General features: G+C 52.1%; 41 protein-coding genes and 1 tRNA gene (1 of these 42 running past the window's edge). 26 read left to right on the top strand and 16 right to left on the bottom strand.

All coding sequences use genetic code 11. The features are described 5' to 3' along the window. The 3 genes from AC2FNE_RS12700 to AC2FNE_RS12690 all read left to right on the top strand — a co-directional run. Nucleotides 1-52: the 3' portion of an extracellular solute-binding protein gene (locus tag AC2FNE_RS12700; RefSeq protein ID WP_170476712.1), read on the top strand. 965 nt of this gene lie to the left of the window's left edge; 52 of the gene's 1017 nt are visible here — the last part of the coding sequence; its start codon lies off the left edge, out of view; it ends in the stop codon at nt 50-52. 115 nt (nt 53-167) lie between these two features. After that, the gene (locus tag AC2FNE_RS12695; protein WP_170608616.1) at nt 168-722 is read left to right on the top strand and encodes a helix-turn-helix domain-containing protein; all 555 of its coding nucleotides are present in this window, start codon (nt 168-170) and stop codon (nt 720-722) included. Then, nucleotides 719-1237: a GNAT family N-acetyltransferase gene (locus AC2FNE_RS12690; RefSeq protein WP_170608618.1), complete on the top strand. Its 519-nt coding sequence runs from the start codon at nt 719-721 to the stop codon at nt 1235-1237. Before AC2FNE_RS12695 ends, AC2FNE_RS12690 begins: the two co-directional genes overlap by 4 nt. Nucleotides 1238-1279: 42 nt before the next feature. Here the strand turns inward: AC2FNE_RS12690 and AC2FNE_RS12685 are convergent, their stop codons facing one another. Then, complete coding sequence (locus tag AC2FNE_RS12685; RefSeq protein WP_170476707.1) at nt 1280-1534, bottom strand: BolA family protein; 255 nt, start codon at nt 1532-1534, stop codon at nt 1280-1282. Nucleotides 1535-1642: 108 nt separating this feature from the next. Here AC2FNE_RS12685 and AC2FNE_RS12680 point away from each other — a divergent pair, with 108 nt between their 5' ends. After that, the gene (locus AC2FNE_RS12680; protein ID WP_170476705.1) at nt 1643-2269 is read left to right on the top strand and encodes a J domain-containing protein; all 627 of its coding nucleotides are present in this window, start codon (nt 1643-1645) and stop codon (nt 2267-2269) included. A gap of 6 nt (nt 2270-2275) precedes the next feature. On the opposite strand, the gene AC2FNE_RS12675 is transcribed toward AC2FNE_RS12680, so the two are convergent. Beyond that, a complete protein-coding gene (locus AC2FNE_RS12675; RefSeq protein ID WP_170608620.1) occupies nt 2276-3166 on the bottom strand; it encodes a Hint domain-containing protein in 891 nt (296 codons plus the stop codon). A 653-nt stretch (nt 3167-3819) separates the two neighbouring features. Then, the gene (locus AC2FNE_RS12670; protein ID WP_496805500.1) at nt 3820-5355 is read right to left on the bottom strand and encodes a glycosyltransferase family 39 protein; all 1536 of its coding nucleotides are present in this window, start codon (nt 5353-5355) and stop codon (nt 3820-3822) included. A gap of 219 nt (nt 5356-5574) precedes the next feature. On the opposite strand from AC2FNE_RS12670, the gene cobS reads away from it, so the two are divergent. The 10 genes from cobS to AC2FNE_RS12620 all read left to right on the top strand — a co-directional run bounded on the left by cobS (nt 5575) and on the right by AC2FNE_RS12620 (nt 24514). Beyond that, nucleotides 5575-6561: a cobaltochelatase subunit CobS gene (gene cobS, locus AC2FNE_RS12665; RefSeq protein WP_170476700.1), complete on the top strand. Its 987-nt coding sequence runs from the start codon at nt 5575-5577 to the stop codon at nt 6559-6561. A 12-nt stretch (nt 6562-6573) separates the two neighbouring features. After that, a complete protein-coding gene (locus AC2FNE_RS12660; protein ID WP_170608624.1) occupies nt 6574-7275 on the top strand; it encodes an aspartate/glutamate racemase family protein in 702 nt (233 codons plus the stop codon). After that, a complete protein-coding gene (cobT, locus tag AC2FNE_RS12655; protein WP_170476696.1) occupies nt 7272-9149 on the top strand; it encodes a cobaltochelatase subunit CobT in 1878 nt (625 codons plus the stop codon). Before AC2FNE_RS12660 ends, cobT begins: the two co-directional genes overlap by 4 nt. A gap of 243 nt (nt 9150-9392) precedes the next feature. Next, nucleotides 9393-11183, top strand: a complete 1791-nt coding sequence (locus AC2FNE_RS12650; RefSeq protein WP_496805499.1) for an aminopeptidase P family protein — start codon at nt 9393-9395, stop codon at nt 11181-11183. Between the two features lie 62 nt (nt 11184-11245). Continuing rightward, nucleotides 11246-11590 carry a DUF427 domain-containing protein gene (locus tag AC2FNE_RS12645; RefSeq protein WP_170476693.1) on the top strand — a complete coding sequence of 115 codons (345 nt, stop codon included), beginning with the start codon at nt 11246-11248 and terminating at the stop codon, nt 11588-11590. Nucleotides 11591-11835: 245 nt separating this feature from the next. Next, nucleotides 11836-12822: a glycosyltransferase family 2 protein gene (locus AC2FNE_RS12640; RefSeq protein WP_170608626.1), complete on the top strand. Its 987-nt coding sequence runs from the start codon at nt 11836-11838 to the stop codon at nt 12820-12822. Between the two features lie 196 nt (nt 12823-13018). After that, on the top strand, nt 13019-14344 hold the full coding sequence (locus tag AC2FNE_RS12635) for a nucleotide disphospho-sugar-binding domain-containing protein (RefSeq protein ID WP_496805498.1): 1326 nt from the start codon (nt 13019-13021) through the stop codon (nt 14342-14344). A 617-nt stretch (nt 14345-14961) separates the two neighbouring features. Further along, entirely contained in the window at nt 14962-16209 is a 1248-nt protein-coding gene (locus AC2FNE_RS12630; protein WP_496805497.1) for a HupE/UreJ family protein, read from the top strand. A 378-nt stretch (nt 16210-16587) separates the two neighbouring features. After that, nucleotides 16588-20694, top strand: a complete 4107-nt coding sequence (locus tag AC2FNE_RS12625; RefSeq protein WP_496805496.1) for an amino acid adenylation domain-containing protein — start codon at nt 16588-16590, stop codon at nt 20692-20694. Nucleotide 20695: 1 nt separating this feature from the next. Continuing rightward, nucleotides 20696-24514 (top strand): alpha/beta hydrolase, encoded by a 3819-nt coding sequence (locus AC2FNE_RS12620; protein WP_496805495.1) that lies wholly within the window; start codon nt 20696-20698, stop codon nt 24512-24514. Between the two features lie 17 nt (nt 24515-24531). On the opposite strand, the gene AC2FNE_RS12615 is transcribed toward AC2FNE_RS12620, so the two are convergent. The 3 genes from AC2FNE_RS12615 to AC2FNE_RS12605 form a co-directional block, all read right to left on the bottom strand. Continuing rightward, nucleotides 24532-24915: a carboxymuconolactone decarboxylase family protein gene (locus AC2FNE_RS12615; protein ID WP_170608631.1), complete on the bottom strand. Its 384-nt coding sequence runs from the start codon at nt 24913-24915 to the stop codon at nt 24532-24534. 73 nt (nt 24916-24988) lie between these two features. After that, entirely contained in the window at nt 24989-26071 is a 1083-nt protein-coding gene (locus tag AC2FNE_RS12610) for an aromatic ring-hydroxylating oxygenase subunit alpha (RefSeq protein WP_170608632.1), read from the bottom strand. Next, complete coding sequence (locus AC2FNE_RS12605; protein WP_170476676.1) at nt 26068-26955, bottom strand: MurR/RpiR family transcriptional regulator; 888 nt, start codon at nt 26953-26955, stop codon at nt 26068-26070. Before AC2FNE_RS12605 ends, AC2FNE_RS12610 begins: the two co-directional genes overlap by 4 nt. Nucleotides 26956-27020: 65 nt before the next feature. Between AC2FNE_RS12605 and AC2FNE_RS12600 the strand changes: the two genes are divergently transcribed. The 10 genes from AC2FNE_RS12600 (at nt 27021) to speB (ending at nt 40745) form a co-directional block, all read left to right on the top strand. Beyond that, nucleotides 27021-29474, top strand: a complete 2454-nt coding sequence (locus tag AC2FNE_RS12600) for an FAD-dependent oxidoreductase (RefSeq protein WP_496805494.1) — start codon at nt 27021-27023, stop codon at nt 29472-29474. Beyond that, nucleotides 29471-30553 carry an alcohol dehydrogenase family protein gene (locus tag AC2FNE_RS12595; protein ID WP_254442655.1) on the top strand — a complete coding sequence of 361 codons (1083 nt, stop codon included), beginning with the start codon at nt 29471-29473 and terminating at the stop codon, nt 30551-30553. The genes AC2FNE_RS12600 and AC2FNE_RS12595 overlap by 4 nt, the downstream gene beginning before the upstream one ends. Then, entirely contained in the window at nt 30550-31656 is a 1107-nt protein-coding gene (locus AC2FNE_RS12590) for a mandelate racemase/muconate lactonizing enzyme family protein (RefSeq protein ID WP_170608634.1), read from the top strand. The genes AC2FNE_RS12595 and AC2FNE_RS12590 overlap by 4 nt, the downstream gene beginning before the upstream one ends. After that, nucleotides 31653-32759 (top strand): mandelate racemase/muconate lactonizing enzyme family protein, encoded by a 1107-nt coding sequence (locus tag AC2FNE_RS12585; protein WP_496805493.1) that lies wholly within the window; start codon nt 31653-31655, stop codon nt 32757-32759. The genes AC2FNE_RS12590 and AC2FNE_RS12585 overlap by 4 nt, the downstream gene beginning before the upstream one ends. Continuing rightward, nucleotides 32756-33859 (top strand): mandelate racemase/muconate lactonizing enzyme family protein, encoded by a 1104-nt coding sequence (locus AC2FNE_RS12580; protein WP_496805492.1) that lies wholly within the window; start codon nt 32756-32758, stop codon nt 33857-33859. Before AC2FNE_RS12585 ends, AC2FNE_RS12580 begins: the two co-directional genes overlap by 4 nt. A 3-nt stretch (nt 33860-33862) precedes the next feature. Continuing rightward, the gene (locus tag AC2FNE_RS12575; protein ID WP_496805491.1) at nt 33863-35134 is read left to right on the top strand and encodes an aspartate aminotransferase family protein; all 1272 of its coding nucleotides are present in this window, start codon (nt 33863-33865) and stop codon (nt 35132-35134) included. 393 nt (nt 35135-35527) lie between these two features. Further along, on the top strand, nt 35528-37417 hold the full coding sequence (gene speA / locus AC2FNE_RS12570) for a biosynthetic arginine decarboxylase (protein ID WP_170608638.1): 1890 nt from the start codon (nt 35528-35530) through the stop codon (nt 37415-37417). Between the two features lie 24 nt (nt 37418-37441). After that, nucleotides 37442-38653 carry a saccharopine dehydrogenase family protein gene (locus AC2FNE_RS12565; RefSeq protein WP_170608639.1) on the top strand — a complete coding sequence of 404 codons (1212 nt, stop codon included), beginning with the start codon at nt 37442-37444 and terminating at the stop codon, nt 38651-38653. A gap of 83 nt (nt 38654-38736) precedes the next feature. Further along, nucleotides 38737-39906, top strand: a complete 1170-nt coding sequence (nspC, locus tag AC2FNE_RS12560; RefSeq protein WP_496805490.1) for a carboxynorspermidine decarboxylase — start codon at nt 38737-38739, stop codon at nt 39904-39906. Next, nucleotides 39903-40745 carry an agmatinase gene (gene speB / locus AC2FNE_RS12555; protein WP_170608641.1) on the top strand — a complete coding sequence of 281 codons (843 nt, stop codon included), beginning with the start codon at nt 39903-39905 and terminating at the stop codon, nt 40743-40745. The genes nspC and speB overlap by 4 nt, the downstream gene beginning before the upstream one ends. Here speB and AC2FNE_RS12550 read toward each other — a convergent pair. From AC2FNE_RS12550 to AC2FNE_RS12510, 9 genes are all read right to left on the bottom strand, one after another. Beyond that, on the bottom strand, nt 40742-41332 hold the full coding sequence (locus AC2FNE_RS12550) for an HD domain-containing protein (RefSeq protein WP_170608642.1): 591 nt from the start codon (nt 41330-41332) through the stop codon (nt 40742-40744). The two genes, speB and AC2FNE_RS12550, sit on opposite strands and share 4 nt — an antisense overlap. 110 nt (nt 41333-41442) lie before the next feature. Next, nucleotides 41443-42579, bottom strand: a complete 1137-nt coding sequence (gene lptF / locus AC2FNE_RS12545) for an LPS export ABC transporter permease LptF (protein WP_170608643.1) — start codon at nt 42577-42579, stop codon at nt 41443-41445. 69 nt (nt 42580-42648) lie between these two features. Then, entirely contained in the window at nt 42649-44055 is a 1407-nt protein-coding gene (gene qhpG / locus AC2FNE_RS12540; protein WP_170608644.1) for a flavin-dependent monooxygenase QhpG, read from the bottom strand. Nucleotides 44056-44070: 15 nt separating this feature from the next. After that, the gene (locus tag AC2FNE_RS12535; protein ID WP_170608645.1) at nt 44071-45381 is read right to left on the bottom strand and encodes a radical SAM/SPASM domain-containing protein; all 1311 of its coding nucleotides are present in this window, start codon (nt 45379-45381) and stop codon (nt 44071-44073) included. Beyond that, the gene (locus tag AC2FNE_RS12530) at nt 45378-47141 is read right to left on the bottom strand and encodes a ferritin-like domain-containing protein (protein ID WP_496805489.1); all 1764 of its coding nucleotides are present in this window, start codon (nt 47139-47141) and stop codon (nt 45378-45380) included. Before AC2FNE_RS12530 ends, AC2FNE_RS12535 begins: the two co-directional genes overlap by 4 nt. Next, on the bottom strand, nt 47134-48819 hold the full coding sequence (locus AC2FNE_RS12525; RefSeq protein WP_170608647.1) for a hypothetical protein: 1686 nt from the start codon (nt 48817-48819) through the stop codon (nt 47134-47136). The genes AC2FNE_RS12530 and AC2FNE_RS12525 overlap by 8 nt, the downstream gene beginning before the upstream one ends. 39 nt (nt 48820-48858) lie before the next feature. Beyond that, the gene (locus AC2FNE_RS12520) at nt 48859-50418 is read right to left on the bottom strand and encodes an FAD-binding oxidoreductase (RefSeq protein WP_496805488.1); all 1560 of its coding nucleotides are present in this window, start codon (nt 50416-50418) and stop codon (nt 48859-48861) included. Between the two features lie 119 nt (nt 50419-50537). Continuing rightward, nucleotides 50538-54014 carry an adenylate/guanylate cyclase domain-containing protein gene (locus tag AC2FNE_RS12515; RefSeq protein ID WP_496805487.1) on the bottom strand — a complete coding sequence of 1159 codons (3477 nt, stop codon included), beginning with the start codon at nt 54012-54014 and terminating at the stop codon, nt 50538-50540. Between the two features lie 65 nt (nt 54015-54079). Then, a tRNA-Trp gene (locus AC2FNE_RS12510) sits at nt 54080-54155 on the bottom strand. A 142-nt stretch (nt 54156-54297) separates the two neighbouring features. Here AC2FNE_RS12510 and AC2FNE_RS12505 point away from each other — a divergent pair. Further along, entirely contained in the window at nt 54298-55002 is a 705-nt protein-coding gene (locus tag AC2FNE_RS12505; protein ID WP_170476643.1) for a lysophospholipid acyltransferase family protein, read from the top strand. Between the two features lie 92 nt (nt 55003-55094). On the opposite strand, the gene AC2FNE_RS12500 is transcribed toward AC2FNE_RS12505, so the two are convergent. After that, nucleotides 55095-55961, bottom strand: a complete 867-nt coding sequence (locus AC2FNE_RS12500) for a transferrin-binding protein-like solute binding protein (RefSeq protein ID WP_496805486.1) — start codon at nt 55959-55961, stop codon at nt 55095-55097. A 163-nt stretch (nt 55962-56124) separates the two neighbouring features. Here AC2FNE_RS12500 and AC2FNE_RS12495 point away from each other — a divergent pair, with 163 nt between their 5' ends. Then, complete coding sequence (locus tag AC2FNE_RS12495; RefSeq protein WP_496805485.1) at nt 56125-57402, top strand: tetratricopeptide repeat protein; 1278 nt, start codon at nt 56125-56127, stop codon at nt 57400-57402. Nucleotides 57403-57671: the final 269 nt, after the last annotated feature.

Here is a 57671-nt window from a genome sequence, read left to right as displayed (position 1 = left end):
AAAGAACATCCCCGAAGCTCAGAAGATTTTCAACGAAGTTGGTTGGAAATGAACCAAAAGTAGTTATCAGTACTATTAGGGTGCAGTTTTCTGCACCCTTTTTTGTTGTATATTTATTATTTTTAATCAATAATCTCAAATACGAACATGATTCCCATTATTGAGATATGCAAGATTCACTTTCTAATAGATTGGCCTCACGGCTTGGCGAATTACGCAAATCACGTGGCTGGTCACTCGAGCAACTCGCCGCACTTAGCGATATCAGCCGAGCTACATTGTCGCGCATGGAAAAGGGCGATGTCAGTCCGACCGCTGAAACTCTGGGAAGACTGTGCGCAGTATTTGAACTGCCAATGTCCCGATTGCTAATGATGGTTGAAGACAGCTTTGCCCCGCGCGTGCCTTTTGACAAGCAGCCTGAATGGCGAGACCCCGAGACGGGGTTCACCCGCAAGTCGGTTTCGCCGCCAGCAACTGGGCTAAGCGGCGAGGTTCTGGAATGTCACTTACCACCCGAAACGGTTATTGCTTACGATGCACCTCCGAAACCAGGGCAAGAGCACCATCTGATAGTTCTGGATGGATTCTTGATTTTGAATGTTGATGGCATCGCCCATGAACTCGGTGCCGGAGATTGTCTGCGCTACCACCTGTCCGGCCCGACGAAGTTTGAAACAAACGCCTCCAGAGGCGCTAGATACATGATGGTATTGATATGATTACACAGCTCTTTGAAAAGTCTTTCGACGCCGCGTTGGATGATCTGACTGAAATTCTGCACGGGTGTGTTCATACCGGAGCAAGCATTGGGTTCGTTCTACCGTTTTCACAGGATGACGCCAGAACATATTGGGAAGCCACTGTTCGACCTGGCCTAGTGAGAAAATCGCTGGATCTTTTTGTTGCCTATGATGGCGGCGGAATCGTCGGCACGGTACAGTTGATCCCGGCCGGAATGCCTAATCAAACACACCGCGCAGATGTGGCCAAATTGTTGGTGAATCCCAACGCAAGACGTAGAGGAGTGGGGCGGTCATTAATGACGGCACTGATAAAGCGAGCATCCGAATTGAAAAGAACCCTGTTGGTTCTCGACACGCGCAGTTCAGATCCTTCGCGCATGCTTTACCAGACCATGGGATTTGAAATCGCCGGAGAAGTGCCGGATTATTGCCGAAATCCATTTGACGACAGGCTGGAACCAACAACTTTTATGTACAAGCGACTGGATTAATGCAGTTCGTCGCCTTTCCGATTGAGTTTCTCACCCAGCCTCTCAAACATCGATGTCCAAGGCCAGCGCATGAATGCGCGGAACCACGTCCCCGAGCGCGGCGTGTACGGCTCGATGACGGGCGACACGTGATTGACCTTGAAACGCCTCAGAGCGAATGCGGACATTGAAATGGCTCTCGCCACCTTCTCGAAACCCTGCGTGGCCTCTGTGGCTTTCACTGTCATCGATCACATCCAGCTCGCTTGGGTCAAAAGTCGCCTGTAAGCGAGCGCGAATTTCGTCAGTAATGCTCATTTTTTTGCTTGGCAGCAAAAAATTTTGCCGCTTCCCTCTTCTACTCTCTGGCCCTTACGTTAAACTGCTGCCTCCGAGTCGAAAAGACGCGTTCTCAGGAGCAGGCCAATGGAAAAATCAGACCCGTTTGGATTCGATATGTCCGTATCCAGCGCTAAGAAAAAGAAACCGCGCGGGCGTCGGGGCATGTCGGGTGCGTCCGAGACTTCAACCCGAATCTGCGATCACGAGGGATGCGAAGAGGCGGGAAAGTTTCGTGCACCCAAGGCGCCGGATGTTCTGGATGATTTCTATTGGTTCTGCCAACAGCATGTGCGTGAATATAACCAAAAGTGGAACTTCTTTGACGGCACAACCGAGGCTGAGTTGAATGCTCAGCGATCAAAGGACAAAGTGTGGGAGCGCGAAACCAAGCCAATGGGAGACCCCGAAGCACGCGCTTGGGCCCGGTTGGGCATTGAAGACCCGCATCAGGTTTTAGGTGCAAATGCGACAAAAAATCCTGGGCGTACCGCCGGTGGAGGCGGCCGCCGGCTGCCCCCAACCGAACGCCGTGCAATAGAGATACTGGACGCAAACGACAGCTGGACCAAAGCCGAAGTCCGCAAAGCCTATAAAAAGCTAATCAAAGTTCTGCATCCAGATATGAACGGCGGCGATCGATCGCAGGAAGAACAATTACAAGAAGTTGTTTGGGCTTGGGATCAAATTAAGGACAGCCGCAACTTTAAGTAATCTGCTTTAGTGAGGGAGCATGCCTTGAAGGGCTATAACCTCAGGGCGCTTGAGACAGCGTAGCCGAGTACGTTGCGCACCAGTCTCTTGCCTAATTAGCTCTGGAAACAGCGCTCGTAATTCTTCGATGTCACGACGGTCAAAAGAATTTAAGGCCCTGCCACCTAAAAACAGACTCTCGCTCTTTAAACCATGAGATCTTAATATCGCGTGCCGCGGGCATGCGATATGATAGTATTCCACCGGTGCAACCGGCTGCACCTGCCGGATCGTATTGTCATTGACCAAATGAACCGCGGCTGAAAAAACCATCGGCTCACCAAACAAAAGTTCGGCCCGCCAGCCATCCAGCACGATCCTGTGCTGTGGCGATACACATAAATCCCTGTTAGGAAGTCCTGGTCCGAGCGCATCACGCCGAATGTGAACAGGCCTGAATTTCGGATTTGCGCGTAGAACATCTGCGTTAAGGGTTTTCTTCCCGACCCAAACAATCGGCAAAGTTTCATCGTTTGAAACGCAGACCCTGTCACCAACGACCAAATCTTCGACCGCACGTGGGCCTGACTCCGTCTCGATCAAAGTTCCTGCTACAAAACAGGGTGGGTCCGTTGGATCAAGTTCAGTTTCACCAATTTGCCAGTTACCCGTGGTCATTGGGCCTGTGGGATTGTCAGTATCCCAAGCATAGATTTGACCACCTACCTGAATGAATTCACCGGATTCGCCTGATCCGCGGTAGTTGCCTTGCCCCAAATACGTATAAGGCTGGAAAGTTACGCCCCCATCAAACGACACAGTCAGACCGGAGATAATCGCGGGCGTAGTCGAGCCTTGTACAACCAGATCTCCGCCACCAGTGGTGTTCACAGTATGTAGCGTTGCGTCAAACGGCATCAGCTAACCCTTTTAGCATTCGGCAAAATTAAGTTGACAAACCCAGCGTAAGACTGGGTTGAGACACCGCTCATGACTTTGGCTTTCATGTACTCTTCACCCAGATTCTTTGCAAAATGCCTGCACCAACACCTTACGCGATAGGGTGCGCAATTCTATAAGATATATTATTTTATGAATTTTAATTCTCGTTGAAGAAAATCCATTCGATTGGAATTCTTGACTGCCTTTCCTGTTACAAAAAAGCGACATGGCAAACTTCATGAGTCGATCAGAAGACCCCGTCGGTTTGCCTGCAACTCCATCACTTATCTGTTCCCATTCATTGAAAAATCGGACCGCTGGCTACGGTTGGCGCAATATTTCAAGCGCGATAAGAGCTTTTAGAATAGGTATTGTTGAGGTTGGACACCCTTCAAAGCATCACCTCGGCCGGTGGCTTTTTTCGGACGTCAGATATATCCTAAACAGTTACTTTTCCGAAGTAATTTTCCGCTTGGCAAGTTGCTTTGACGCGAACGTGGCGGTTTTCATTGGCCACACCAATTCCAAAGTACCACCAGAGGATTCAAAGCCTCACTACAACAAACCTGCTTTTCCGTTCACGACTAAACTGCGGTATCTCTTGGCTGTTCAGCCATCAGAGTAATTTTTTAATTGGAAAATCCAAAACCGTTCTGATCACCGGATGATATTGCAGAAACACCCATAGACTTTCTTCGCTGCATCAGAATGCTGCGGGTCCCACGATGTTCTATTGCCTCTATCTCATCAAAATTATCGCTCAAGTATTGCAGAAACACTGGGTTAGGCTTTCTGTGCGCGCTTATGTACCAAAACCGTTCAACATCCATTTCACTGAGCAATTGCTCGACGTTTTGAACGTCTCCAGCAGATCCGAATGGCCCAACCAACTTTTCTGCCAAATCACATTCATCGTCGTAGTATTCCAGATAGCGTGCCTCCAACGCATAAAAAAGCACTGGCTCTCTCTTGTATCTTTCACAAACAAATTCAATGGCTTCTCTAAATTGCGTCTTTTTTGTCTTGCTGTAATACCCACCTTTGAATCCGACGCTGTAGAATACTGAAAGCAGAACCAAAACAGATAGGACAGTGGTGACTGATCGTTTGGGAAGCGACCAAATGGAAGCTGCAACCATTAAATAGATTGGTGGAACGACTATTATCAGATTTCGCTTATGCCAGACTGGCGTTATCAAATGAGAAATCACCAACGCCATAAGAAATGGTAAAACAAACCAAAGCACTAGGAGTAAGTTCCGGTACTTCGCTACAAATTCAGAAACTTCTGGACCTTCTGGTGTTTTCTGCGTCCACAACAATACTGGAAAAGACAGAATTGCCAGTACAGGTATCACAGAGAAAGCATTTGTCCGATCAAAGGCAAATTTCATAAAATCTTGCAATGCCGCCCAGGAATTCGGCGCGGCAAGATGCGACATTTCCTTGCCGCTATGCGATAGCATTACTGGAACCCAGGGAGCGAAAGATATCAAAACCACCAGCGATAAAGCAAAAGCAGAAAGTTGTAACTCTCTGTGTCTCCATCCGATAAAAAAGGCTCCTAAAACCTGTATACCAAAAAGTAAAACGCCAAAGTAATGCAGGTAGACCATTGCAACGGACCACACGGCGAGACATACAACATCGTATGGCCGTACTTTTTGACCGCAGTAGCGTGTTTCAAAAAATACTTTCACCCAGTAATAGCTTGTCGCAATCGCGCCTAGCATCAAAAGGCTGTAGGCCCGGCCTTCTTGTGAGTAGTATATCGGGGTCCATGAAACTGCGAGCAATAATGCCGAAAGCCCGGGGACCTGTGGTGTGTAAAGGCGCCGACCCAACAATAGCAAAAACGCTACGGCCCACACACCAGCAATTGCAGCTGGCAACCGTAACGCGATCTCGGTGTCGCCAGCAAGTTTGATCCAAAAATAAAGAAAAACTTGATAACCCGGAGGGTGGACGTCTCTTTTTGTCAACTCAATAACTTGGCCCAAGGAGTCAACTTTACTGAACGCCCAGCTGGCAAGCTCATCATTCCACAAGCTTTCACTTCCCAAATGAAAAAGCCTCAGCGAGGTCGCAACAATAATCAATGCGCACCAAAAAAGAGCGTTGGAGTCGAAAGAAATCCTTTGTAAGGCCGCTTTTGTTAAACGCATAGAGTACACAGAAAATTCCCGTTTAAGTTGCATGGCGGCAAAGAGAGCAATTTTAACAGGTGTTCAAGAGCAATCGACCCAAACGACGTAACTCGTGGATCAGGTCAGCTTACAGTCACTATGTCGAATGCGCCGCTTTCCCTTGCCCTTCCCCGCAATATGTTGCACCACACACAGGTTCAAACTCCCTGAACGGGCCAAAGGATAAGGACTAGGCGCATGGCTGACGGATCGATCGACATCAACGCAAAACCGACCGAAGATATCTCGGTCCGTGAGGTGTTTGGTATTGACAGCGATATGACTGTCAAAGGATTCGCAGAAGCAAGCGACCGCGTGCCCGTCATTGACCATACCTATAAATTCGATCCTGAAACCACATTGGCGATTCTGGCTGGCTTTGCGCACAATCGCAGGGTGATGATCCAAGGTTACCATGGCACTGGTAAGTCGACCCACATTGAACAAGTGGCCGCGCGTTTGAACTGGCCTGCAGTTCGTGTGAACCTGGACAGTCATATCAGCCGTATCGACCTAATCGGTAAAGACGCGATCAAGCTACGCGATGGCAAACAGGTCACTGAATTCCATGAAGGTATTCTGCCTTGGGCCTTACGCAATCCAGTGGCGATTGTCTTTGATGAATACGATGCAGGGCGCGCCGATGTAATGTTCGTGATCCAGCGCGTGTTGGAGCATGATGGGAAGCTTACCCTTCTTGATCAGAATGAAATCATTACGCCGAACCCGAACTTCCGCCTGTTCGCCACAGCAAACACGGTGGGCTTGGGCGACACCACCGGCCTGTATCACGGCACACAGCAAATCAACCAAGCTCAGATGGACCGTTGGTCGTTGGTCTCGACCTTGAACTATCTCAGTCACGACGCCGAGACGATGATCGTGCTTTCCAAAGCACCAAACTATAATACCGAAAAGGGCCGAAAAACTGTTAGCCAGATGGTCACAGTCGCTGATTTGACGCGAACTGCATTCATGAACGGCGACCTGTCGACGGTTATGAGCCCCCGTACGGTCATTAATTGGGCGCAAAACGCCGAAATCTTTCGCAACGTGGGCTACGCCTTCCGTCTGTCCTTTCTGAACAAATGTGACGAACTGGAACGCCAAACCGTGGCAGAGTTCTATCAGCGATGCTTTGATGAAGAGCTGCCGGAAAGCGCGGCCAGCGCGAGCTTGGGGTAACAGGAGGCCGCCGTGCATATTGGCTTAATCGGCGGAATTGGAGTTGCAGCGACAGTAGTGTACTATCAACGGCTGAGTACTGCGGTGGCTTTGCGAGGTCGATCACTGGATTTGACCATTGTGCATGCGGACGTTCAAGAATTGATCCGAAACAATTTGGCTGATGAGAAAGTCAATCAGGCCAAAGTCTATTCGGAGCTTATAAACCGACTCAAGGCTGCAGGAGCTGACTGCGTTGCAATTACCTCGCTGGGAGGACATTTTTGCTATGATGAAACCGTCAAACGCTCATCGTTGCCGATGATCTCAGCCGTGAAACCTTTGGACGGTTACTTTGCCTCAAAGGGTTATGACACTGTGGGGCTTTTAGGTACTCGTGTCGTGATGCAGACCAAACTTTATGGCCAGCTCCAACAAACGCGTGCTGTGACTTTTGACGACGAGATTGAGACTTTGGGACAGATCTATCAGGATATGGCTGTTGAGGGTCGCTGCTCAGATCAGAATCGCGAGCTGTTTTTGGACGCTGGTCGTCGAATGGTGGATGATCTCGGAGCTGATGCGATTGTATTAGCAGGAACAGATTTGAATCTCGCATTTGATGGTCAAAAACCCGGATATAAGGTGATTGATGCGCTTGATGTACATGTCGATGTACTAACGCGTTTGGCGACCGACGAAACAACGATGAAAGAAGCAGGGGCCGATATATGAGCAAACCGAACGACAACCCTGCCGATCCTTTCAAGAGAGCGTTGGCCGAAGCCACCAAGGTCATGGCCGATGATCCCGAGCTTTCAGTCACATATACGGTTGACCCGTCTGGCATGTCGGGCGAGTCGATGCGCCTGCCCCAGGTTAGCCGCCGAATGACGCGCGAAGAGGTGTTGTTGGCCCGAGGAACCGCCGACGCCCTTGCATTGCAGCGTAAGTACCACGACGACGCGACCCATGCTCGCTATGCGCCTCCGGGTGACATGGCCCGTGATTTGTACGAGGCAATGGAAGTTGCCAGGTGCGAGGCTATGGGCGCCCGCGATATGCCCGGTACGGCGTCGAATATCGACGTCAAAATCGGCAACGAAGCGATCCGTCGAGGTTATGACCAATGCAAGCAGCCAGCCGACGCACCACTGTCGGTTGCTGCGGGGTATCTGATCAGGCATCTCGCAACAGGGCGCGATTTGCCTCCTGCGGCAGAAAACATAATGAACCTGTGGCGCGGCTTTATCGAAGAACAAGCCGGCGGCACTTTGGACAACTTGCAGGACATTCTCTCGGATCAGACCGAATTCGCGAAGTTCGCACGGCAGATGATCAAAGATCTGGGTTATGGCGACCAATTGGGCGAAGACCCCGATGAATTGGATGACGAGCAGGAAGACCAGGCTGAAGATGATGCTGAAGAGCAACCTGATCCAGACAGCACCGGTCAAGATGATCAGGACGAACAAGACGCCGACGCAAATCCAGAACAGACGCAGGAAGAGCAGCAAGATCAGTCTCAGGCTCAGGTCTCGATGGATGAGATGGCCGAGGATGAAATGGGAGAGGAAGCCGAGATGCCCGACGGTGAAGCACCGTTGGAACCGCCTGCTCCACCACCGGCTTCCGAAGCTGATCCGGACTACAAGGTTTATCTGAATACCTATGACGAAGAAATCGCTGCTGAAGATTTGGCAGAACCTGCCGAGCTAGAGCGGTTAAGGGCTTATCTTGACCAACAGCTTGAGCCGCTTAAGGGAGCCGTCAGCCGGTTGGCGAACAAGTTGCAACGCCGCTTGCAGGCTCAGCAGAACCGCAGCTGGGAATTCGACCGCGAAGAAGGTATTCTGGACGCTGGCCGCCTAGCCCGTGTTGTTGCAAACCCGACCACGCCGCTAAGCTTCAAGGTCGAGAAAGATACCGAATTCCGCGATACAGTCGTAACGTTGCTTTTGGACAATTCGGGTTCGATGCGTGGCCGTCCGATCTCGATCGCTGCAATTTGCGCCGACGTTCTGGCGCGGACACTGGAACGGTGCAACGTAAAAGTTGAGATTTTGGGATTTACCACACGCGCCTGGAAAGGTGGACAGGCGCGGGAAGCTTGGTTGAATGACGGCCGCCCGCAACAGCCCGGACGTTTGAACGACCTCCGCCACATTATCTACAAAGGTGCTGATGCACCTTGGAGGCGGGCACGACCCAACCTTGGCCTGATGATGAAGGAAGGCCTGCTAAAGGAAAACATCGACGGTGAGGCACTGGAATGGGCGCATCGGCGAATGCTGGCACGTCGTGAAGCACGGAAAATTCTGATGGTGATCTCTGATGGTGCCCCAGTTGATGACTCTACCCTCAGTGTCAACCCGGCAAATTATCTGGAGAAGCACCTGCGGGACGTGATCGCCATGGTGGAAAAACGCCAAATGGTGGAATTGCTGGCCATCGGCATCGGCCATGACGTGACGCGATATTATGACCGCGCCGTCACGATCACCGATGTCGAACAACTTGCAGGGGCCATGACCGAACAGCTGGCTGCACTTTTCGACAGCGACCCGCGTGCTCGAGCACGTGTCATGGGGATGAAACGGGCGAGTTGAATCTTTCTTGCCTGTGACTTATTTTCCTTAGTTTTGCTGCCTTTTTAACTGGTTGCGCGACTACATGCGAACGATCTGTTGGCACAAGAAAGAAAGATGACCGCGAGCTTACCTAACATGGGTCAGGCGCTTATATTTGGCAGTCAAATACGCCCAAATTTTGATGCATGTCAGTATCTCAATCTGGACTTTTTGCCGAGTACCCCTCAGTTTCCAACACATTAGATTTAAAGGAGACCCCCAATGTTTCAGTCATTTGCGGCGACCGCGCGACCTGACCAAGGCCCCCCACGGCTGGCTGCATTGCGGGACGAGATTTCGAATGAGGGGCTTGACGGTTTTCTGGTCCCACGCGCAGATGCCCATCAAGGCGAATACGTTGCGCCAAGGGACGAGCGTCTTGCGTGGTTAACAGGGTTCACCGGATCTGCTGGATTTTGTGCTGTTTTATCCAAGGTCGCCGGGGTTTTTGTCGACGGGCGTTATCGAACACAGGTCAAAGCGCAGGTAGCGGGCGATTTCACACCTGTGCCTTGGCCCGAGGTCAGCCTGAGTGCTTGGCTGAAACAACATTTACCTGATGGTGGTAAAGTAGGATTCGACCCGTGGCTGCACTCGGTCGGCCAAATCTCGGGCGCACAGAAAGAGCTGGATGGCACAGGCATTGAACTGGTTCGCTGCAGCAATTTGGTGGATCGCATCTGGAAGGGTCAGCCGGCGCCACCGATGCAGCCAGTTAAGTCTCATCCCATCGAGTTTGCTGGCGAAACCTCGGAAAGCAAAATTTCCCGGCTGGCATCAAGCCTTCAAAAAGCAGGGAATGTCGCGGCCATTATAACTCTGCCGGACTCGATTATGTGGCTGTTGAACATCCGTGGCGCAGACATTGCCTACAACCCTGTTGCGCATGGATTTGCTATTCTACGCGCAGACGGACATGTCGATCTGTTTATGGCACCAAAAAAACTCAATAATCTCGACGGAGCATTGGCTCCCCGCATTCATCTTCACGAGCCGGACACTTTCCTTGATGCAGTTGGTTCACTGACGGGTAACGTGCAAGTTGATCCGGGAACAGTGCCTCAGATCGTTGGAGATATTCTGGGAGATCGGATGGTGGACGGCGGCGACCCATGCGTTCTTCCAAAGGCGCGAAAGAACGAAGCCGAGATCGAAGGAACGGCAGAAGCACACTTACGCGATGCTGCGGCAGTGGTCGAGTTGCTGTGCTGGCTGGACGCGCAACCGCCCGGCAGCATAACAGAGACACAGGTGGTCACCCGGTTGGAGGGAAGTCGCCGCCACGACAATGCTCTGCAAGACATCTCGTTCGACACGATTGCTGGCACGGGTCCGAACGGAGCTATCATGCACTACCGGGTAACTGAGGATACAGACAGTCGCCTCGAAGATGGTCACCTGTTAGTGCTCGACAGCGGTGGTCAATATCTCGACGGCACTACGGATATTACCCGCACAATCGCAATCGGCGACGTCGGTCACGAGGAGAAAACCTGTTTTACTCGCGTTCTGAAGGGCATGGTCGCAATGTCAATGTTACGCTGGCCCGTTGGGTTGGCAGGGCGGGATATCGAATGTATCGCACGGATGCCTCTTTGGCTCGCTGGTCAGGACTTTAACCACGGCGTAGGTCATGGCGTTGGAACTTACCTGAGTGTGCATGAGGGCCCGCAACGCCTGTCCCGGATCAGCCACGTGCCATTGGAACCGGGAATGATCCTATCAAATGAACCGGGGTATTACCGCGAATGCGCATTTGGCATTCGTCTTGAAAACTTGGTTGTTGTGGAAAAGGCTCCTACCCTGCCCGGAGGCGACGTTGAGCGTGCGATGCTGAACTGGCGCACCTTGACATACGTGCCAATCGACCGTCGTTTGATCGTTGCCGATATGTTGTCGGGCGATGAACGCGCGTGGCTCAATAATTATCACAGTGACGTAGCAAAAAAAATTCGCCCAAGGCTGGGAGGTGACGCACAACTGTGGTTGGATGCCGCAACCGCAACTATTTGACACAGAAGTGACACATATACTGGGCAGGGAGAACCCCAGAAGAAACGAGGGAAGGAGCAGATATGGCCAAGCACATTACAATCCGCAAGGCACCGGGAAAGTGGAGCGTGCGTTCCGGTGGAGCAATACTGGGCGAAACGACCGATGCGCTAGAGCTGGTAGAGGGCGACAAGGAACCAGTGATTTATTTCCCTCGCGCTGACATAGCGATGGCATTCCTTGACCGAACAGACAAAGTGACCCACTGCCCAAGTAAGGGCGACGCAACGCATTTTTCAATTGTCAACAAATCCTCTGTGACCGAGAACGCGGTCTGGAGTTATGAGGACCCAATTGCAGCTGTTTCCAGCATAAAGGAATACCTTGCTTTCTATCCAATGGACTCGGTCAAAGTTGAACAGCTTTAACCTCGCTTAGACTGCCCCAAACGCGTCGTAATAAGCCCTCTAACCTGTGTTGGGTATTGCGAGGAAAATATCGTCCAGACACTGCAAATGAACAGGTCCAATCGATTGTGCAGTGAGTGCTGGCGTGCTACCAAAGGGCCAATCTGCGTAAGGCAAATTTCGTTGGCCTAATCATTGATTGTACGTCCCAACGAGTGTCTCTGCCGCGGCCACATAATGGGATTTAGTACTCGCCAGGGATCTTAATGAAGATTGGGCTGTTTTCATGCGCCAAGGACGAAGGTCCCTTCCTGCTGGAATGGGTTGCCTATCACAAACTCGTCGGATTTACAGACATTGTCATATACAGCAATGACTCGACCGATGGCACAACTGAACTGTTGGACGCCCTGGACGCAAGCGGAGCTCTATCCCACGTTCTTCAAAATCTGGCAGATGACCAGGTACCCCAAAACCAAGCCGCAGAGCTAGGCTTTGACCACGAGGCTTTTGAACATGCTGATTGGCTCATGTGGTTGGATTCTGACGAATTTCTATTCTGTGTAAACGCAGAAAACAGCGTGGTTGAACTGATCAAGAAAATCGAACCTATTGCTGCTGGCATGGCGGTGAATTGGCTGAATTTCGGCGACAGTGGCTTCGCGCAATGGTCTGAAGGTCTGGTCACGCAAAAGTTCTTGCATCGTAGCGAAACGAACAGCAGTCGCACCTTCCGTTTTAAAACGCTGTTCAAGAAAACGGATAAGACCCGCGGGTTTGGACTCCATCGCCCATTTTTTAAGTGGGGCTATCAAGAGTCGGATGGGAAATTCATAAATGCCGCCGGACAAGGCATGCATGATCTATTCTATCGCGCGGGCGGCGGCAGACGACACAGATTAGGGGATTCCCCACCGGATTTGGTATCTCATGACTGGGCATCGATTTTTCATTATGCGGTAAAAACAAAGGATAGTTTTGGACTTAAGAAACAGCGCGGCCAAGGTACGAAAGCAATCGGCGCCGAAAATCGCTCATCCAGATTTCGCGACAAGTATTGGGACATATTCAACCGCAACGAAGTTTATGATCCGCGAATGCTGGAATACCGGGGAAAGTTGAAGGCTAAGATAAGCGACCTGTTAGCTGATGAGACAGTATACAAAGCTCATGAAAATTGCATCGAGCATTACCGCAAAAAACTGGCTCAATTGAAATCTGAAAAAGCGACGTCTGAAAACCGAACCGCTTGAGCTTGCACCAACCTTAGAATTGCATTGATAGTAGTGGGACGCCTCGAGTACGGAGTTTTCAGCAAAGTCGTCAAACCGATGCAGCGTCGGTTTGGATCTGTCGATCTTTTTGCAACTCATGAATATCCTTGACCGATGCAAGAAACGCGATAGGTGCGAAGACAATGAAAGCAAAAAGAAAATGGACTGAATAGTGATGGCAAGACGGGTGGCCATCATCGCAAGTGGTATCTACAGCCCGCTCAGCAGTGTCGTCGAACTTGCCAGACGAGCGCGGGCTGAGGGTTATTACATAAAGGTGTTCGCCCCAAAATCTGCGGCTGAGCTATTGTCGCTGAACGGATTTAGTCATCACAAAATCCGCAGGCCAAAAATCCATACTCTCACACCCTTGCTATCACCACTTAACACGGCTGAAGCGAACAGTAATGCATTCCAAGATAGATTGAATGCAGCAGTTACCGAGCTTGGCGTCGATGGTCTGAAAATTGCGCTTAGGCAGTTTAACCCTGATGCGATCTTTGTCGATTGCGAGATGCACGCGCATATTATTGTAGCCCTGTCGATGGGGTTGCCCGTTGTTCAATACAGCAACATGTTCTTGTCACCGCCCGGGCTACGCGCACCACCCTTGCATAAAAGGTCTTATCCCGGATCGGGATTGAGGGGCAGCAGATTGGCCGTAATGTTGACATGGGCCCTATACCTTTTAAGCAAAAGAATACGGTTTTACCGAAATAAGCGATCTGATCTAGGCGCGGACCACCCAACAGCCCTAACCGAACTTGCCCGCAGGCAAGGTGTACCAATCAAGACGATTCGGCGCATCAACTGCTGGCAAATGCCTTGGACCTACAAAATTCCGACCGTGTTGTTGCTGCCCCAAGCTTTGGACCTGCCGACACGATCATACGCAGAAATGGAATATTTAGGCCCGATGATCCTGACAAGCCGTCCAGAAGGCGTAAGCGCACATTCCGCAGTTGAACGTTTCTGCAACCCAAAAGGGCAAAGGAAGCGAATTTTCGTTGGCTTCGGCTCAATGATGAAGCCAGACAGCCATTTGGTACGGCATTTGATGGAAATCGCCCGCCGCCGAACGGAATGGATTTTCCTCGGCGCGGCAGGCAAAAAATGGGGAGACATACCTCTAGAGGACAAACCCGACAATATCGACTTTGTGCCTTGGGTGCCGCAAACCCAAATTCTAAGACACGCTGACCTTGCTATAATGCATGGCGGGACCGGCGGTCTGGTCGAAGCGGTTGATGCGGCCACGCCGATGCTAATTTTCCCGCATGTCAATGATCAGAAAGGCGGCGCCGCCAGAGTGATCTTTCACGGTATTGGACGGGCAGGCCGAACCACGGATCCTGCCAATCTGATTGAGAAGAACATCGACGAGCTGCTTCGAAGTGACCGCGTCCTAAAAAACTGCAGGGCGATGCAGGCAGCCTGCCGCGTCGAAAAAGACGGACAAGTTCTTGAACGTTACTTGCGGCGATTGACCGAAAAACAATGACGCACACAAACAGACAAGCCCTGAAAATCTGCTGACCAACGCTTCATATAGATAAATTATGATCCGTTAAAGACAGCCCGGCGTAAATAGGTTAGGAATGACTTATTGAACAATGCCAGTGAACACATCGAGTATATTCACGTGCAGCGCTTCGCCGAACGGTTGCAAAGATTTTGCGACCTTCTTTCGCTTTGAGTGCTCAACCGACCCGAGCTCTGCCCGGCGACTGGAAGCACTTCGAGGATTGTCTTTATTTTTCCCCCCTCAGGATGACGACGGATCGTTGGATTCTACCGGACCCGTTTCGGTGTCTGATGTCTGCCAAGATAAGACCACAGCACATGTAACTGACCACTGCTATGCTTATGGTAAGACATCACAGTTTTCCTTTGTGCCTTTGGTAAGCAGTGCCGACGAGCAACCCCAAGGGCCAAGTACGGATGCTATGTGCACTTTTGGCGGGTGCCCGTACTCATACCAAGTTGCGGCGATCAACGGCCCCAAGTGTCCAGAAGATTATCCGTTCTGTTCGGTCACTTCGGACTTTCAACGAACGAGAATCGTCAAATTGGAAATCGGGCAATGGCCCCGCCCTTTAAAAATGGAATTCAAAGCTCATGAAATACGACTTTCCTGAACGCACCGAGAGCCGGTCGCCTATCAGTTTTCACAGCACATTTCTTGCGCTGGTAAATTGGTCTTGGATGTGGCTGTTGGTCGTATTTGCTTCGATGGCGCACGCTCACAGCTTTAACGAAAGCTATGTCTATTTTGACGTGACCGAAGACACACTTGCGGGACGTATCGAGGTAACGCTGACAGATTTGACCCGGATACAGCAAAACTCCAAAGATATCGAAACGTCTCTATCAGAAGACGAAGTGCGCGCCGCAGCAGACGAATTCTATGCGTATTTTCAGGAGCGGATGCAGCTATCGCATGAAGGACAGCCCTACCAAATTGAGTTTGACGACCTGACATTCTTTGGCACGAAGGTCGATAAATTTGCTCAGTTCCACTTCAATGTTCTGGGTATCGAACAAACCCCAACGACCATCGACATGTCATACGACGGTTTGTTTTCGGACGTTGACCCTACACATCGAGGATACGCGCTGATCGGCAGTAACACCCGCAACGATATGGATGAAAACGAGCGCTTTATTTCATTGATTTTTGCTCCAGGCGACGGTGTCAAAAGCCTGTATCTTAATGACGAGCCAACCAAGGATATTGCACGCACGTTCTTTGAACATGGTGTCTGGCACATCTGGTTGGGGTTCGACCACGTGCTGTTTTTGCTCACGCTTTTGCTCGGCGCGGTCATGCGCATCGAAAACTCTCACTGGGTTCCTTCGGAAAGTGTCCGAGAGAGCCTGAAAGAAACTGTCAAAATCGTGACGGTGTTCACCGTCGCTCACACTATCACTTTGTGTCTGGCGACCTTCGAAGTGATCACCCTGCCCATCACGCTGGTTGAAGCCATAATTGCAATTTCTATTGCAGTTGTCGCCTTGGGTAATCTGATCCCACGCTTCCACGCCAGTTCATGGAAAGTGGTATTCCTGTTCGGTATTTTCCATGGGTTTGGATTTGCCAATGTGCTGGAACCTCTCGGCCTCGATCCAGCCCGCAAGGCTTTGGGCCTGGCCACGTTCAACATCGGCGTCGAGGTTGGACAGTTGGCAATTGTGTTGGTGGTGTTTCCGACATTCTTTGCCCTGCGTCGGCTCACTGCTTACCGCGTCATCGGGCTTCAATTCGGGTCCGTCGCGTTGATTGCGATTGCTCTTTTCTGGTTTATCGAGCGCACCGTTGGAGGGTTTCCGGGACTTGGCATAGCGACGGCAGGATTGGTCAACTGATGCAGTGTACGAGTATCCTGAATCCTTCGCGTTCGACCGGGATTAAAGTTGGCGTAGTCGATACATTGTTCTTGGATCGGCCTGGCGTTTCGAGCGAATTGGATCCAGACCATGTATCGGAGCGTAACGATCAGCCGATCAAACCTCTTACGAAGTTTTTCCATGTCGCCCGAATGGGTAGAGATTGCCTCCCATCAACTTCGGGATCGATCACCCCAATCGGTTCCTCTAAGTTTATTTCACCGCCGTTGGTTATCGAACATATATACAGAATGGAAAGACCGTTTGAGGCAGGGACACCCGAAAATTTTGGATTAGAAAAAATAGCTGCACGTGCCGGCGCCCACCGCGCAATCCCAAGCTAGGTGGATCGTACTAATGCACCGTCTTACCGAGAGCCAAAAACGTTTCTGGAGAGGGCACCAATTGCACCCAGACGTGCCGCTGTACAACGTGGCATGGCGTTTTGATCTGCGGTTCGAAGTAAAGCCAAATGTATTCTATCAGGCGTTTTTAGAGACGCTGCAACAAAATGAAATATTAAGAACCGTTTTTCGGGATGACGGTGACGGCCCATTTCAAATTGCTAGCGAAGCCACAATGGATTTGCTGGAGATTGGGGATCTAAGCAGTGAAGCCGACCCAAACAAAGTTCTAGAGCAAACCTTACCAGCATGGGTTCAGAAAGCATTTGATCTGGGTCGGGCCACGCTAAGAAGTAAACTGGTAAAACTGAGCGACAATCATTGGGTCTGGACCGTGTGTCAGCATCACATTGCCTGTGACGCCCAATCTGGGTCAGTGTTGTTCGAGCAGGTTTCTCAACGATATAAAGCTCTGACAGCAACTGGTTTCAGCGAAGTAGAACCGGCACCAAGCTATTTCGAAAGTGCCGTATACAGAGACGCTCAGACAAAAAGTCCGCCTGCATCGACGCCAAACCCATCCTCGCCGCCATATGGCAGCCCAGCACAACGCACCTCTTTTTCGACCCGTATTCGCGTTCCGTTCACAGACATAAACGCAGAGATGTTAGAGGCCGCTATAGGCCAGCCCGAATTTCGACTTTTCACGCCGGACTTGTCACGCATGGCCCTGTATTTGACGGCCTATTTCGCGTATCTGCACAGAGTTACTGGCGATGAGGTAATCACTATTGGCCTGCCGTCCCACAACCGCGCATCTGACGCAGATCGCGGAAGCCTGGGTTTGTTTGTAGAGGTTCTGCCATTTCGGATCGAAATAGAGCCTTCAGACAGTTTGCTGACATTGCACGGTAAAATCAAAACTGAACTGGGCGAATTTCTGCGGCAGGTTCGTTCATGTGCCGCCTCCGACCGGCAGGATGGTGGCATCAGTGCTGTCTGCAATTTTATCCAGTCTCGGTTTGGAATGTTTGCCGGTCATCCGGCTTCCATACAATGGCTGCACAGCGGCGCGCATGACGCCGCTCATGCCATTCGGTTCCACATTACCGATTTCGAGGGGACAGGCCGAGCCGATCTGTTTTTCGACGTACACAACGAAATTCTGCACGAAGTTCCAGCAGAACGTTTAGTTTCGCATTTCGCAAAGATGCTGACGGCGTCACTATCCTCTGCCAATTCGAAAATTCCCGAAGTTGATCTAGGCGGCCCACGGGATGATCGCGCAATCCTTTACGGTCCGGCCGAAGCCCCAAGTCCCGTCCGAACGATACTTGATGCCATTGAAGAGCAAGTGAAAAACACGCCGGAAGCCGTGGCAATCATCGACGGTTCTTTCTCGATGACATATGCGCAGGTGCACAAGCACAGCAATCAAATTGCTGCGCACATCACGCATCTTGGTGTTGATACAGGATCCCGGATCGCAATTCACTTGCCACGTTCCCCAGAATTTGTGTTGGCAGCATTGGGCATCCTCAAGGCTGGTTGCTGCTTCATTCCAATTGCGGCAAATACGCCCAGCGCCCGTGTCGAACGAATTTTGACCGAGTCCAAATCTGCCGCTGTTGTAACCGCTTCGGATCTGCCGCCAGTTCAAACCTGCCAAAGCATCACAATTGACTCCATTACGGAAACCAGTGAGGCAGCATTACCGACGGTTACCAGGTATGACATTGCGTACGTTCTGTTCACTTCAGGTTCGACAGGAACGCCAAAGGGTGTCGCGGTCGATCATGGCAATTTTCATCGATATATCCGTTGGGCCGGTTCCACGTTCAGCAAAGATCGTCCCGCCCATTATCCATTTTTCTCGTCAGTATCTTTCGACCTGACACTTACATCGTTATTTGTGCCTCTATCTACTGGCGGTTCGATAACAGTTTATCCAGAACGCGGGGAGCCAGATTTGGCAGTCCTGGATGTCTTTAACGATGATAAAGTGGATATTGTTAAACTGACGCCATCTCACCTTGCTTTGGTATGCGCACAAAACCGCCCCGTGCGCAGAATCAAGACACTTGTTTTGGGAGGCGAAAATCTGACCAGTCGGCTATGCCGATCGGCTCTGGACGTTTTGTCGACTGATTTGAGTATATTTAATGAGTATGGCCCGACCGAGGCAGTTGTCGGAGCCATGCAACATCTGTTTGACCGTGAAATCGACATTGAGCCATCGGTGCAGATCGGCTGTCCAGCCTCTGGTGTTTCAATCAGTGTGCGTGACAGTGCACTTAACATCTGCCCGTTTAGTGTGACCGGCGAAATTGTAATTGGGGGCCGGTTGGCCCAAGGCTACCTCAATGCATCTTCTGGCATGGATCATAAATTCCCGGATCAATCCGAAGATGAGCAGGGGCGCATATACAGAACTGGTGATCTCGGGCGCATCAGGCGCGACGGTTCGGTTGAATATCTCGGTCGGTCAGACGAACAAATTAAGCTTGGCGGGGTTCGCCTTGAAGTCGCCGAGTTCGAACACGTTCTGCAGAAACTGCCGGGGGTGGACTCGGTCCACGTCGCATTTGAGGCAACAAAACAACCCTTGCAAACCCGCAATTGCCGTCGGTGCGGGCTACCCGACAACCTGCCAGAACTTGAATTCCCAGAACCTGATCTCTGCGCAATTTGCGAAGAGTACGACACGTACAAAGACCGCGCTCAGGCATATTTCAAAGATGAGTCCGAGCTAGGTAAGCTGATTTCACGCGCCAGCCAAGCGCGCACGGGAGATTATGACGCCATTATGCTTCTTAGCGGTGGCAAGGACAGTACTTATGCAGCCTGTCGCCTGGCAGAATATACTTCTCGCGTACTCGCCGTGACGCTCGACAATGGCTACATCTCCGAAGGCGCAAAGGCGAATATTCAAAGAATAACACAGGACCTTGGCTGGCTGCACCGCTATCTGCGCACCGACAAGATGAACCAAATCTTTGTTGATAGCCTCAAAACTCACTCCAATGTCTGTCAGGGGTGTTTCAAGGCTCTTTATACGTTAGCATTTCGAACCGCGCTTTCAGAAGGCGCACCGATGATTGTAACCGGCCTGTCGCGGGGGCAATTCTTTGAGACCAGGCTAACACCTGACCTGTTTCGCTCAAGCGCTCCGACATGCGCCCAACTGGATGCAATGGTAACGCAGGCGCGAAAGACTTATCATGCCGAAGATGACGCTCTATCCCGACTACTTGAGACTCAAGACTTACAAGATGGTCAATTCTTGGACCAGATCCAGGTGCTAGACATTTACCGGTACATTGATGTGCCCGTATCTGATATTTACAATTTTCTAAAAATGCGGACTGCATGGGTGCGACCGGACGATACTGGCCGATCGACCAACTGCTTGATCAATGACGTCGGAATTCACCTCCACAAGGCCCGGGAAGGGTTTCACAATTATGCGCTGCCGTATTCGTGGGATGTTCGCATGGGGCATAAGACGCGTGCGCAAGCTCTGGATGAGTTAAACGACGAAATTGACGAACAAAAGGTGTCTCAAATCCTGGACGAGATCGGTTTTGACGAGCCACTGGATCGTCCACCAACCCTTACCGTTTATGTGGCCGGGCGGAACCTGAGGGAAAGCGATGTATGGGAAATGCTTGCCGCCCATTTTCAGCGCGAAATGTTACCGGATAGCGTGGTTATACTGGATGAAATGCCGCTGACGACAAATGGCAAAGTCGACAATGCCCGTCTGCCAAAAGGCAGCAGGCGGACGGCGGAAGACACGGTGATCGTCGCCCCTTCGTCAGCAATGGAACACCACCTGACAAAAATATTGTCACTCATTCTAAAGAAAACCCAAATCGGAATAACACAGGACTTCTTTGATCTTGGGGTCGACAGCCTGACGGCAATTCAAATCGCAATAAGGGCAAATGAGGATGGGCTGCCGCTGCCGCCATCTTCGGTATTTGAACACCGAACCGTAAAAGCTCTTGCCGCTTATGCAGAGGGTTTGGCAACCGCCGAACCGGACCAAGACGACTCTGCCTCTCTGATTGATTTGGACCACGAAGACTTGGCCGCAATAACGCAGGCGCTACGCTGACATGGGACATCCCAAGGGCATAGCGGATATTCTGCCTTTGACCCCATCACAGAAGGGTATGTTGTTTCATGTTGTCGATCCCGACAGTGTTCCCGGTGCTTATGTGGCTGTGGTATCGTGCACTCTTGAAGGTCCGCTTAACGCCGAACGATTGCGTTCCGCAATGCAGAAAGTTCTGGATGCACGTGACGCGCTGCGAACAGGTTTTGTGTGGGAAGGTATCAAACAACCCGTTCAGATCGTTAAAGAAAATTCCGCCTTGCCTTGGCGCCAGCTGGATTGGCGAGGTTTTGATGATACTGATACCCGACTACGCGATCTGGTACGGTTGGAACAGACCCGGCGGTTTGACCTTAAGTCTCCACCGCTGATGGCAGCGACACTCATTCGTGTTACTGACACCTCATGGCGACTTTTGTGGACAGTGCATCATCTAATCAGTGATGGCTGGTCCACCCAAATCGCACTTCGAGGCACCTTAGAAAATTACAATGGTATCCCCCATTCACGCAAGCAGCCCCCTGGGTTCAAAAATTATCTTAGCTGGCTGAACAAACATCCGAACCTGACCGACACAAGCTTTTGGACCGAACAGTTCAAGGGTCTAGAAGAACCTTGTCTTCTTCCGCAAAGCGATGCATCCCAAAGTGGATTGGTGCAAGAGTGCAAATCTGTGTTCCTGGGTGATGACCTGCTTACACAGGTCAACAACGTTGCACGCAAATTGAAAGTTACCAGCAACACGGTCTTGTCAGCGAGTTGGGCTTTGTTAATGCGCCACTTGTTGCAGCAGGACGATGTAATATTTGGCACGACTACCGCTGGCAGACCTGTGGATATTCCCGGAATTTCCGAAGCCGTCGGTCCATTCATTAACACGTTGCCAGCGCGCGTGAAAATTGACCCATGGCAAACTGTAGAAACTCTGTTGCAAAGTCACGCCAAGGCAGAAATTGCGCGGCGCGAACATGAGTTTGCTTCGTTGGCCGAAGTTCAAGCCTGTGCCCCGTTTCCAGCGGGGACAGCTTTGTTCGACACGTTGTTTGTCAATGAAGGTGTTGCCCAGGAAAATTTTGATGTTGGTGATATTCGATTATCCAACCTTAGAACTGTCCAGCACAGCTCTTACCCTCTTGCTCTTTTGGTGACACCCAACGGACAGTTCAGAGCAGAAGTATATTTTGACCCAAACAGGTTAAGTGTCGGGGTCGACGAACTACTTTCTTGGTATGAACATGTACTGTCTGAAATGGTACGCGACCCCAAGCTCCGTATCAGAGAAATCTTCCGTTCCCGACAGGTACCTGAAATCGTACCCTACGATCCAAACTATCAAGACGTTGTACAGCGGATTTTGAGTCATGCGAAGGCAGAACCCAACGCCGCGGCCGTTTCTGATGAAAAGGGGACCCTAACCTACTCCGAACTTTCCTTTCGGTCCCGGCAAATCGCCTGGGCCTTGAAACAATCCGGCGTGGGCCCTAGCGATATTGTTCCTGTTGCCGTCTCTCGAGGGTTCGAAGCGATAGCGGCTTTTATCGGTATCATGATGACAGGCGCGGCCTATGTTCCGTTGGACATGAACTATCCGACGCGCCGTATATCGCAAATACTTGAGGCTACCTCTCCACGTTTCATTGTCACCAGTTCCACTTGTCTCGAAAACCTGCTGCCGAATACGGCAAGCATAATTTTGTTTGATGGGTTGGATACAGCGATTGACGACACCGAAAGTGTTATTGGCCAGCGAGCCTACGTCATGTTCACATCTGGTTCGCAGAACCGCCCAAAGGGCGTCGAGATCACTCGGAACGCGTTAGCCATCTCAACATCTGCGCGCGAAGCTGTTTATAGAGCCCCGCCAGAGTCGTATTTACTTCTTTCATCTCTAGCATTCGACAGCTCGGTAGCAGGCATTTACTGGACACTGTCTACTGGTGGGCACCTTGTCATTGCGCCCCACCGAGTTGAACAGAACCCGACAAACTTGGGCAAATTGATCCGACATCATCGAATTACTCATACTTTGTGTCTTCCGAGCTTGGCACAAGCCTTGCTAAGCACAGTCGAAAGACGAAGCCTTCACAGCTTGCGTGTTTTGATTGCAGCGGGCGAGGCGGTACCTGCTGCATTGGTCGCCCAGTGCAAATCCGTGTTGCCAGACTGCCGAATTGTCAATGAGTATGGACCGACCGAAGCAACCGTGTGGTGTACGTCTTACGACACCACCGAGTGGAACGGGGAGGATAACGTGCCGATTGGCACCGCTATTCCCGGTACCTGGGTGGGCATCGTGGACCAAGACGACAACACGATCCCAGAGGGTAAAGTAGGAGAAATCGTTGTAGCTGGCAGCACAGTGGCAAAAGGTTATCTTGACGACCCGGCCCAGACTCAAGATCGGTTCTTTGCATTGGGTCCGGACGAAATACCGGCCTATCGAACCGGAGATCTGGGTATCGCGGATTCGTCGGGAAGCATTACGTTTCTGGGTCGAAAAGACAAGCAGGTCAAAATCCGGGGACACCGTATCGAGTTGTCTGAAATCGAAACTGTCGCCCGCTCGGTCGCTACGGAAACGCGCATGGCAGCACTGGTATTGGACTATGGCGGAGTTCAGGCAATTTCTGTTGCGGTCGAATGCCCTGATGGTGACCCTTTGTGCAATCAGGTCAAACAGACAATCGAAGAGACACTGCCCGCGCAATTTCATCCTAGATCCGTCAGGGGGGTTGCGTCGTTCCCCAACTTGCCCAATGGGAAACTGGACGAACGTGCATTGGCAGAGCTACTAGAAAATTGGTCTGAAGTACCTTCTGGCGCACCTCCCCAAGATGACTTGGAAAGAAAGATTGCTGACCTGTTTAGTGAAATCCTAAAGGTGCCCTACCCCGCGCGGGACGCAAATTTCTTTGATCTTGGCGGAGACAGCCTCATAACACTCAAAACTGCTGCCGAGGCGAAAGAACGAGGCATTACATTCGAGCCGATGGACTTGTTCAGCTTTCCAACTGTGGCCGAATTGGCAAATCGCGTTCGAGTCGCAGATGCAGGTCGACCCAGCCAAGAAAAATGGAAAGTTTATCACGCAGCCAATCAAGGTGGCGACAAAACCCCTGTGGCTCTTGTTCATTGTCTGATGCCGTTTTTCAAGCATGTCGCGGAAAACTTAGGGCCAGATCACACTGTCGTTCACATGCCCGGCCACCGCCTGCCGAGAATGCCGGTACCTTTTGACAAGTCGCTCGAAGATTTGGCGGATGAGGCTATCGCCACGCTCAAAGATGTTACCCCGGACAAGCCAATCGTGTTGTGCGGATTTTCGGCTGGATGCGCTTTGGTCTTGGCGGTTCTCAAACAATTGGGTCCCGACAAAGTTGCGGGATTGGTATTACTCGACCCTCCTTACAAAATGATAGGGGCTGAACCCTCGCTGCAACCATTGTATTACCGGACATACAAGCGGTGGAGGTACATGTTCCGTCGCGCAAAGCATGCCCGAAAAGCCATAAAATCGGTACCTCAGGCGAAGGCGCTGATGGCCAGTGAAAATTGGACTGAAGAGCAGAGAATCGAAGCTGTTTCTTTAGCTTACGGCTTAGCAATCAACGATTTCGAGGTGCCACGCTTTGATGGAAAGACCCACGTTTTTCTGACGCCGGGCAATCCTGCAATGACCAAGGGCGACGTCCTTGATACCCATCTGACAAACAAGACATTGCACCGAGTAGAGACAAAACACCGGCAGCTGTTGCGACTTCCAGACTCACAAGCACTCATTTCTGCGTGCATCAAGTCCGTGATAGACGAAAACACCTAAGCCTTGCCCGAGGAAATCTAGTTCTTTTCTTCAATGACTTTGCGAGCCACTCGAAAGCACTCCAGCGCTTGTGGGACACCGCAATAGATTCCGATGACATGAATTATTGCTCGGATTTCATCAACGCTGACGCCATTGGTAATGGCACCCCGGCAATGGATTTCCCATTCGGTCATTTTTCCCAAAGCACCGATCATAGAAAGGTTCATCATCGACCGCGTCTTTGCGTCAATGACATCGTCGCCCCAACCAAATCCCCAGCACCAGGCTGTCATTGCTTCTTGAAAGGGTCGGGTAAAATCATCTGCTGCGGCCAGATTCTTTTCGACATATTCGGCACCTAGCGTTGCCTTGCGTTGTTCAAGACCTGCAAGAAACAGGTCTTCGTCAAATAAGCTCATTTCTTATTCCCTTTTTCGCGAAAGTTATGCGATTCCATAGGCACACTGGGTTTGATGGGGTTTTCACGCGATATCACACGCCATCGACAGCTTCGCGCATCCACTTCTGTAGGTGCATGACCGGATGTTCAGAATTTACGCCCCCGTTGGGATCGATCACAAGCGGACCCGGTCGGTACCCACGCGAATGCAGCCCGCGCTGAACGGATTCCACAAGGCGAATGTCCTCTTCTACCGTGGTCGCCCTGTCCTGTGCCGCCAGTTGCCGTATCTTCGGATCGTCGATGCCGTCGACCGAGTACCAACCCCGCCAGACCACGACATGATCGGCGTCCACCGCCCGCCAGTGATAAGTGTTTAAAACATTCCCAGGGTAGACTTGAAAGGAAAACATTGGCCATAGAAACCAACTGGAATATTCGTCGAAATGTTTAAAACCAGACCTGATATCGTATGTCATGTTTTCAAGGCTTTGGCACTCAGTCGTATGACGCAAGCACATCCCCTGAGGTTGAATGTCATAGGTTTCCGGCTTGACCACTCCATTTGCGAAAGTCGGGTGGTTTAATGAACAGTGGTAGCATTCTGAATAGTTTTCGACCGATACTTTCCAATTGCAGAGTTCAGGAATTTCCACCCACTCCAGCGGCTTTAAATCTGCCCAGTTTGGAACCCATTCTTCAAGCTCAGCCCGCGCATTCGGAAACCAATCATCCATTGGCGTTGCGTTGGGGTCAAGATTGACAAATACAAACCCCAAAAACTCTTCGGTCCGAACTTCGTTCAAGCAAACAGTTGATTTGTCGAAACCTTCTACGGCTTTGAGGTTTGGACCAGCACGCAGTTCGCCCGTTAGTTCGTAAGTCCAGGCGTGATAGGGGCATACAACAACGCGAGTAGTTCCGGTGCCACTGACCAGTTGATGTGCCCTGTGCTGACAGACATTGTAAAACACCCGTATTTTGGAATCACGCCCGCGAATAGCAAACAGGTCCTGCCCCGCTACTTCGAACGCTACGTAAGCTCCCGGCTCGGCCAGCTCAGAGGCGTGACAACCGAACTGCCAGGTACGTGCAAGCAGACCATCATTTTCAGCCCGGAAAACAACCGGGTCCGTGTAGTAACGGGCTGCAAGAGATTGAATTGGTGCAGTCACGTTTCCTCCGAATGATAAAGTCCTAATTGATGGCGGCGCTTGTGAAAAGTTTCGACCCTCTCGACGATCTCATCGCTCGAAACAGCGATCACAAAGGACAACAATGTTTCCAGCAACGCTATCGTGCTAACAGAGGATGGGAAAAACTGCGGCGTGTCAGCCGAAATGACAAAGCCATGTTGGGTGTTTCGCAGAACAGGGCTGGCCGGACTGTCAGACAGGCCAACTATAGTCATTCCCTGCTGGCGTGCTACCTCAACCGCTTTAACGACCTCATTTCGATATGGCCTGCAGGTCATTGCAATCAGCACATCACGTTCGTCAGCCCAAGCCAGATCATCAATCGGATTGGACCCTGGGCGAGGAATCGCGTGGAATTGCACCATTCCAGTCGAGGCCAAATAAACAAAGTTTCTCGCGTTCGAGTTATTCACACCAACGCCCAAAACGAAAACGTTGCGCGAATTCCAAATATCCTCTGCCGCGGCCCTGAGTTGTTCGGCAGAAATGCTGGCAAAGGTTTCTTCGACGTTGCGAAGGGCGTCCTGAACCATATCCGCGTATAGGCCGCCCATGTTTCCAGACTTTCGAATGTCTTGCAGCCACCGGGCGCGCTCTGGGAAATCCGCCTGCCCTCTCCGGATCGCTTCGCGAAACGGAACGCGGAAATCGTCGTAACCATCAAACCCTACCTGCCGAGCCATGCGAACGATGGTGTTGGGCTTTACGTTTGCGGCTTCGGCAATTTCCCGCACGGTAGAAATGCCCACATCCCGTGGATTCTCTAGCACGTATGTAGCTGCTTTACGGGCTTCGGGCGTCAACTCCGGCAGTTCGTCAGCTAACCGTTCGAGAATCGAATTTGATACATTTGTCCCATTCATGATTGACGATGGTATTTTTGTTTGCTTACGGTGTCGAGAGAAAATCGACTCGAAGGAGTGATCCGATGACATCTGAATTCCCGACCCACGCGCGTGTGGTTATCGTGGGTGGCGGCGTCATGGGTGTCGGCCTTGCCTATCACCTCGGGCACGAGGGCTGGGGTGCGGACACCGTCCTGCTGGAAAAGGCAGAGTTGACGAGCGGAAGTACATGGCATGCGGCAGGCCAGATCACGCATTCCACATCCAGCTTTGGTTTGGGAAAGTGCGTAGACTACAACATTGATCTCTATTCCGGCAAACTCGAGTCCGAGACGGGACAAGCAGTTACTTGGCATGGTTGCGGTTCGTTCCGGTTGGCCTATACCGAAGACGAAATGGACTGGTTGCGCCACACGCTTTCCGTAGGTCGGTCTCTTGGTTTCAACATTGAACTGGTCGGCCCTGAACGGATCGCAGAGTTGCACCCATTCTACAATCTTGATGGTGTGTTGGGCGCGCTGCACACACCCGACGACGGCCACGTCGACCCAACCAATGTGACCATGGCGATGGCCGCTGGTGCCCGCCAAAAAGGCGTTCGTATAATCCGCAATTGTCGTGCCACGAATATTACCCAGTCTGCAAACGGCGAGTGGATCGTAGAGACGGAAAAAGGCACGATTGCGTGTGAACATGTGGTCAATGCAGGCGGCACATATGCGCGCCAGATGGGAGAATGGTCCGGGTTGCAACTGCCTATGACATCGATGACACACCACTACTTTGTAACCGAACCGGTGCCCGAGTTTGAAGGTCTGGACAAGGAACTTCCTGTAATCCGAGACGACAAAAAAGTTTCGGGTTATATCCGGATGGAGCAGAAGCGCGGATTGATTGGGATCTACGAGAAAGAAAACCCGAATTCAGTCTGGCACGATCATTGCCCCTGGGACTATGAAAACTGGTTATTTGATGCGGATTACGATCGCGTAATGCCGTGGCTAGAAGAAAGCCTGAACCGCATGCCCATCTTTGCTGAACTTGGCATTCAACGAGAGGTGCATGGCGCGATCAGTCACCCGCCCGACGGCAACCCATTGATAGGCCCAGCGCCCGGCGTACGGAACTATTGGTGCTGCTGTGGCACTCAAATTGGCATAGGCTGGGGGCCGGGTCTAACCCGCGAATTGGCCAGATGGATGGTTCACGGTGCCGCCGACATTTCCATGCGCGAATATGATCCGCGCCGCTTTGGCACCTACGCAGATAAAGAATGGCAAGTGACCAAGGCGCACGAGGACTATTGCCTCCGCCACGAAATCCCGTTCCCGCATTTTAACCGGCTTGCCGGGCGGCCGATCAAACCATCTCCATTGCATGAGCATTTGAAATCCAAGGGCGCTGTGCATGAGGAGGTCTATGGGTTCGAACGACCCCGATGGTTCGCGCGTAACGGCGTGCCTCAACAAGATAACTATTCCTTTCGGCGCAACGTAGTTGACGAAATGGTTGGGCGAGAGGTCAAAGCTGTGCGTGAACGGGTCGGAATAATGGACGTGACCGCGTTTACCAAAGTCGAAGTATCAGGCGCCGACGCATATGCTCTACTGGATCGTCTAACGGCTAACAGAATGCCACAAAAAGACGGGTCAATTACATTGACGCATATGCTGAACCGCCGGGGCCGTATCGAACTAGAGACAACGATCGTACGTATGGCTCACGACCGGTATTACCTTGTTTGCGCAGCCTTTTTCGAGCAGCGCCTGCTAGATCATTTGGAACACAATCGCGTGGATGAGGAAGTGACCGTCAACTCGCTGTCCGCCGAATGGTCGGCCCTTTCATTGAATGGACCAAGGTCGCGCGACGTCCTAAGCGCCTGCACTGACGCAGACCTTAGCAATGCGAGCTTCCGGTGGCTTTCAGCGCAGGAAATCAAAATCGCCGGTCACACTGTTTGGGCGTTTCGCATGTCCTACGCAGGTGAGTTGGGTTGGGAACTTCACATGCCAAATGCGTTGTGCATGGATGTTTATTCAGCTTTGCATTCTGCTGGGCAAGCTCACGGAATCGTGGACTATGGCAGCTTTGCCATGAATGTTATGCGCATGGAAAAAGGCTTCAAAGGCGCCGGGGAACTAACCAACGAGGTCACATTGGCAGAAGCTGACGTGCTGCGATTTGCACGCACGGATAAGGACTATCTTGGGCGAGACAAGACTCTGAACACCAATTTGCCGTGGGTCTGCGCCTATCTGGAAATCGAACCTGACGGAGCGATTGACGGTCATGGCGGCGAGGCTGTTCTTTTCAAAGGTCGTGTTGTTGGTTCAACTGCTTCAGTAGTCTATGGCCACAGTGTCGGTAAGATTCTCGCCTTTGCCTATATTAAGCCCGAAGCGGCCAATGCGGACACCGAATTGCAGGTTCTCATTCATGGCACACCCAGATCGGCAAAGGTATTGGCGCAGCCAGCTTACGATCCTGAAAGTATTTTACCCCGCGCTGATGCAGCGATGGAGGTTGCTCAATGAACTTGCCAAATACGATGCGAGCTATGGTCACGATGGGCCACGGAGATCTGGATCAAATGGTCTGGCACGAGGATTGGCTGCGTCCTACCCCTGGCGCGGACGAGGTTTTGATACGTGTCGGGGCTTGCGGGCTGAACAACACGGACGTGAACACCAGATCAGGTTGGTATTCTAAAACTGTCAGCGACGCGACAACCGGTGGTGCCTTTGAAACCGTCGGTCAGGATGATCCCACGTGGGGTGGCGCTCCTTTGACATTTCCAAGAATTCAAGGGGCAGACGTGTGCGGTGAAATCGTAGACGTCGGGGAAGGCGTTGACGCTGAACGGATAGGTCAGCGCGTTATCACCGACTGCTGGCTTCGCGACCCTGCTGACGTTTTGAACAAGGACAAGACCGGATATTTCGGTTCCGAACGAGACGGTGGTTTTGCCGAGTTCACCACAATCCCGGCGCGCAATGCGTTGGCAGTTAATTCGCCTCTTTCGGATGCTGAATTGGCGACGTTTTCGTGTTCATACTCCACAGCAGAGGGCATGTTGACCCGCGCTCGTGTATCGAATTCTGACACAGTCCTGATCCCCGGCGCATCAGGTGGCGTTGGTGGGGCGTTGGTGCAACTGGCAAACCGGCGCGGCGCTCGGGTCATTGCAATGGCCTCCGAAGCCAAGCATGCCGACGTGGCGCAATTGGGTCCGGATCACATTCTGCCCCGTGCTCCCGCCGACTTAAGGCATGCATTAGGCGACGAAAAAATCACTGTTGTCGCCGATGTCGTGGGCGGTCCTTACTGGCCAAATCTGATCGATGTGTTGGAGCGCGGTGGGCGGTACACCTGTTCGGGCGCTATCGCTGGTCCAATCGTCGAATTCGACCTAAGGACATTCTATTTGCGAGACCTAACATTCACAGGGTCCACCGTGATCGATCCAGAAGTGATGCAGAATTTGGTAAAATACATCGAGGCTGATCAGGTCAAACCTGTTCTGGCCGCGACATACCCTTTGAAAGACCTGAAAGAAGCTCAAACCGAATTTATCGCGAAGAAACATACGGGAAACATTGTGGTGCTCCCATGAAAATAACGCGTATCCGCATTTATCAAACGGGGTTACCTTATGTTGGCGGGACCTATTGTTGGGGTGGGGGGAATGCGTTTGATACTGCCACTGCTTCAGTAGTCGTTATTGATACTGATGCAGGTCTTCAAGGTTGCGGAGAGTTTACACCTTGCGGCGAAAATTACATGGTTGCTCATTCAGAAGGTGTCGTCGCCATCGCACGTTTGATCGCTCCGGCACTGCTGGGTGAGGACCCGCGACAGGTTGGTCGGATTGAGCAACTGATTGACACACTGGTTCAAGGCCACGGTTATGCAAAATCCCCATTTGATGTCGCCTGCTGGGACATCTTGGGGCAAGCCTGCAATCAGCCATTATGGATGCTGTTGGGCGGTAAGCTTACGGATGGCGCTCCGATGTACCGAGTAGCACCCCAAAGAGAGACGGCACAAACGATAAAAGAAATGAACCTATATCGCGATCAGGGATACAACCAGTTCCAGATAAAAGTGGGTGGCGATTGGTCTAGTGATATCGAACGTATTCGCGACATTGTACCACTGCTTGAACCCGGAGAAAAAGCGATGGCGGACGTCAACCAAGGTTGGCGTGTGGACAATGCGATCAGGGTCGCCCGCGCGACTAAGAGTCTGGACTTTATTCTGGAACAACCCTGCCGCACCTATGAGGAATGCCAACAAGTACGCCGCGTGGCCGAACAACCGATGAAACTGGACGAATGTCTTACCGGCATGCATGTGGCGCAAAGAATTGTCGCGGACCGAGGCGCTGAAGTCTGTTGCCTTAAAATATCGAACCTCGGTGGGATCAGCAAAGCCCGACGAGTTAGGGACTATCTGATCGAAAACCGCGTACCCGTGGTCAGCGAGGACACATGGGGCGGAGAGATCACGACTTCGGCAGTGGCGCATTTTGCGGCTTCCACTCCACCCGATTACCTGCAGAACACGACCGACCTCATGAACTACAATACCCGCTCCACCGGGATTGGCGGTCCAGTTGCGCGCAAGGGAAAGCTATATGCAACGGACACTCCCGGTTTGGGTGTTCGACCTGATTTCACCAGTTTAGGCACTCCGGTGGCGGAGTATGCAGCATGAAGATCAAGAGTATCTCCGTATACCAACTCGACCTGCCTTTGGAACATCCTTATTGGCTGTCTGGAGGGCGACTGAAATTTGAAACCCTAGATGCGACACTGGTAAAGGTCGAAACGGATTCAGGGCTGATCGGTTGGGGCGAGGGCACGCCATGGGGCCACACATATGTCCCGGCGCACGGCCCGGGCATTCGAGCCGGAGTTGAAACAATGGCTCCGTTTATCCTTGGACTCGATCCCCGTAAGGTCCTGCAAGTTGAACGCGCGATGGACGCCGCATTGCCGGGCCATCTTTACGCCAAAAGCCCCATCGATATGGCTTGCTGGGACATTGCCGGACAGGCTGCGAACCTGCCGATTGCCGATCTGATGGGAGGCGGGTCTCGGACCCCGCGCCCTATTGCTTCGTCTGTCGGAGCAAAAACCATTGACGAAACGCGAGCGGTCATCGAGCGATATCGTAAGCGTGGCTACGTCGCCCACTCGGTGAAAATTGGAGGCGATGTCGAGCGTGACATTGCCCGCATTCGTGACGTCGAATGCATCCGCAACCCGGGTGAGATTATACTTTACGACGTGAACCGAGGCTGGACCCGTCAGCAAGCCTTGCGGGTTATGAGTGCCTGCGCAGATTTGAACGTTATGTTTGAGCAACCCTGTGAAACGTTGGACGACATCGCCGCCATCTCAGGCCATCATGCGTCGCCCGTTTCAGTGGATGAAAGCCTCGTGACTTTACAAGATGCAGCTCGAATTGCTCGTGATGGTTTGGCAGAGATATTCGGGATCAAATTGAACCGCGTTGGTGGGCTGACCAAAGCGGCCCGGATGAGGGACATCGCCCTCGCCCATGGGATCGATATGTTTGTTATGGCGACAGGCGGAACCGTTCTGGCCGACACCGAGGCCTTGCATCTGGCAGCCACTATCCCTGATGAAAACTGCCATGCCGTTTGGGCCTGTCAGGACATGATTACGGTTGAAATTGCTGCAGGGCGCGGCCCCCGGAACCGGGATGGGCATTTGCATCTGCCGGAAACACCGGGTTTAGGTGTGCATCCTGACGAAACCACCCTGGGCGATCCGGTTGGGGTTTATCGATGAAGATTAGCAAAATATCCTTATGGTCTTTGGATCTGACAAGCCACGAAACCTACTACATGGCCGAAGGCAAAACTTGCGACACTGTCGAAAGCCACGTCCTGTGCCTTGAGACTGACACAGGCCATCAGGGGTGGGGAGAAGTGTGCCCAATCCCACGTTATTTGCCAGCCTATGCCAAAGGTGTGCCTAGCGCAGTATCCGAAATGGCCGAAGGCTTGCTTGGAGTGGAGCCGTTAGGTGTCGACGCTGTAATGCGTTCGCTTGATGCTTTGCTGCCGGGACATTTCTATGCCAAGTCGATCGTCGACATTGCGTTGTGGGACTTGTTCGGACGTTTGACAGGGTTGCCGCTGTACACCCTGTTAGGAGGTCGCACACGAACGGACATGCCGGTCTACCATTCGATCACCTGCATCGAACCAGATGAAATGGCAAGGATCGCGGCATCCGCATTTCAAAGCGGAGTACGTCAATTTCAGGTAAAACTTGGAACAGATGCAAACTGGGAAGCAGATGCGGAACGCCTGATCAAGGTTCGTGAAACAGTTGGTTCTGCGCCGTTGGTTTATGGCGACTGGAACTGTGGCGCCTCTCGACTTCATGCAACACGTACCGGCCGAGCGGTGGCTCATCTGGACATCATGCTGGAACAACCTTGCAAAACTCTGGAAGATTGCGCTGCAGTGCGTCAGGCCACCGGGCTGCCCATGAAGATCGATGAAAACGCTTTTGATACTGACTCTTTATTGCGCGCATCGGAATTGGGATGTCTGGACGCGGTTGCATTAAAACTGTCCAAGTTCGGTGGCCTATCCGTCATGCGTCGCGCCCGCGATCTCTGCGTTCACTTGGGCGCTGAAATATGCGCTGAATGCACTTGGGGTTCCGATATCGTTACCGCCGCATCATTGCATTTTGCCGCCTCAACACCGAAGGGTTCGTTGCTCAACACCTGTGATCTTTCCTCGTATGTTTCGCCCCGTCTTTGCCCAGACGCGCCGAGCCGCAATATGGGCAGAATAGCACCGCCCGAGGGAGCAGGGTTGGGTGTTACTCCTGACCGCGACCTTTTGGGGTCGCCCATAATTGAATTGGTCTGACAAATGCAGAAAATCAGCACACAAGCCGAATGGATCACGCGGGCTCAACATGTTCTGCCTGCAGGCGGCTTTGGCAATTTCGATCCTGAGATCATTATAGCGAAGGGCGAAGGCAGCCGCGTCTGGGATGAAGATGGGCAGGAATACATCGACTATCTCATCGGATCAGGGCCGATGCTTTTGGGTCACGGCCACCCGGAAGTGATGGAAGCCGTACTAGAGCAACTGCCGCTGGGCATGACTTTTTTTGCCAACAACCGTAAAGGGATCGAATTGGCCGAGGCGATCATTGAAGCCGTTCCATGCTGTGAGCAAGTGCGATTTGTTGCTTCGGGCGGTGAAGCAGACATGTACGCAATCCGCCTAGCGCGTGCCTATACCGGGCGCGACAAAATTTTGAAATTCGAAGGTGGGTATCACGGGATGAGCGCTGAGGCGCAAATGAGTCTGGCCCCGGCTGAGCGCGCAAACTTCCCTCAAGCGGTGCCCGACAGCGCCGGCATACCGCAGGGCGTCGCGGATCAAATGTTGATTGCGCCTTTTAACGATCTCGAAGCGGTTGCAAACTTGTTATCCGAAAACACGGACATAGCAGCCATTATCGTCGAGCCGCTGCAACGAATTGTACCTGCTGAAGCCGGCTACTTGCAGGGTTTGCGCGCGCTGTGTGACAAACATCAGGTTCTTCTTATTTTTGACGAGATCGTCACTGGATTTCGTTTGGCTTACGGCGGCGCGCAGGAGCGGTACGGTGTGATACCGGACATCTGCACTCTTGGTAAAATTATTGGTGGTGGCTTCCCGTTAGCCGCTCTGGGCGCAAGTACAGAGATCATGCAACATTTTGATAAAGCTCAAGTTGGGGCCGACAAGTGGTTGATGCAACTTGGCACTCTTTCAGGCAACCCAATTGCAGCCGCAGCCGGCATAAAGACAATGGAGGTCTTAAAGCGCGATGGAACCTATGACCGATTGCGTGCGGTTGGAGGGGCGTTGCAGGATATGCAGTCCGATATTCTGGCGAGTGCAGGTATCGCACATCAAATTTGTGGCGACGAGACGCTGTTTGACGTTTATTTCTCAGACACGCCGTGCCGGGATTACCGATCAGCCGTTCACGATGACCCCGCCAGGGGCGCTCTTTACAACAAGATTCTGCGCGAAAACGGAATTTTCAAGTCGCCCGGGAAATTATACCCCTCGCTTGCAATCTCGGATGACGATTTAGAACAAAGTCGCGAAGCATTTGAAATCGCAACAAAGGCGCTGTGCTAGACCAATCGATACGGAATTAGAAACCCTTGAGCTTTCGTCTGGTTGTGTTGGCACACTGCTGAAGCGGCCTTCGTTGGAGCCAAGCAAAAAGAGTATTTGATCCCGCCTGTATGTCCGGCCAGTCGTGGGTTCGCCGTATACCCAGCTGCATTCTGATGTGACCGCCGTCGGCGAGAAGGGCCATGCAGAGATCAAAAAGTACGGTACCCACGCGAACTGGACGCAGGCTAATTCGTGGTTTTGGCTGAACCCAAGATTATAGCTGACGTGGTCGATCTCAGCGCCTTGAGTTATAGCATTTAAGCACACCACGTAGATTACACTTGGAAGAATCAATTCGCTGTCTTATTGGCGGGCGCGAAATCTGCACCTTTTTTGCTAGGATTGAATTGATTGAAACAGACACCTGACGCACCGCATTCCGTTTACGGGGTTGAGAAATGGGGCAAAGGTCTCATCGAAGTGACGGAACAGGGTGAGATCGGGCTTCGCAATCCCATGGCACCTGATGCAGATGCGATCAGTCTTCCGGGGATACTTCGAGATTTGGACGAACGCGGTATCAAGGCGCCGATGATCTTGCGTGTCAGTTCGTATCTGGAAAGCGAAATCACTCAAATAAATGAGAGTTTCGCTGAAGCGATAAATCGCTCGGGCTATTTGGGCAGTTATCGTGGTGTATTCCCGATAAAGGTAAATCAACAGGCGCAAGTCGTCGACCGGATCGTTGAATTTGGGAAGAAATACAACTTTGGGCTTGAGGCCGGGTCCAAACCCGAATTGGTGATCGCGCTGGCGCATCGCCTGGCAACTGAGGCTTTGATCGTTTGCAATGGCGTCAAGGATGCTGAGTTCATCCAGCTTGCCATTCTAAGTCGTAAGCTGGGCTTCAACACTGTAGTTGTTTTGGAAAGCCCGAAAGAGGCCGACACGGTGATAGAGGTCTACAGAGAATTGGGCATCAAGCCCTTGCTCGGTGTTCGGGTAAAGCTGACCAACCAGATCAGCGGTAAGTGGGAAGAAAGCTCGGGTGACCGATCAGCGTTCGGGATGAACACCGATCAACTGGTGGCTGTTATTGACAAGCTAAAAAACGCTGACCTTCTGGACTGTCTCAAGCTGCAGCATTCGCATTTGGGCTCGCAGGTTCAGGACGTCAACGACGTACGACGCGCGGTGGGAGAGGCATGTCGTTATTACTCGGAACTGGTGCGCGAAGGCGTACCGTTATCTCATCTCGACCTAGGCGGTGGAATGGGCGTGGACTATACGGGCGAGAAAAAAGCGACCGAGAACTCGATAAATTATTCAGTTTCGGAGTATTGTTCCAACGTGGTCGAAACCGTCGCTTACGCGATGGATGAAGCGGGGGTATCGCACCCTACCTTGGTCACCGAAAGCGGACGTGCGGTGGTTGCAACATCTTCATTGCTGATTTTCAATGTATTGGAAAGCACCCTTTATGATGCGCCAGATAGTCCTGAAGTAGAACCCGAAGATCACCACATGGTTTCGGATCTGGCGGCTGTTCACGGGTATATTAGCACTGAGCGCCTGCAAGAATGCTGGAACGACGCGACTTTCTATCGTAACGAGCTACGCGCACTTTTTCGCAGGGGTTACGTCGATCTGCGCCAGATGGCCCGCGCCGAACGTATCTACTTATCGCTGATCGCGCACCTCAAGGCGCTTGCTGCATCCGATGACTTGGAAACGGATTTGGGTGATCAGCTCGAGAAGGTGGCTGACATCTATCACTGTAATTTCTCGCTTTTTCAATCACTTCCCGATGCTTGGGCTATTGGTCAGTTGCACCCGATCGTCCCCTTGCAAATGCTGAACACAGATCCCAATCGACGGGCTGTCTTGTCAGACATAACTTGTGACAGCGACGGCAAAATAGACCGTTTCATTCTGGCAGACGGCGTCTCACCCAGCCTTCCTGTCCATAGCCTTCCCGAGGATGAAGAGTATTACATGGGCGTCTTTTTTGTTGGCGCATATCAGGAAACGCTTGGCGATCTGCATAACCTGTTTGGTGACACCAACGCAGTCACCATCGATCTGCGTCCGGATGGCGGGTTCGACCTCTTGCATGAACAGGAGGGCGATACGATCAGCCAGGTTCTGGCCGCTGTCGAATTCGATCCCGCCGATTGTGTCGCAGCATTTCGCAAAATGGTAGACGAAGCGATCTCGACCGGTACTCTGAAGGCCAAGGACCGAAAAACCCTGATGAACGCCTACCGCGACTCAATTAACGGATACACCTATTACGAATAATCCCCTGTGAAAGGAGAATTTCCTATGGGCAAAACACTGGTTGTCGGCGCTGGCGGCGTGTCCCACGCAGCCGTGCACAAAATGGCAATGAATTCCAACATCTTCACCGAGATCACTTTGGCCAGCCGGACGAAATCGAAATGCGATGCCATTGCCAAATCGGTAAAGGAGCGGGTCGGAGTTGATATCGCCACCGCAGAACTGGACGCATACAAAGTTGATGATACAGTCAAGCTGATCCGGGAAACCGGTGCCGAGATACTGGTAAACCTTGCCCTTCCCTATCAGGATCTGGTGCTTATGGACGCCTGCCTTGAGGCTGGAATTCATTATCTGGACACAGCGAATTACGAGCCCGAGGATGAGGCCAAGTTCGAATACCACTGGCAATGGGCCTATCAGGACAAGTTCAAACAGGCCGGCCTGACAGCCATACTCGGTTCAGGTTTTGATCCGGGCGTGACAAGCGTTTTTGCCAAATGGCTGAAAATGCACAAATTGGATACGATCCGTCAGATCGACGTGCTGGACGCAAATGGCGGTTCGAACGATCAGGAATTCGCCACCAATTTCAATCCGGAGATCAACCTGCGCGAAGTTCTGGCCGAAGTACGCCACTGGGAAAAGGGTGAGTGGAAGCACAGCCCCGCCATGACTCACAAGGTCGAGTTTGATTTCCCTGCCATCGGCCCGAAAAACATGTACCTGATGTATCACGAGGAATTGGAGTCGCTGTCGACCCACTTCCCCGAGATTGAGCGCGCTCGGTTTTGGATGACTTTCGGGGACGCGTACATCACACATGCCAAAGTGCTTCAAAATGTGGGCATGACCCGCATTGACCCCGTTATGCATGACGGCAAGGAAATCATTCCAATCCAGTTCCTGAAAACCCTTTTGCCTGACCCGGGTGATCTGGGTGCAGAAACTAAAGGAAAGGCCTGCATCGGTGACATAGCAACCGGTCAGGCCAAGGATGGTTCGGGCGAGAAAACCTATTACATCTACAATATCTGCGATCACGAGGAATGCTATGCGGAAGTCGGATCGCAAGCTGTCAGCTACACCACAGGCGTTCCAGCCATGATCGGGGCAGCGCAGGTATTAAAGGGTAACTGGAATGAGCCGGGCGTCTGGAACATGGAGCAACTTGATCCAGATGACTTCATGGACATGCTCAACGAACATGGCCTTCCTTGGCAAGTTCACGAGTTGAATGGCCCGGTCGATTTTTGATCCATTCAGCTTCATTGACCTGAATTTTGCCGCAGGTCCGGGAACGGTATCCCCGGACTTTTCACCACGAGGAGAAGCAGAACATGTCCGACATGATGACTACTCAGGCGGGCGACGCTGGTGCTTTTCGTAACTTCGACCTTAGTCGCGTGCCCACCCCCTGCTTCGTGGTAGACGAGAAGGCTGTTGAACGTAATTTGCGCATTCTTGCCGATGTCGGCACCCGATCAGGAGCGCACGTGCTGAGCGCTCTTAAGGCCTTCTCTATGTTCTCGCTTGCACCGCTGGTTCGCCAATACCTCGGCGGCACCTGCGCAAGTGGGATATACGAGGCGCGACTTGGCCTGGAAGAATACGGCGGTGAGGTCGCGACATTCTGTGCGGGTTACAAAGACGCGGACATGGCCGAGATCCTGTCGCTGTCCGACCACGTCATCTTTAACTCTCCTGCGCAGAAAGTGCGCTTCCTGAACCAGGCAAAAGCCGCAGAAGTTCAGGTAGGTCTTCGGATTAACCCGGAACATTCCGAAGGTGAGATTCCAAAGTATGACCCTTGTGCTCCATGCTCACGCCTTGGGACACCGGTCAGCCAACTGACCGCCGATGCATTGGATGGTGTCGACGGACTCCATATGCACACTTTATGCGAACAGGGCTTCGCGCCCCTTCACAGCACTTGGGAAGCCGTGGCACCGAAGCTGAAACCGTTCTTAGCTCAACTCAAATGGCTGAATTTTGGTGGCGGGCATCATATCACTCGTGACGATTACGACCGGGAAGGATTGATTGCGTTTATCAAAGGCATCCGAGAGACATACGACATCGAAGTATATTTGGAACCTGGCGAGGCTGTGGCACTGGACGCGGGCATTCTGGTCGGTGAAATCCTCGACCTGCCAACGAATGGCATGAAACTGGCTATCACTGATATCTCGGCCACCTGCCATATGCCCGACGTCATCGAAGCACCTTATCGTCCTGCCCTGATGAATGAGGCCAAGGCGGGTCATACCTACCGGCTGGGCGGTCCTTCTTGTCTAGCAGGAGACGTCATCGGCGACTATACATGGGAACAGCCGCTTAAGATTGGACAGCGTTTTGCCTTTCTCGACCAAGCGCACTATTCGATGGTGAAAACCAATACGTTCAATGGCGTCCCTCTGCCCACAATCGCATTGTGGAACAGCGATACTGGCGACCTAAAGATCGTGAAAAAATTCGGGTACGAAGATTTCAAAGAGCGCCTCTCGTGAGTGTTTTTCTTGATAGTGAATTGACAGAAATAGAACGAAGTGAAAATGCACGCTTTCGGGTGATCCCAGTGCCGTTGGAACGCACCGTTTCCTATGGGGCTGGCACAGCAAATGGCCCAAACGCCATAATTGAGGCCAGCAACGAGTTAGAACGCATAACCGGCCATGCCGAACCTTGCGTTGAGGGAATTTTTACCGAACAGCCGATCGACTGTGACGCAGACTTGCCCACTGTAATGGAAAACATAGCCAACCGCACCGAAGCAGCCGTGCGTTCGGGTAAAGTTCCGGTAACATTGGGTGGGGAGCACTCACTCAGCTATGGTGCTGTAATGGGCGTTGCCCGCGCGTTGGGACAGCCATTCGGGATGGTTCAGATCGATGCCCACGCCGATCTACGCGAAGCCTACCAAGGTGAGAAGCATTCCCACGCCTCGGTAATGCATTTATTGACCGAAAAGGGTATCCGACTGGCCCAGTTCGGAGTCCGCGCTTTTTCAACCGAAGAGGCGAAAAGCCGGTTGAAAAACAATATTTTCCACGTCGATGCCGAGGAACTTGTGACGGGGAATATTCATGCAGTTGACTTGCCCGACGATTTTCCCGAACTCATCTATGTCAGTTTCGACGTGGACGGCCTGGACCCATCATTAATGCCTGCCACGGGCACACCGGTGCCTGGCGGACTCGGTTACTACCAAGCATTGCGACTGGTAGAACACTCCCTGAAGGGTCGCAGATGCGTCGGATTCGATGTGGTCGAGTTGGCTCCGAACGGTAGCACAGCCTGGGACTTTACTGCCGCTCAGATCGTCTATCGCTTGATGGCCGCCTGTTAGCCTTTACTGGTTTCATTCAGCTCCAAATGCCCCTCGCCCTTGTTTAGGACGCGACGCAACATTGGCTCAAAGAACTCCAATGGCTTGGTCGGATAGTCGGGGTCAAACGCCTTCTGATCATATTCGTGGCAAAAATAGCGGCAATCTTCCCAATATGGGCTGTCACGATACTTGTCGCGCGCGTTCCGATCACCTCCAAGATGGTGGTTATAGTAGTAACCCTGAAATACGCAGTGGTGTTTCAATATCCAGTAAGTTTTCTCACTGACATAAGGTTTCATCATCGCGGCTGAAAGTTCACCGTGATTGTAAGGCGAAAGAATATCCCCAGTGTCATGGATCAGGGCCGCCACGACCAACTCTTCGTCGGCTCCATCCTGATAGGCGCGGGTCGCTGCCTGAAGGCTGTGCTGATATCGGTTCAATGGATACGGTGTCCAGTCTTCGTCCAATGATCGAATTGCATCAAGAATACGATCAGGAAGAGCCGCGTTATATGCCTCTTCGTACTCCATAACGGCATCCCAATCTTCTTTGGTCGCCTCTTCGAAACTTGTCCAGGTGGGTTTATGATTTTTGTCCAGCATGGCGAATCCCTTCCGCGAACTTGGCCAGACAAAATTAGCGGTTTCACCTATTCTGGCAAAAGAAAATCGTTGCAACGCACCCGATTTTTCTTACTGACCCCCAAATGGTTTCAGGGCGTATTTGCGATCTGTGTTACTCTGCCGCGCCTTCGCAAAATTGGCCGCCCGGCAATCAGCAGAAATACCACGGAAATGCCAATGCCGATGCCCGAAGGTAAATATAGTAAAAGCCAAAGCGCAGGATCGGCAATGACAATTGGTGAAACCGTGCCGCGAAACCCTTCGAGCAGTACTAGGATGGTAAATGCGGAAAAAATCTGCGGCCAAAGGCCAAACCGCGAAAAACTACCCAACATCAGAGCCGAGTACCCGACAAGAGCAACGGCAATGTTGATGGTAATCCAGGAAAACCGCTGGTGTAACTCTTCGATAACCTGCCCTTCTGAGTACCAACCAAGCGCAGTTGCATCTTCCTGGGCGTTCAACAGTTCCGAAGTTGGGGTAGCTTCTAGACTGCGTCTACCGATTTCGGTGTTTTCGGCCATGCTTGAAATGTCATATGAAGCGTCTTCAAACAAAGTGGAAGACAACGTGTTCCCGCGTTTGTCCAGCCGCAACGCTATGCCATCTACCATAACAAGGTTCATGTTGCCGCCAGAATTAACCAAATAGGCCGTGTTACTGGAATAGCTCGCCGGGTTTTCGCTGTCCCGGGCATCCGAAACAAAAACTTGGTGCAATGTGCCGTCCAGATCAACGCGCCCAATATAGACCGTTACGCCTTCCGTCGGGTGCATGAACTCACCTTCATTCAACAGCTGTGCGGTCACATCGCCTGCAACTTCGGCTTGCCTCCGTTCAAGTTGCTCCAGAGAGGCCGGACGTAGGAAGACACTTATGACCGCCATCATCAAGCCGGCACAAACGCCAAAAACCACTACTGCCCGTGCCAACCGCCAGGGGCTGGAACCGGTGGCCAACATAACGGTCAGTTCACTTTCCCGGCTCAGGCGATTGGTTGCATAGACGGCGGCGGCAAAAACCGCCATGGGCATGACTGTTCGGATAAGGGTCGGGAGGGTCAAAGCCGTGAATTCCAGGAACACCATTGCAGATTGGCCGCCGCTTATGACCCTGTCGAACAGGCTAACAGAGCGGGTGATCCAGAAGACACCTACAAGCACCAGAGTGAAAAAGCCGAACAGGACAAGCAATTGCCGCAGGAAATACCCATCGAATCGCGACATGTGACCTCTTTACGGCTACTTCGAACGTGTCGGAACATTAGGCCATTCGACTAGGAGAGGAAACCGCGATTAACGAGCTGCTACCAAGATGCGATTGCGCCAAAGCCACGCCAAAATTCTTTTGGCCTTTTGCGCGTCAACAACGCCGGACCAACGGCTCAGGATATCTTGAGCGTGTGCTGGCTTTTTCAAAAGTCCGAGCAAGGGCGCAAGCGGAATGCCCTCAATATTGGCAACAGGGCGGGGAAGATTGTGATGAACCACAACGATGCCGGGCTGAATGAAGGTGTCCGTTTGAATGCCAGCTTCCTCTATACGTGTTCTTCTGGACAGTATCAGGTGTTCTGTACGCGGCAGTTCGGCTTCTTCGAAATTTTCCGAATGACACCCCACCCAGGAACAAGCGGTTGCCCGTTTAGCCCAAAAATCTGTGTCACACACTCTTTGCTGGCGTGCGTAAAAATCGGCTGCCAACCCTGCATGAGCGCGAACTCTCTCTAATTGACGATCGTTATAAAAAGTCAATGCAATGCCCGTATCTTCGGGTCGCAAAAGCAGAGTATTCACCACCGTTGCGGCTTGAACCGCTTGCCCCATTGCAAGTTGCACGCCTTGAGAAGATAAAGGATCGACCGTCAAGCTCGCCTCTCCCACCCTCAACAGATCGGGGGCTGGCGGTGTAACTTCACACAAGCTGGTGGCGTCGCTGCGCCGGACAGGACCAATCCGACGATGTTCCAAACAGGGCGACAGCAAGGTCGATTGCGCCAGCAAATTTAGGTACAGGTCGCGCCGGTCTGAAGGAGACAGGCCGGTGCAAGTCACTGGGTCAACAAAAACCATCGCGTTTACAATTCCATCCGGCAGCAATGCGCTCCAATACCAATGGCTATGCCCTGCCTCGACCCTTGCCTGAGCACCAAATCCTGTCGGTGCACGCCAATAAGCATAAAGGCAAAGTAGTGGCGCAGAAGCAGACCGATAGCTGCGCCCCAATCCGGCTTGCCTGCCTGCTGCATCTACAAGGACATTAGAGACGATCCGCGATGGACCTTCGTCAGTTTTTAAAGGGATATTCCAACGTTGGTTGTTTCGAACTGGCCGATAGGCTCGAACTGGCTGCAACACTCGAACCCCGGCTTCCTTGGCCGAGTTCAACACTATGCTGTCAAACAGACCGCGATCGATTAGTAACCCCGCCCGTCGTTCCCCGGTTCCACGGCGTTCAAATGTGCCGCCCCAATGCAATACAGAACCAATTGCGGATAAGAAGCCCGCCTGTTGAATCTGACCAGACAAACCAAGCATTTCCAAGATTGGCCAAATAGAAGGTGCCAGCGACTCTCCAACATGTTGTCGAGGAAAACCCGCCCTTTCCACAAGGCACACCCGACGCCCCAAATGCGCCAACCGCATTGCTGTGACCGCACCCGCTGGACCGCCACCGATCACGCAAATTTCTGTCTCGATTGTCATATTTGGGGCTCAGAGTCAGGCGGTCGCGTGCTTAGCTGTTTGGCCAAAGTAGTCGGGCCGTGCCTCTGACAGTCGGACATAGGCTTGAAGGCAATAGTGCAACCAGCCGCGAATGTAATCACAAGCTGGACGGCCTCTATGAATAACTTCATGGTGGCAGCCACCTCCACACAGATAACGCGCCCAGCAAGTATTGCACGGCGATTGACCATGTACATGCCGATCTGCCAGCCATTGGTTGCGGCGCAGGTCAGGGCCATCAAAAACGTTGCCCATAGCCCCTGCATCGTCTTCGACAAAACGGTGGCAGGCAAACAAACCGCCATCTGCAGAAACGCCAAAGTACCCGGCACCCGCACCGCAGGCATACGGCCTGTGCGTTCCACGATGAATTTCCTGCATAGCTGCTGACATGTTCGAAAACGGATACCGCCGACCAATTTTCACCGCGGTTTCAAATGCCTGTCCGCATAGGATCATTTGATTCAACATCTCGCCAAAATCATCCCGATCCAATTCATTTCGTCCGTTAGGAGACGCCAGCATCGGAGAGAATCCGACCGAGTGGAACCCCATCCTAACAAACTCCTCAAGCGTTTCAGGAAGATTCATATTATGCGGTGTGACAGTCACCCGTGCACCAACCTGCATATTCTGCTGAAGTGCCAGCAATGGTTCGATGCGTCGCAGGATCATATCGTAACTACCTCGCCCCCCACGGTTTGGGCGCAAACGGTCATGCACCTGCCCGATACCATCCAAACTGATCGTGACCGCAAAACCATTTTCTTCAAAGAATTCAGCGTCCTCGGGGCGCAGCAAGGTTCCATTGGTGGTGATTGAAAAACCCACGCGCAGGTCGTTGCTTTGTGCCTGCGCTGTTGCGTATTCCGTGACCCGATGAACCAGCGCACGATTGATCAAAGGTTCGCCGCCCAAGTAGGCCAGATTGATCCGTGTGCCGGGTTCTGCCTCAGCCACCAATCGGTCGACCGAGGCTCTGGCCACTTCCCATCCCATGTTGCGGGCCGGTCCCCCAAAATCTCCGCCAGACGCGTAACAATAGGTGCAGGCAAGATTACATTTCTGCGCCACCGCCAGCGAAAGGGATCGTACCGGCATATTCGTAGGCGGCGTGTCATCTATAAATGGCTCACCATCCAAACCCATGCTGTCCAGGTATGCGCGTTGGCCGGACTCATCTAGTCCGGCAAACCGGGCCGCCGCGTCTATCGGAACATCAAACACCCGTGAGCCGTCCACAGCCAGCATATGATGCCCGTAATCAGTTTCAAAAAAATGCACCTCGGCAGTCGCGGGGATCAAACCTCGACCTCCGGCCAGAAGGGGATACCAATCTTTTTGGAAGCAAGTCTTTCACCCTCAACCCTCAAAAGTTTCATGGTGTCGCGAACCTGCTGGATATACGCCTGAGACTGTTCATACTTATCCTTGGACTCAAGCAAATACGCTTTCCGAAGACCCTCTTTGACCTCGTCAAACAATTTCAACGCCGTTTCCGCCTGTGCTTCCGTTCCTATTTTGACCCGGCGCAAATATGCAGGTTCACCTTTAGCGACATCGTACTTGGCCAAAACCTCTCGCATCTGCTTGAACCGAAGAAAATGCTCATCACCGTCGGTGTCGATACGCACCGCAAGGGCATAGAGGCGGCGATCAATAAAGGTCTTACTTTCCAGCGTCTTTACGCATTGAGCATATGCCCGGTCTATAAACCCTCCGGGGCGTTCGATTTCGATAAAATCATCAATGGCTTGGCTCGTCAGCGGACGCAGAGAGCGCGGAAAGATTTTGCCATCGCCAGGCCCAAAACGAAGCGTTAGCGCAGGTGTCAAAACTGGTTCGTATTTGTCGTTTTGCAATTCCCACAATAGCTGGTTTGCCCACCGCATATGTGTCATCTCGCCAATTGCAACTTCAAGAAGCGCACGGCGGGCAAAAATCAGATCGTCTCTTAGCGTCGGCCAGCGACCACGGTCGACGGTTTCCGGATCTGCCAGCGAGAAATACGCATAAAGATATTGTAGACTTAGCGTCATCTCCATTGGTGCAAGCCGTTGTTTGAGATCCTCGATCATCTTGTCCGTCGACTCATAAGGTTTTACGTCCGAGAGTTCGGGATCAGCCCTGTAAACCTCGCCCGTTTCGCGCCCTTCGACTACGATAGGCAGATCACTCCACATCTGGTTCACCTGATAATGGTCGATCTGGAAGGGACGGTTCTGCTCAACTGTGTTGAGCGCCGCCACGTTGCCCGAAGGCGACTTATCCGAGCGCAGCCAATCCAGATAGGTCTCGGCCCTGACAGGGTCATTGGACGCTCCGGTTGGCAGAGCTGCGTCGTGCGGGACCTCAGCCATTACAACGTCAGGGTGGTTCGACGGCCAATAGTGGCACCCACAATCGCGGAAGTCATGAGACCACGGGTTACAAAGGCTTTGTGTCAATTCGCCGGGGTCATAAGCACCACTGAAAACGCCCGCCTCTGTCAGGTACTTACGTCGATACCCCTTTAAAACCACTTGGTCAGGATCGGGAACGCCTTCGTGATCTCTCTTCTCCAACGCTATGGTGACTGGTTTGTCGTCTCCGCATTCAAGGCTGCGAATAAACCGCCATATCATGAGGCCGTCGTAAGGCATTCCCTTGGCATCGCGGAAGATGATCTTTTTGCCATCCTGCTCGACCCACGCGAGAAACCATCGGCCCTGGCTGAGTCTTTGGCCCACAGCGCCACTGTAGTCGTTCAACAAGCTCTGGACCCATTCCTCTGGGCTATTGTCTGGCAACATCGGGTCATAGAAGTAATCTACATAGACCAGATGAAAGCCCTGTGTGTTTTTGGGCGCTTCAGGAAAAGGGTTCAGCGGCACGCGGGCTGCATTAAAAACAAGGCCGGGAAAGAACCGCCGGTCCAGATTGCGCACGTCCATTTCCAAACCCGGAAAGCAATTGCCGACCGATCCGTCCAGTCGCGTGTTGTCCGGGTTGCCCGGCACTTTGTAAGCAGCCCGTGCAGTCATGTTGCGCGGTTCGACACGGATAAAGTCAGGTTGATCAGGCATCGCGAACCTCCGTTTCCTGAACCGAAGACTGCGCGACCAAATAGTCGATGAACGAAATCACCAGATGATACTGCCTGCGTGACAGCGACAACGGGTAATAGTTTGAATCGCGCATATAAGGTGGCATCCGGGCATCATGCATCATGTCCCGTACGATACGTGGGTCACGAAATTCCGGGTTCGGAGCCTGCTTTGGGTTCGGGTCGGTTTCCATCTCAGACAGAGTGCCAAATGGAGGCCGCAACAGTGTTTTGACGAAATCCGGGCGACGACGCAGGAAGTCCAGCAGGTTTTCTTCGTCAATCAATTGCTCATGCACGAACTTGGTCGCCACTGTGTATGGCAACCTCTCATGTTGTACCGAGTTTGAAAAAACCGACACCGGCTGAGGACGGATTAAATCAGGAATTTTGTCTGGCGGTCGCGCGTCCTCTTCCGTCATGGACCGAGCATCCGTAGAAGGTAAGCCGGGCGTTGCTGGGATGTTCTTTTCCGCCTGAAGCTTGGCATTGTCTTTCAAACCCTGAGCTCTGATGTCATCCAGATTGATTAAGCTATTGGTTTCAAAAGCACGCCGGAAGATATCCACTACTTCTTTCTTGGCCTCATGATAGTTCTTTCTATCAACCAGCATGAGCGACAAATCGCGATCAAACAGGTCGTCCTCAAGGCTGTAGAAAGGGCGACAGTCCGGTGCAAAATCAGGAGGTCCCGTCATTATAGTGGCCCGTGCAGTCAACCGTTCCCCCCGAACGGCCAGCGTTGCCTCGACTATGCCGTCGCTGGTATCGTCTGCCACACCCCAAGACTGGTCATTGCCCACACGGGCTCCGTCATAGCTGTCATGTGGCTCGGGGTCATCAGACATTCCCGACATCATGATCCATTTCGACCAAGGCGTATCAGGGTTCAGAATCCGGTTCTGTTCAGGCACAATCTCGTGAATGCGGCCATATTCCGATTTTGGCGGGTCGTTTTGATATCCCGGCACGGCAAGGGTCGCTGGGCCGAAAGCCGCATCGGGCGGCCCGTACACCTCGCCCTTAGGTGGTGTAAATCTGAGGCGCAGTATGCTTCGGTCAACTTTCTGCCCATTGGCCGGCTCGTCCACACCCTGAACGGGAAGGATTGCGCGCACCGATCCCAGTGGGATGGGGCTGTGTTCGTACACCATAGGCTGTTGTTCCGAGGTGTGTGGGCTAAAGGCCAGCAACGGCTTTGGAGAAAAATCGCTACCAGCTATCTCAACCCGCGCCCGAAAACCACAGGCCGCGTCACCGGTTCTACGCTCTGCTTTCTGGTTTCCTACAGCGACGGTGTAGCGGACATTATCCAGAGAAAGACCCTGATCCTTTAGGAATTCCAGCGTCACTGGCGTTTCGTATTCGGATCCATCCCTAACGTCATGCATTCGCGCCCACAATTCAAAGAAAGGCGCCACTGGACGCAATGCCCCTCCTTCATCACGAAAGCGGATGCTGTTCGGCTCTGGAAGATAGGCAGATACGCTACCGTCCTCGTCCTCACGCAAAGTTACATTCGATCGGATGACCGTCTTATTGTTGCCGTGGGCGTCCAAATCCTGTTGCCACTCATAGCTTTCCAGCGGCGTCTCGCCCGGACCAAGCCGGGCCACCGCAATTGGCGGCAAGAAAAAAATTTCCTGAATCGTGTCCATAGTTGGCCCTCCCCTGCTCGGCATTGGATGCCCCTTCTTTCAGGGGTTTGAATAGGTTTCGTATGTTATTTTGGGGTCGTCGAAAAAAGACTCTGACTTGTCTACAATTATATCTCCTGGCGCATCTTTCGGCACGGGCGATATACTTTGCTGATAGTGAAAGAAATTATGTGGGTCGAATTTGTTCTTAACAAAAAGAAGAGAGTTGAAGTTGTCGCCCCAATATAGCCAACGATAATTTAGCTGCGTGCGACGAGGATAATTCTGGTAACAGTGGTCGTTGAAGAAACCATTTTCTGTCATGAGATTCATGAAATCATCCAGCCACTGAACAACGGTTTCCTTCTCCTCCTCGGACAGCCAGAACACATCGACATAGAAATTCAACGAGACATTGCGGTGAATAAAGGAATTTCCTTTCTTACCGACTGGCACCTTATTGATTGCGCCGCCATAGGGTTCGATCGCAACCGCGCCATATTCATTGGGCGTGCTATCAAGGTAATCAACTATGAGCTGCCACTCTTTCTCGTTGAGTTGTCTTTCGATGTAACCGGCCTGTTTATCCTCTCGCGCCTGATCGGGCACCACAGGGATGTCGTATTTTTCATCATAAAGCCACGAGTTGATTGCCTGATACGTGCCGAATTTTTCATTCTCAAGCCGGCCACCGATTTCTTTGTCCAGCAGCGGCGCAATCACTTCCATACCTTCTTCCGGGGGGCCATTATACATACCTGAAACAAGCAGAACCTTGTCATCTCCCTGATATGCAAGAAAAATATAAGCGCCGAAATTATCGTATTTACTATCTTTCATGTAGTTGGCCTGAAGAAATTCCAGCGCCTTTGCAGCTTTACGAAGTGGCCATTTGATATGAAAACCCCAAACTTCATAGAGGTCATGCAGCTTAAAGCGTATTTCAAGCAAAACACCGAAATTATTGCCGGTGCCGCCACGAATAGCCCAGAACAAATCAGGATTGGTTTTTTCGTCCGCGATTACAACGCTGCCATCCCACAACATGACAGTAACGCCCAGCACGTTGTCGCAGGCCATTCCGAGCATCCGGGACGTGAAGCCGTAGCCGCCACCCATCATGAACCCTGCCACGCAAACATCCTGACATGCACCACCTGGTACATGTAAATGATAAGTGTTCAGAACCGAATTCAGCATCTTGAAAGGCGTGCCCGGTCCTACGTAAGCCATTGGCACATCAGGGTCGACGGTGACATACCGCAATCCGCTGGTGTCCAGAACCATCGAGTTGTTGACCGAGTATCCTGCGGTGCTGTGACGCCCCGAGCGGGTAACGACCCACAGATTATGTTCATGAGCAAAGGCCAAACTGGCCCGGACATCCTCTATGGTTTCGCAATAAACAATGATTTCAGGAAAATCCTGAAACGCCGGGTTCCATACCTGCCTGTCGTTGTTGTAGTTCGGGTCCGTAGGAAGGACCACCGAACCGATCAATCCTTTTTCGAATTCGCGTATTTGGTCAGGTTTGATGGGGTGATAGCCTTGCAAGGCCATATCCGTGCGGCTGTTTGCAATACATTCTTTGGCCAAAAGTGTTTTGGGGATCTTACGCATGGGCGCTCCTCAAATAAAAAGCGAAAAACCAGATGCGGAAATCCCGAACCCGGACATCAAAATTCAGGTATCAACCCATTTCTGCCCCTGTCCAAGCTGGCAGCAATTGCCCCCGTTGGTCAAGACATCGTTTCAATCAGCGCACGTGCAGCAAGAACATCAGGGAGATCGACACCAGGATCCAACTTGTTCAAAACTGAATCCAACTCATCCCCACCAGACACGCCTTTGGCGTGTCGCGCTTTGACCAAATCTATTGCCGCGCGCAGTTCAAACAAAACCGCACCTTGAGTTCGGGCCGTCGCGATTGCATTCATCAGCAATGGTTCAGGGTCACCGCCTTTACCCGCGACTATCAAAGCCTGAACGCGTTGCTGCTCTGACTCTGCCCACTTTTCTTCTGTCTTGGCAAGGAAATGATCTGCCTGATGAAGAGCCTGCTGCGCCGCCGAATGATCACCAGTTTCAACCAGCAATTCAGCTATCAATGACGGAAAAAAGCTCTTGTAGTTTCCTGCCCCTATTGACCACCAGTCTTCCGCAGACTGACGTAACTTTTCGATATTTTCTTGAACGGGCGCCTTTGTCGCTTCGGCCCAGGTAGTCCAGAATTTCACGATCGTGGCCATAAACGGAAGGGAATGTTCCTCGGCCAATTCTGTCAGCGGCTCGGCAACATCAAACAAGGCAGGAAGATCGCGATAAAGTAGTTGCACTTTACATGTGTAAACCATGATCTGGGCGACGCTGTGCACATGTTTCAACTGCTTGGCCCAGTCCAACGCGGTGCGTTGAACCTTTGCAGCTTCGTCAGGCAGGCCCATCAGGCAATAGCAAGTTCCAAGAAATGCGGAGGTGATTGCGGCATGGTCGGTGCCGTAGACATAAGCCAGCTTGCTATGCTGATCGAAATCATAAAGAGACCAAGCTTTTTCCAGATGCTTCCGAGCCTCCAGCAAATTGCCCAAATGCAGTTGCACCGCACCCATGGCTCGGTGCCCTACCATCCGGTGCTCAGTCTTTCCGGTGTCCGCAGCCAAGTCTAAAATCTGCGCGGCAACCTCTTGCGCAAGCCGATACTCAGCCCGCACCAGATGAAATGCATAAAGACCATTGAGAACGGGAAACAGCCGCTCGGTCTCGTCCGCACGATGGCACAAATCGCGCAGTCGGCCGTATGCTTTACCCGTTGCTTCCCCTGAAATACCGCTTGTCGACCTCAGGACACCCGCGCGCAAGATCTGAATGTCTATCTCTTGGAGATCACGCTCCCTGCTTTTGGGCAGCTCTCCCAGTTGCTCCAATGCAGTCGACAAATGTGTCAGGGCTTCGGCCTGTGCCGAGCGCTCAATCGCCCGTCTTCCGGCCTTCTGCCAATGTTCAACCGCGTCATCAGGGCGCTTTGCAAGGGTAAAGTGCTGCGCCAGAACCTCAGGCTGAGTCTGAACCATCTGCGGCTGGTTTTGCAGTAACGCATCAGCGGCTCGATCGTGTAATTCCTGACGCTCTGTCCGTAGCAGGCTATCGTAAGCCATATCCCGGATCAGGGCGTGACGAAAAACAAACTCATCCTTGGCAGCGTCCGGAGCCTGTAGGATGATCCCCGCCGAAGATAATTGATCCAGCCCGGCCTGCAAAACCGAGGGAGACAGGATCGACATAGAAGTCAGCAGGGCTATGGAAAACTGACGTCCGAATACAGCACCGGTTTGCGCCACATCCTTGGCCATACCAAGCCGGTCCAGACGCTCCATCAAAGAATCTTTGAGCGTGTTAGGCACGGACAGCGACGGCAAAGTGCCCTTCAGGACATAGCCGTCATCCGTCAACATCAGCTGACCAGACTCCAAAAGGCCGCGCGTGACTTCTTGAACGTAAAGAGGAATGCCATCAGTTTTGGCAGCGATCAGGTCGCATACATCCGCAGGTACTTTATTCCCACCTGCCACATCAGTCACAATTGCTGCGACATCCTTATACTCCAGCCGTTTGAGGGGAATGTGCAAAGTGTTGTGATAATGGCCCCAGCCCGGATCGAAGCCCGGCCGCGCTGTTACAACAATAAGGACTGGCAAACCCCTAATTTTTTGGATCACACGGTCGGTAAGCGACAAAGTAGTCGGATCCACCCAGTGCGCATCTTCCAAAAGCAATAAAACAGGTTTGTCCCGTGCTAGAGATGCCAACTGATCAGTTATGGCCTCGAGGGTCTGTTCGAGTTTCACCTGAGGCGGAAGGTCAAGTGGCCCCAACACATCATCCGCTTCGACGCTCAACAAATCGGCGATCAGCCTGAGATGCCCCTTTGGTTGATGTCGCAAGATATGCGCCAACTTCTCCAGTTTCTGCGCGTCAGTATCGCCAGGAACAAATCCAGCTGCACGTTCCAGATGTTGAATGACGGGGTAAAGGGCGCTGTTTTCGTGAAAGGACGAACATTGAAAGTTCAATTGCCTTGCATCGTCTTCGGTAACCTGCTGACCCAATCCCTCGATCAACCTCGATTTACCAATACCGGCTTCGCCAGTTATCAAGACTGACTGACCCGCGCCCTGACTGGCCTCGTGCCATTTGTCGCAGATTTTCCGAAATTCTGCCTGACGCCCCACCAAACGACCGGCACCCGCGTCAGGCATAATATCAAATCTTCGTTCGATGTGCGCCTGACCAGTCACGACCCAAGTCTGGACTTTCTCGGAAATCCCTTTGAGAGAGAACTGCCCAAGTTCCTTCATCTCAAATGCTTTTCCAACCAACCTGCGGGTTGCTGGGCTAATCACCAACATGTCCGGCTCGGCCAGAGATTGAAGCCTTGCCGCGAGGTTTGGCGTCCGGCCCATAACAACATCATGCTCTTTGAGGCCTTCACCGTGGATCGTACCGACAACAACCAAACCCGTCGACACGCCGATACGGGCCCGAAGACGCTCCTGACCTTCCATTCGTTTAAGGCCCTCAAGAATATCGAGCCCTGCGTGAATTGCTCTGGATGCAGCATCCTCTTGCGCGTGAGGATACCCAAAGTAAATCATCGCGCCGTCGCCCATAAAACTGGCTACGTGACCACCAAACCGTGCGACTGAAGTGGTACAGATTTCTTTGAACCGTCGGATCAATTCGCCCAGATCTTCCGGATCAAGACGTTCGGACATGGCAGTCGATCCTACGAGATCGACAAACATTACGGTCAATTGGCGACGCTCTGCCACAATCTTACCGTCTCCGCGTGAAGCAGGAGAAGTGGCAACATCTGTTTTTCCCAACGCCGCCATCAAACGTCGTCGCGGGCCCAACGGAAGACCAAGATCGATCAAATCATGTTCCGACAGATGCGCCAGATCGGAAAAAGTGATTTCGTTTGAGGCAAAAACAGGCGCATATTTTGAAAGCCCAAGCTCTTCAAGATATGCGCCAATCTCTGTCATCGTCCCAATAGTCCCCGATCCGACCACGATCCCATAGGACCGATCGACTCCCCTGATCCGAAAAAGAACGTGCGTCAGTCTGCGACCCGGCCGCCATGCCGGATGTCTTCGTCGGCTTTCCGTAGAAGTTTTTTCCTTCTTACCCGACGCGTCAAGTAAATTGCGCGACATGGCGCGGCACACTACCGACCTTGATTTCAGATCAATACCATGCTGCTTGTGAACGGCGTGAGGATTGGCAGGGGCAGCAGGGTTCGAACCCGCGACCTACGGTTTTGGAGACCGTCGCTCTACCAACTGAGCTATACCCCTGTAGTGCGCCTTCAGATATGCCAGTGTCGCAGCGGACTCAAGAGCCTTTTTAATAGTGCACCCAGTTTGATCAATGACAAAACCGTTGCACGTAACGTCAAGTTCAGTATGACAAGCGTCGCCCCGCACAAGGACAGACATCTTGAGTATCCGCACGAGAATTGCTGACAGCGAATCCGTCCTGAATTGGGTGGCCCGTCGGATCGCGTCTTATATCAGGATGGTTTATCGCAATACGCGATGGCAACGGATCGGGTATACTGAGCTGGATAAATTAGTCGACCAGGGTGAACCGGTCATCGTTGTCTTATGGCACCAACGCCTGGCGCAATCGCCATATTTCTTTCCGCTGGACAAAGGTCGTATCTGCTCGATCACTTCGTCCGCCCGGGCTGGCAGCATGGTAGGCAGGGTGCAGGAACTGTTCGGCATGGATACGATCGCTATGGCCAGCAAAAAGCGCCACGTGGCACTTTCCCGGGAAGTTTTGGGCAAGATGAAACAGGGGATTTCGATTGGCATCGCCGCCGACGGCCCCCGTGGCCCAGAACGGATCTCTTCCACTGTGCCGTTAATTTGGGCGCGGACGTCAGGCAAACGGGTATTTGGCATCACTTTTTCAACCCGCTACGGGCGCGAGGCTGGCACCTGGGATCGGTTGCTTATGCCTCGCCCATGGAAAAACGAAGGCGTGTTTCTTTGTCGCGAGTGGACAGAAACAGTGCCGCGCAAAGCGAACGCAGAACAGATCGAAGCCTTAAGACTGAGCCTCGAGCAACATATGAATGACATTACTGCCGAGGCAGACCAAATGGTCGGACGAGAGCCTTGGGCACCGAACGGCTGAAGACATAGGCAAAATCGAGAAAAACCCCACCGCATTGGCGGCGGGGCCTCTTAAATTATTGATTTTTTGACATATTGCTCTCGAGACTGAGGTCAGTTCGCTCCAAACGATCCGATGTAGGTAATGCCAGTTCCTTCGGTCCGGAAGGTACCGCCAACTTCTGCCGCATTGGGGCCATAGAAGATTCCATTCGCAGTACCAGTGACGTCCTCACCGGAAACACTTGCGGCGAACGAAATTCCAGAAACGTTCCCTGTACCAGCGAAATTCAATTCCGATGCGCTACGCTCTTCCCCGTCATCCAGACTACCCACAACTGTTCCAGTACTATTGATCGTAGCCGTGCTGAAATTAGTCGACACACGGATTTCCGAGGCCGTTACGTAAGCATTACCATCATCAAAACGAGCAAATCCCGTACTTATACCTTCGTAGGTCGCCTCTCCACTTGAGGGAACATCGCTGGCTGCTGTACGCACCCCATACGATCCGACCCCGGCAGTTCCTGACGACGCAGTTGCGCCGTTGAGCCACACACCGAAAGTTTGATGCTCTAACGTTGATTCAGTTGGGTCGACGAACACGATTACTTCGTTTGCATCGGATGACTCAAAGCCAATTAGAGGTGCATCTTGATCAAGGGTATCACCATCCCGAGAATCCAAAGCGAGATTTGACCCCGGCGCAGTGACACGGGCTGCTACAATCTCACCATCTTCAGTGGTCAAGCGGAGCGAGGAATCCTGCGGCGCGTTAACGCCATCTACGTCCACATCAATTCCGTTATTTGAAAATTCCGCGACAACGGCGGTGCCATCCAGCTCTAATGCCCCATCACGCGGTAATGTTACGGTATCGGCACCACTGAGGGATGACCCACTGCTGCCCCCTGACAGGCACGCACTTAAGGAAAAACCCGCAACCAAAAGCGTGGCGCGTCCTAACAACCGAACCTTCATATCGTCTCCTATGCATTATCTCATTGCAACCTATAATATATTTAAAAGGGTTCAATAATTATTTTTTTCTATTTAAACGTGTTTACTTTTTTGCATGTGACATTCATTAAATCACCGATCTGTTCGGCCGTGAATCAGAGCCGAACAAGATTGGCGTCAATGTATGAATTCAGGTTCTCTTTCAATGTTTCGAAATTACTTGCTAACTGCGTGCATAATCGCTGCCATTCATTGCGGGGGCGAGGCTGACGCCCAACCAACCGGTACCAACAAAGCAGAACCCTTTACTGAAAGCACATTGATTGAGGCAGTTTTCCAAAGCGGCCTTCGGGACTTGAAGCTGGGAAACACCGATGCAGCCATTGAAAAGTTCTCTTCCATCTTGGCCAAGAATCCCAATCTTGTCCGGGTTCGGCTTGAACTTGGACTTGCATATTTCTTAGCTCGACAATGGAACCGTGCCCGGAATGAATTCTTTACTGCCCTGTCCGGTGACCTGCCCGAACCCGTTCGAACCAAAGTGCTGGGTTTGATCCGCGAAATTGATGCCAGACGTGGATTTGACTGGGATTTCAGCATTGGTGTCACCAATGTCGGCAACCAAAGGAACTACGACACCGATCAGATTATTTTAAATTTTTCAGGTATTGACCTGCCCTTTACTCTCAACCGTGAGCGTACGACTGAGCTCGGGCTACGTGCCACAGGATCTGCTAATTTTCGGCGCCCCATAAGCAAGAAGCTCCTTGGGGCTGACGCGGTGGCATTTGCGTCGCTTTCTTTTGATGTAACCGAAGCGCGGAATTCCCAATATGACGACTACATTTTCGGCGCTCGTTTTGGTTTGAGGGCGCTCACCCGAAACACGACAAGCTCCATCGGCCCCGTGATTACAACGCGATTAATCGGCGGCAATATCTTTGAAAACCGCATTGGACTGCAAGCCGCTTTCGAGGGGCGCAACCAAAGTGGCGGTTCAGTATTTGCAACACTAAGTGGCGCACAATTGCACAATCCAACGTCTGCCTCATTGGACGGCCACGAAATCGACGCAGAAATCGGAGTGCGCAGGTCGTTTGGCGGACGCGGGACAATTGGCGCCAGCGTCTTTTTCGAAAGTAAAGACGTAGACGATAACCTGGAAAATTTTATTCGCCAACGTTTTACAATCTTTGGTCAAATAAATACAACTGGAGGCTTTACACTTCGACCAACAGTTTTTGTCGAGAACAAACGGTTCAGGACGCCGAGTGTTCTTTTCACGGGCAATCCGGACGAAGAGTCCTGGGGCGCGGTTCTTCGCGTGGAAAAGAACGATGTGTTTATTGGAAACGGGTTTTCACCCTTTCTTCTAATGAACTATCAACGCACGAACTCGGGCATTGAGGCGTTTAGCTATTCCGAGTCGGGTTTCGAACTTGGGCTTGAACGCCGGTTTTGATTTTTGGCGCGCGACTCTAGTTACGCTATCGAACTTGGGAAGTTGACCGGAATCAAAACCTCCATTCTTAATCTGACAGGCTGATCTAACCTTGGTTAGTTCATTGTGAACTCTCCATAGGTCTAACCGAGTTCAAGTTTACCAGTGACATTTACTGTCGCCTGATTTGTTGAAATTCAAAAAAAGGGCGCCTTGGAGGGCGCCCTTTCTGTCTGGTCTTTCGTTAAAACGAATTATTCAATAATCTTCGACACAACGCCCGCGCCGAC

Source organism: Ruegeria sp. YKSD179 (assembly GCF_059612885.1).
The sequence above is the reverse complement of the archived record's forward strand: the minus strand, read 5'-3'. Positions and strand labels throughout refer to the sequence as shown.

Excerpts from the sequence above, each read along its gene's own strand:
- AC2FNE_RS12520 (WP_496805488.1), bottom strand. The coding sequence starts at position 50,418 with ATGCGTAAGATCCCCAAAACACTTTTGGCCAAAGAATGTATTGCAAAC.
- AC2FNE_RS12495 (WP_496805485.1), top strand. The coding sequence starts at position 56,125 with ATGAATTCAGGTTCTCTTTCAATGTTTCGAAATTACTTGCTAACTGCG.
- AC2FNE_RS12575 (WP_496805491.1), top strand. The coding sequence starts at position 33,863 with ATGCAGAAAATCAGCACACAAGCCGAATGGATCACGCGGGCTCAACAT.
- AC2FNE_RS12565 (WP_170608639.1), top strand. The coding sequence starts at position 37,442 with ATGGGCAAAACACTGGTTGTCGGCGCTGGCGGCGTGTCCCACGCAGCC.
- AC2FNE_RS12625 (WP_496805496.1), top strand. The coding sequence starts at position 16,588 with ATGCACCGTCTTACCGAGAGCCAAAAACGTTTCTGGAGAGGGCACCAA.
- AC2FNE_RS12500 (WP_496805486.1), bottom strand. The coding sequence starts at position 55,961 with ATGAAGGTTCGGTTGTTAGGACGCGCCACGCTTTTGGTTGCGGGTTTT.
- lptF (WP_170608643.1), bottom strand. The coding sequence starts at position 42,579 with ATGTCGCGATTCGATGGGTATTTCCTGCGGCAATTGCTTGTCCTGTTC.
- AC2FNE_RS12590 (WP_170608634.1), top strand. The coding sequence starts at position 30,550 with ATGAAAATAACGCGTATCCGCATTTATCAAACGGGGTTACCTTATGTT.
- AC2FNE_RS12605 (WP_170476676.1), bottom strand. The coding sequence starts at position 26,955 with ATGAATGGGACAAATGTATCAAATTCGATTCTCGAACGGTTAGCTGAC.
- AC2FNE_RS12630 (WP_496805497.1), top strand. The coding sequence starts at position 14,962 with ATGAAATACGACTTTCCTGAACGCACCGAGAGCCGGTCGCCTATCAGT.
- AC2FNE_RS12530 (WP_496805489.1), bottom strand. The coding sequence starts at position 47,141 with ATGCCTGATCAACCTGACTTTATCCGTGTCGAACCGCGCAACATGACT.
- AC2FNE_RS12620 (WP_496805495.1), top strand. The coding sequence starts at position 20,696 with ATGGGACATCCCAAGGGCATAGCGGATATTCTGCCTTTGACCCCATCA.
- AC2FNE_RS12645 (WP_170476693.1), top strand. The coding sequence starts at position 11,246 with ATGGCCAAGCACATTACAATCCGCAAGGCACCGGGAAAGTGGAGCGTG.
- cobS (WP_170476700.1), top strand. The coding sequence starts at position 5,575 with ATGGCTGACGGATCGATCGACATCAACGCAAAACCGACCGAAGATATC.
- AC2FNE_RS12580 (WP_496805492.1), top strand. The coding sequence starts at position 32,756 with ATGAAGATTAGCAAAATATCCTTATGGTCTTTGGATCTGACAAGCCAC.
- AC2FNE_RS12680 (WP_170476705.1), top strand. The coding sequence starts at position 1,643 with ATGGAAAAATCAGACCCGTTTGGATTCGATATGTCCGTATCCAGCGCT.
- AC2FNE_RS12515 (WP_496805487.1), bottom strand. The coding sequence starts at position 54,014 with ATGTCGCGCAATTTACTTGACGCGTCGGGTAAGAAGGAAAAAACTTCT.
- cobT (WP_170476696.1), top strand. The coding sequence starts at position 7,272 with ATGAGCAAACCGAACGACAACCCTGCCGATCCTTTCAAGAGAGCGTTG.
- AC2FNE_RS12525 (WP_170608647.1), bottom strand. The coding sequence starts at position 48,819 with ATGGACACGATTCAGGAAATTTTTTTCTTGCCGCCAATTGCGGTGGCC.
- AC2FNE_RS12690 (WP_170608618.1), top strand. The coding sequence starts at position 719 with ATGATTACACAGCTCTTTGAAAAGTCTTTCGACGCCGCGTTGGATGAT.
- AC2FNE_RS12640 (WP_170608626.1), top strand. The coding sequence starts at position 11,836 with ATGAAGATTGGGCTGTTTTCATGCGCCAAGGACGAAGGTCCCTTCCTG.
- AC2FNE_RS12650 (WP_496805499.1), top strand. The coding sequence starts at position 9,393 with ATGTTTCAGTCATTTGCGGCGACCGCGCGACCTGACCAAGGCCCCCCA.
- AC2FNE_RS12550 (WP_170608642.1), bottom strand. The coding sequence starts at position 41,332 with ATGCTGGACAAAAATCATAAACCCACCTGGACAAGTTTCGAAGAGGCG.
- AC2FNE_RS12695 (WP_170608616.1), top strand. The coding sequence starts at position 168 with ATGCAAGATTCACTTTCTAATAGATTGGCCTCACGGCTTGGCGAATTA.
- AC2FNE_RS12670 (WP_496805500.1), bottom strand. The coding sequence starts at position 5,355 with ATGCGTTTAACAAAAGCGGCCTTACAAAGGATTTCTTTCGACTCCAAC.
- nspC (WP_496805490.1), top strand. The coding sequence starts at position 38,737 with ATGTCCGACATGATGACTACTCAGGCGGGCGACGCTGGTGCTTTTCGT.
- AC2FNE_RS12585 (WP_496805493.1), top strand. The coding sequence starts at position 31,653 with ATGAAGATCAAGAGTATCTCCGTATACCAACTCGACCTGCCTTTGGAA.
- AC2FNE_RS12675 (WP_170608620.1), bottom strand. The coding sequence starts at position 3,166 with ATGCCGTTTGACGCAACGCTACATACTGTGAACACCACTGGTGGCGGA.
- AC2FNE_RS12635 (WP_496805498.1), top strand. The coding sequence starts at position 13,019 with ATGGCAAGACGGGTGGCCATCATCGCAAGTGGTATCTACAGCCCGCTC.
- AC2FNE_RS12685 (WP_170476707.1), bottom strand. The coding sequence starts at position 1,534 with ATGAGCATTACTGACGAAATTCGCGCTCGCTTACAGGCGACTTTTGAC.
- AC2FNE_RS12600 (WP_496805494.1), top strand. The coding sequence starts at position 27,021 with ATGACATCTGAATTCCCGACCCACGCGCGTGTGGTTATCGTGGGTGGC.
- AC2FNE_RS12595 (WP_254442655.1), top strand. The coding sequence starts at position 29,471 with ATGAACTTGCCAAATACGATGCGAGCTATGGTCACGATGGGCCACGGA.
- qhpG (WP_170608644.1), bottom strand. The coding sequence starts at position 44,055 with ATGACAATCGAGACAGAAATTTGCGTGATCGGTGGCGGTCCAGCGGGT.
- AC2FNE_RS12615 (WP_170608631.1), bottom strand. The coding sequence starts at position 24,915 with ATGAGCTTATTTGACGAAGACCTGTTTCTTGCAGGTCTTGAACAACGC.